This window comes from Achromobacter sp. GW823-FHT04E03, from assembly GCF_058796095.1.
The window spans coordinates 336,361-392,412 of sequence record NZ_JBXAIJ010000002.1 but is presented as its reverse complement, the minus strand read 5'-3'; the positions used below and the strand labels follow the sequence as shown (position 1 = coordinate 392,412).

Sequence of the window (56,052 nt, the reverse complement as noted above, 5' to 3'; positions counted from 1 at the left end):
GTGCAGGGACCGTTCATTGCCTGCGTGTGGGAGCTGGAAGTGACCGCGCATGAGCGCGGCGCGTGGATGAGGCATGCGCTGCGAGAGACGCCGGATATCAACGCGTATTTGGCGGACGTGCTGCCTGCGGGCAGCTATTGAGACTGCCTCAAGCAGCGCGGCGCTTACTTCCTGAGATAGGACTTCTTTCCGCTATCGGTGTAGCAGAACGTTCCGCCCCGCGGCCCGGTGCAGTATTGGCCATCACGGCAGCTGCATGCGCCATTCGAGCCGGAAGCCGAGGGCTTGGAAACAAGTGGCTGTGCGCTGGAATCCGGACTTGAGCGCACGCGCTTGGATGCGCTGATCGAACCGTCGCGGCACAAAAACTGTTCTCCGACGCAACGCTCCACGCCACCCTTCTTTCCTGAGCAAGGATAGTTCGCCGAATGGGCCGTCGCGGCAAACAGCAGGGCCGCCAACAACAGACCAAGACGCATCGTCATTTCCATTGCAAGTAGGCAAGAACAGCGGCGGGAGCGGACTGCGATCAGCCCGTGCAACGGCCTTCGGCCGCCAGGTTCACTTCGGACTTGGAGATCACCCGCTGACCTTCCTCTTCCGTAACTTGCTCCACGCCGGCGCCGCCCACGAATACGCCCATCTTGATGAATTGGCGCACGAAGTAATTCTTGCCCGCCTCCATCATCACCATCAGGTCGTTCGGCGAAAACTCCGATTCGGTGGAGACTTTGTGCTGCTCGTTGCCGGCGACCTGCGTGTAGAAGAACACGCGGTCGGCGGTTTCACCCAGGCACTTGCCGTTGACGTACACGTCCTTCTTCAGCGCCTTGCCCACGAAGCTATCCCGGTAGACATACAGGCCGGACTTTCCTTCGTCCGGCGCCGGGAACGATTTGGCCTGCTTGTTTTGTTCCGCTGGCGCCATCGGCACATTGGCGCAACCCGCGATCGTCATTACGCAAGCGGCAGCGGCCGCCAACTTCAACATCTTTTTATTCATGTGATTCATCTTCTTCAGCTTAGTTATCTGCCGCTTCCTGCCCTCCGCAGGGGAACGGGTAAATGTATCCAAGAGATTCTAATAATGTCACATGAATACCAAATAAGCTATCTGACAGTAGGAAATAATGCTGTTCCGGGATTAGAAATGGCAGACTATGACTCCCCGGCGACATCGCAGCCTGACATCTCCTCGTCCATGAACAAAACCGAAGGCGCTACCTTCCTGATGGCGTATGACAAGGGCGGCTCGCACTTCAGCGATCTGCACTTCCACGACTGCACCTTCGACAACGGCGCCCTTTCCATGGTCAAGACCCCACAGCGCATGTCGCGCGTGCAGAACGTGCGCGTTTCCAAATGCCGCGCCGTCAACTCGATGATCCACCCCTGCATGTTTGAAGACGTGCTGATCGAGGACTTGTCCACCAACCCCATCCTGCTGGTGTGGGCCTCGTTCTTTCGCCGGGTCAAACTGGTGGGCAAGATCGGCAAGCTCAATCTCAACCTGACGCCCACCGCGTTCTGCAAGGACGAGCGCATCCTCGATCAGTTTGCAACCGCGCGCGCCGCCTTCTACGCCGAGACGGATTGGGCCTTGGATATCAGCGAAGCCAAGCTGCTGGGCCTGCGCTGCGAAGGCGTGCCGCTGCACCTGATCCGGCGCGATCCGCAGACGCAGGTCATCGTGGACAAGCAGGGGAATTATTCGGGGCACGAGGCGCTGGGAGCGGATTTCGTCCAAGCGTTTCCGGGCATCGCCAGCACGCTGCATAGCTTTGATAGCTCGCCCATCCAGTCCATGCTGCTGACCGCCTCGCTGGCCGCGCCCAAGGCGCGACGGGAGGAGGAAAAGGGCGCGATCGCGGAACTCAGGACCTTAGGGTTCGTGGAAGAAGGTTCGGCGTAGTTCTGCGCGCAAGCCCGCCGGTGTGGGCGCTACCGAAAATACGGCGCAAGCCAGAACCACGCCGCAAGACTTATCCCCAGCCATAGCGCCACGATCATCACCGCGCCCGCCAGGCTGCGCGGCTTCTCCCTTTGCGACTGCATCCAGGCGTCCGCCTGGCCTCTGCATTCCTGCAACACATCGGGTGGCAGCAGCTTGATAGCCAGCCAGATCAGGCCGGGCAACAGCAGCACGTCATCGACGTAACCCAGCACGGGGATGAAGTCGGGAATCAGGTCGATGGGACTGAGCGCGTACGCCACCACGAACAGGCCCAGCGCCTTGGCGTACCAGGGCGTGCGGGCGTGCTTGCCGGCAAACCATAGCGTCAGGCCGTCGCGCTTGATGCGCTTGGCCCAGGCTTTCAGGCGATCGCTGAGGGTCATGCGAGGGAGCGGGGTCTCGTGCCGAATAGCCGTGAATGGCCGTAGTCTGACACAGCTTTTCCGCTCCGGTGACGGGACAAGTCAGGGCTTGCGGTCGATGACAATCCGATCGCCATCTCGGCTGCACGTCAAGGTATCCCGATACGCCGTGCACAGCTTGTCCACCAGCGCGGACCAGCAGGCGCCGCTGACCGGTTGAGAGATCACCACGGTCTCGGCTCCTCCCTTCAACAGGATATCGGCGCTGGAGTTCCGGCGTAACCCTTCGGCGATGGAACCGAGTGTGCGAGGCGCCCCTGAGAATTCTTCCGCGTTGGCGGGGAACCTGTTGTTCAACTGCCAGTAAAGCCCTCCAACCAAGGCGATGGAGAGAAGTATCAAGAACACGCCGGCAGGCCCTTTCAAACCATATTTGTCGATGGTCGTTTCCACCTCATGCTTGGTGTTTGGCGTAGGGGAGGGTCTGGGTCGAAGCAACAAGTAGATCCCCAGCACGAACAAGATCAGGGCCACCACGACGGCAACAAGCAGCACGGCCCAATCCAATCCGGGAAGTTCGCGCATGCAGGTGAGATCCATGGCCGATCACCTCTTCGCATCAGAGAAGAAAAGCACCAGCAATTGCGACGCTTGCTTGTAGTCCATCAGCACATAGCCTCGCCCGATCTCAAACTGAAAGCCTTCCGTCCACGTCACCGAAAGCGGCGGCCTTTTTCCTTGGAATACTTCCGCTATGACGTTGCTGTATTTCCTGGAGAAAACAACGATCTCGTTGTCGATCTGTTTGACGGGCAACTCCGCGATGACGACGGCCTGTCGAAACAAGCTGCCTCGCGCCAGGACCGGCAGGGCGCTCTCGATAAAACCGCTCTCGCTCAAGGCCGACGTGTCTCCCGACTGCGCAAACGCCAGATAGCGGGGGAAGATCTGCGCCGCGGATTGCAGCTGCGCTTGGTACGCGTCCTGTCCAAGGATGGAAGTAAGAACCGCCGGATTGGCCCCGATACCCGAGAAACCGTATTCGCACTTGCGTCCGCCGGCGTAACGCTGGACGGTGCAGGTCCCGTTGACGCTATAGGCCTCGTATTGCCCGGATGAGAAGCGGCATTCGCAGTATTTCGCTGGCGCCAGCGGCGTTGGAACCGGGGCGCTCTGCCCAGTGCCTTGTGCTTGAGCAGTGGCGCCCAGCGCCATGAACAAGGCCCCGGTGGCGGCCAAAGCGTGCTGGATGAATCGAGAGTGTGGCATGGGTACACCTCGCTTTATTCAACCACCTGAACGGGATAGTGAAGCTTGCCGCACATTTAATAACGATCCCGCGCGGTCTGAACGAGGATTAATCCATCAGGAGAGATCCAAAAGGGGCTCTGCCGGTGGAGCGGGTGACGATGAAGTCTCCATCCCCTTTGGCTTTCCAGAACCCATCATGCCATAATTGATAACGATTCCCATTTATTCACAGCACAAGCCGTGGACTCAACGCGTGACACCTGCTTTTCCACCATCTACAAGAGCGACCATCCCTGGCTGGAGCGCCGCCTCCAGAACGGCCTGCGCAATCGCGAGGATGCCGAGGATGTCGCAGGCGAGACCTTCACCCAGTTGCTCTGCCTTCCTGCGCTGGAGCAATTGAATGAACCCCGCGCGATGCTCATCACCATCGCGCGGCGCATCACATGGCGGCTGTGGCGCCGGCGTGAACTCGAGCAAGCGTGGCTGGAGATGCTGCGCCTGCAGCCGGAACCCCTGGATCCCTCGGCCGAAGAGCGGGTACAGACCCTGCAGTCCTTGCAGGCGCTCGACACGGCGCTGGACGGTCTTTCTTCCAAGGCCAGGATGGCTTTTCTCTACAGCCAGCTCGACGGCATGACGCATGTGGAAATCGCCGCAAGGCTGAAGGTTTCTCCCACCATGGTCCGCAAATACATCGTCCAGGCCCTGCGCCGTTGCTGCGAGGTGTTTGGCGTATGACGCCCTTGGACATGCGCAGCCGCGAGGCGGCCATCGAATGGCAGGTCTGTCTGTCCAGCGGCCAGGCCAGCGATGCCGACCGCAAGGCTTTCGATCGGTGGTTGGCGGAAAGCCCGAGCCACGGCGCGGCCTGGCAGCGGCTGAACTCGGCATTGGACGGCACGCTGCATCGCCTGCGGCCCGGACTGCTTGCCGACGGCAACCCGCTGCGGCGTTCGCTGGTCGGGCCGCAACTCGCGCAGCGCCGCAGGCTGGGCAAGCTCGTCCTGGCGGGCGGGACCGTGCTGCTCGGCGCCGGTGTCGCGGACCGCTATGTGCCGCTGCGGCATCTGGCGGCGGGCTATGTGACCCGCACCGGTGAACGCCGGCGCGTGGCCTTGCCTGACGGCAACATGATGGAACTGGACGCGCGCAGCGCCGCAACGCTGGACGGACAGCACGGCGTACACGTGTCTTCTGGTGCCGCCATCTTTGAGGTGGCGGCAGGCCAGGGGCTGCAAGTACGTCTGCCCCATGGCGAAGTCCGCCTCGCCCAAGGCCGCGCCATGGTGCGCTGCGCGTCCCAACGCAGCTTCTGCCTGGCCCTGAGCGGAACGGCCGAGGTCTCCACACTTGCCGGTATCCGACGGCACTTGGCGCCCGGTCAGAGCGTCTGGTTCGACGCGCAGCAGATCGATGCGGTGCAGGACAACCAGGAGTACGCCGCCGCCTGGAGCAACGGCGAGCTTGAAGTCCATGACGAACCCCTGCAGACCGTGGTCGATGCCCTGGCCCGATATCGGCCAGGTTGGCTGCGAGCCTCACCCCAGGCGTCCCGCCTGCGCGTCACCGGCCTGTTCCCGCTGGACGATAGCGACCGCGCCCTGGCGGCGCTCAGGCATACCCTGCCCATCCGGCTGCAACGGCTGGGCAGTTGGTACGTCATGATCGATCTCGCCTGAAAATTTTTTCTGCGCCAGGTGTTTTTTTGCCGGCGCCGATGCACATACATGGAACGCGTGCTCACGCATCCACGGAGTGTTCCATGCTTTCCCTCAGGTTTCCGGCTGCCTGCGTCATCGCAGCCGCCGCCAGCACCGCCCATGCCCAGGCGCTGCGCCAGTATGATTTGCCCGCGGGCCAGCTGGATGTCGCGCTGACACAGATCGCGCGCATCGCGGGCGCGGTCATCTCGTTTCGCGCCGAACTGGTAGCAGGCAAATCCGCGCCGGCCATCTCCGGCCGGTTGACCGTCGACGAAGCCACCGCACGCGCGCTGACCGGAAGCGGGCTGGAACTACGGCGCACACCGGACGGCAGCCTGACCGTGGCGCCATCAGGCACCACGACGCTCTCGCCGGTGACGGTCGAGGCGGCCACGCTGGGCGTGACCGAGGGCACGCATTCATACACCACGCCGGTGATGGCCACGGCCACCAAATTCGAGCTTTCGCCGCGCGAGACGCCGCAATCGGTCAGCGTGGTGACCCGCCAGCAGATCGAGGACCGAGGCTTCCAGTCCCTGGACGATGTGGCCCGCGACACCACCGGCCTGACCACGCGCCAGATTGGCGGCGGCGAGCGCACGCAGTTCTTCTCACGCGGATTCGAAATCAGTTCGTTCCTGGCCGACGGCGTGCCGCTGGCCTACGACTACGACACCCAGGGCGTGGCGACGCTGGCCATGTACGATCACATCGAAGTGCTGCGCGGCGCGGCCGGCATGATGACCGGTGCAGGCAATCCCTCGGGCACCATCAACCTGGTGCGCAAGCGCGCGACAGCGGTGCCGCAGTTTTCGGTGACCGCCAGCGCCGGCAGCTGGGACAACTATCGCGGCGAAGTCGACGGGTCGAGCGCATTGAACGAAAGCGGCACCCTGCGCGCACGCGGCGTCGTGGCCTATCAGGACTCGGATACCTTCAAGAAAGCCTACGAGCATCAGCGCCAGCTCTATTACGGCACCATCGAAGCCGACCTCACGGCAAACACCACGCTCAGCATCGGCGGCTACTACAACCGCGAAGACAACCCCGGCGCGGATTGGAACGGCCTGCCGACCCGCCGCGATGGCAGCTTCTACGACTTCAAGCGGTCGACCCGTCTTTCACCGGATTGGGCCTATTGGAACAAGGAAAACACCAGCTTCTTCGCCGAACTCGATCATCGCTTCGACAACGGCTGGTCCGGCAAGCTGACTGCCCGCACGCTGCGCGCCAGGATGAACATGCTGGGCAGCTACCTCTATCCCCTGGAGAACTCGACGTTCTTCGGACAAGGCTTGGGCCAGTACAACTACGACAAGACCCAGTACAGCGTCGACGGCTACCTGAGCGGCCCGTTCACGCTGCTGGGGCGCACGCATGAACTGGTGCTGGGCGGCAGCTTCATGAAGAACAAGGACGACGACGGTCCTGGCGGATGGCCGCTAGGCTATGACATGACGGTCGATCCCGAACACTGGGACTCCAGCGCCGTCGAAAAGCCCGCATTCGTCTACCCCTGGTCGCGCAAAGGATTCCAGCGTCAGATGAGCGGCTATGCCACTACCCGCCTGAGCCTCGCGGACCCGCTGACGCTGATGCTGGGCGCCAGGCTGGACTGGTATGAATACGACATGACGCTGAAGTCCGGCGACTACGTCAGCCCGCCCGCGGCCTACAAGGTCAACCACGAACTGACACCGTACGCGGGCCTGATCTACGACCTGGACCGCCACCATTCCGTCTACACCAGCTGGACCAGCGTTTTCCAGCCGCAAAACTACCAATCAGCCAGCGGCGCACCGCTGGATCCCGTCATCGGCACCAATCTGGAAGCAGGGATCAAGGGCGAGTACTTCGACGGCCGCCTCAACGCCAGCGCGGCGGTATTCCAGATCCGCCAACGCAACCGTCCGGTCGCCCTGACCACGTCCGCGTGCGGCCCAGGGGTGATCGAATGCTATGCGCCATCCGGCAAGGTGGAAAGCCGAGGCGTCGAATTCGAAGTGGCAGGCGCAATCACGCCGGGCTGGCAGGTGTCCGCCGGCTATACCTACAACCAATCCAAGTATCTGGAGGATTCGGGCAACCTCCGGGCTGGCGCAGCGTATGACACGCAAACCCCGCGCCATCTGTTCAAGCTCTCGACCATGTACACCTTGCCTGGCTCCTTGAATGCCTGGCGCGTGGGCGGGGCGATGCGCGTGCAAAGCGCGATCAGCTTGCCCGCCTACAACGTGCGCCAACCCGGCTACAGCATATGGGATGCCGTGGTGGCTTATCGGGCCAGCCCGAATCTGGATCTGCGGCTGAACGTCTACAACCTGTTCGACAAGTACTACTACCAAGCGATTGGCAGCAACCAGGACAACAACCACTTCGGCGCGCCGCGGTCGTTTTTGTTGACGGCGAAGTACACGTTTTAAGCTTGGGGCGTGGCTGGGAGAATCGTTCGTAGAAAGAATTTCGGACTACACTTTCCGGGGCAATTTCACAGCCTGACACCTTGCCTCGGACTCTCTGCCTGCCCGGCCTTGACCCACGGCATCCGGCTTGAAGAACACGACAACTGCGAGACGACACATGCGTGCTTTAAAAGCGGCTTTCCTGCTGGCGATACTGTACCTCGGCGTCGCTGTCTCGGCGCAGGCCGAACAAGGTTGCCCGGACGGCTTTATGCCCAACGCCGCCGGCACGCCGGGCCAGCAGTGCGTGCCGATCCCAGGCCTGTCGCGGCCACAAGGCGGCACCGGCGCGCAAACCGCGCCTGACCAACCGCGCTGGACCACCCGCTGGGGCGCAATCGCATACGACCCGCCCTCGGGCTCCGTCGGCATCGCCGCCGACAAGACCAGCAAGGTCAAGGCCGAACAGGCCGCGCTGGAGCATTGCGCGTCCAAGGGCGGCAAGGGTTGCAAGACCAACATCACCTACTACAACCAATGCGTGGCGGTGGTGTACGGCCCTTCCCCCAAAGGCGAGGGCGTCTTGATGAATTCCGCCAGCGCCGAGACCAAGGAACAGGCAGAAGCATTGGGCATGGAAACCTGCAATAAAGCCACGCAGACCTCCTGCAAGACCTTCTATACGGGCTGCAGCTACCCGGTGCGGTTTCAATAACGCGCGGGCTTCAACTACCGACCCATGACGTGACACGGGATGACCACGGGCCTGCGCAGCTGACGGCACTCGCGATACTGAAACACGCCGCACAGAGTAGACTGGCCGCCTGTCCATCTATATCGAGTCCTACTCCATGCTAGTCAAAGCCCTACGTGTCGGCCTGGGTCAAATCATCGTGCTGGGCGACGCGCTCACACGCCCACGCCCGCAACAGCGCTCCGTGCAAGGCCAGGCCACGGTCAACACCGAAGCGGCCAAGCTGTCGCTCTACCAATTCCACGCCTGCCCGTTCTGCGTGAAGACGCGGCGCGCCATCCACAAGCTCAACGCGCCCATCGCGCTGCGCGACGCCAAGGGCGATCCCGAAGCGCGCGCGCAACTGCAGGCAGGCGGCGGCAAAGTGAAGGTGCCGTGCCTGCGCATCGACGACGCCGCGGGCACGCGCTGGATGTACGAGTCCAGCGACATCATCGCCTACCTTGAACAACGCTTCGCCAACGTGGCCTGACAGGGGTTCATGGGCATGATGCGCCTGGCTCGCCTGTTCCTCATCGCCTTGGCCACCGCGAGCGCGCTGGCCGGCTGTGATGCCGCGCTGGAGCCCGCGCCGCCCGGGTCGAAACTCAACGCTGAAGCCATCGCCACGCGCGACACGCCTCCGGAGCATCAGTTCAAGGGCGTGCTGGCCGGGAAGCCCGTGCATCTGCTGATGCATAAATGCAAGGTGTACATGGTCGAGCCGGCCGAAGGTGAAAACCTGAAGTGGACGCTGGTGCTGGAAGGCGACCTGTATCCGCTGCCGACCAGCTGCATCCGTCAATCGCTGACCGAGAGCAAGGGCGTGGTGACCGCGTTCATCGGGCGGCAGGCGTTTGGGGCGGGCGGGTGTTGCACGGGGACGCCGGAGTATCGGTCCAGGGATGGGGTGAATTGGAAGCCGCGCTGACCGCAGCGATATCAGGCCGCCAGCACCCTTTGCAGAAATCCCCGCATCAACGCAGCCACCTCGTCCAGATGCGTCTCCAACAACCAATGGCCGCCACCTTCCAATAGGTGCAGTTCAGCATCCGGCAAATCCCGCAGATAGGCACGGGCGGAAGCTTCCGGCATGTAGTGATCCTGCGGCCCCCAGACAATCAGCGTAGCCGGCTGGTGATCCCTTAGATACCGCCGGTGCTCCGCAAACCACGCGCGGTTTTGCTTCAGGCCCGCAATCAAATCGATAGCGACCTCCTTGCGGCGCGGCGTCATCAGCGACCAATGCAGTTTCCATAGATCCGGCGAAATGCGGTCGACAACTTCCGGCCCGACATGGTTCAGGAATTCCTCCTGGAAGCTTGCTTCAGTAATGCTGTCGCCTATGGCGTGGCGCATCTCCGCGGGCGACAACGCCCAGGTGGCTTCGATGTCCGCATATTTGGGCCCTAAGGCATCCTCGTAGGGAACGTCGCCATTCTGGATGATCAGCGCCGTCACCCGATGAGGCGCACGGATCGCCAGCCGCGCCCCGATGGGCGAGCCGAAGTCGTGCAGGTAGAGCGCATAGCGGTCCAGGCCCAGCGCCAGGGCAAAGCGATCCAGAAAGGCCGCATAGCCGTCGAAGCTGTAATCGAAGTCCTCGGGCGTGGCGCTGTAGCCGGCGCCGGGATAGTCGGGCGCGATCAGGCGCCAGCGATCGGCCAGGCGAGGCATCAGGTTGCGGAACTCGTAGGAAGAACAGGGGTAGCCGTGAGGCAGCAGGAGGGCAGGCGCGTCGGAAGGGCCCGCGATGCGGTAGAAGGTGTCGATGTTGTCGACGGGGATGCGGCGGTGCTCGACAGGGGCGGTCATGGGAGGCTCCTTGGGTTGCGGACGACGGGTGGGTGTAGATGGCCGTCAGTCGTCAGCAACCACAGTGCCTGGGCATGGTTCGCCCCAGGGGGAATGTCCCGAGGCAAACGCGTCCGGCCCTGCGCGTGACGCCGTAAGCGCCTCTGCCCAATCTTGGTTTTCCGGATTATGGGAAAGTCGTCGGGAATGAAGGCGTCAGGCTACGATTTCACAACATACGGTTGACCAGCCAATCGTCCGCTACGCCGTACCCCAAAAGGAAAGCCGCAGATGGCAAATGACGACCGCACTCTGATCATTCCCAGAAGAACGCCCGAATCAGCGGCCATGACGGCCAACATCAAACGCGCGATGACGATCACCGCCGCCCTCAACCGCCTGACCTTCAACGACACCGCCGAAGTCCGCGCCTTGTTCAGTGAATTGATCGGCAAGACGGTCGATGAGAGCTTTCTGTTGATACCGCCGTTCTATACGACCGGCGGCCCCGACATCAGCCTCGGGCGCAACGTCTTCGTCAATCAGAACTGCACTTTCTATGACCTGGGCGGGCTGAGCATTGCCGATGATGTGATGATTGGGCCGAACGTCAGCCTCATTACGTCTGGCCATCCGATCGAACCTTCGCGGCGTCGCGACTTCGTCACTGCGAAGCCCATTGTGATCGAGAGGAATGTCTGGATCGCGGCGGGTGCGACCGTTATTGGTGGCGTGACTGTGGGCGAGAACTCGGTGGTCGCGGCGGGCTCGGTGGTCACCAAGGACGTGCCCGCGAACACGCTGGTGGGCGGGAATCCGGCCAGGGTGATTCGGTCGATTGCTGAATAGGGCGGGCGCTCGAGCGCCGCGCCTCTGGTTGCTTAGTTTGGCTACTGGATCGACGACGGTGCGCCGTGCGTGATGTCGCCGAGATCCGCTTCCACCTCGCAAAAGCGTGCCTGCGCCAGCATGGTATCGGTCAAGGTGCCCAGGTGATCGCACAAGCCTTCCACTCCACCCATCAACGCCGCCACCGTCCAGGCGTCCAATGGCTGCCCGCCGGTTGCGTCGGGTTCGGATGCGCTGTTGCCGACCATGCGAGCGATGGCCTCGATGGCGTGGCGGGCGCGGTCTATGTGGTGGAGATGGGAGAGGGGGACTGGGCCGAGTTCGGGGTCGGATTCGACGGACCAGGGGTTTTGGGTGAGGGGGTGGGATTGCATGGACTTCCTCCGACGATATGGGAAATCCCGCTGCCCCACTTCCAAATGAGGCGGGCGGGCACAGGACAAGGTTGGAAGACCGGATCGTCGGAACCGGCGTGCGGCTAGCGCACCCCTGCCAAGGCCCGCCCATTGGGACGTGCGAAGGCGTGCGGACGTGAAATCCGCACCGACGAATTTACCGGCTTCCATTCCGGGCTACCGTTGGTGGCGGTAGAGGGAGGAGTATACGGGAGGAGGTCTGATGCTATCCGCAGGGTGAATGACAATTTCGCCACCGACTACTCACACGTCCGCTTTCGACCCTAAGCAGCCGTTCGGCAGCGGTGTGCCAAAACCGGCCATTCGCCCAGCGCGAAGCCGTCGGGCAGAAATGCAAAGGGCGGCGGGTCCGGCCTAAGACTACGCGAGAGCCGCGATCGGCGTCAGAGCCCCGCTGGGGATGCTCGGATCAGCAGCTATTCGAAACTCTGCTCGCCTTCCCGATCGCGCTTGCTCTCATGTTCGATCCAGCGTTCCAGTTCGGGCAGCATGTCGGTGACCCATTGCCGAACCTCGCCTCCGACATTGTCACCCAGCGTTGTGATAGCTGCGCGACGCCGAACCATGATATCGGCGAGCGAGCCACTCCAGCTGCGCGGATGCAGCCGCGACCAGATATCACCGAGAAACGCCCGCTTGTCTCGCGCGTGGCCCAATATTTCCAGGAAAAGCGTGGAGACACCATTCTCCTCTTCGCCCGGCCGCCGCTTGAACATGGAGATGCTTTTGCCAAGCAGCGGATAGCGCCGATCCGGATCGATATTCGCCCACTGAACAAGGGTCTCGGCGCCGACATCTTCCACCGGCGTGCCAGACCCGAAGTCCCCCTCAAACAGTCCCCGATTCCTCGGCCGGAGCTCAGGAAGCAGGAATTCGTCGAGAGCGATGAGGGGATGCGTTTCGAAGAGCGCCTTCAAGACATAACCAAGATCGTAGGACGAGAGATAGACGGTCTCCAGCCCGGCCCGGACCCGCGCGCAGATCTCGCGCAGCGTCGCCGCACCATCAGGTCCGGCGCAGCAGACCCGAATGACGGTATGCAGCCCGAAATCGCGAAGCGACTGCTTCTTCCCGAAGTCGGCGCGCAGCAGCAGCTCACGGCCGACGGCAATCAAGGATGGAGCGCGTTGTCGGCCCTCCTCCCGATCGCGGTAGAAGTGCATGTGAAGGATATCGAGCGCGATCTCCACGCCGTCGGCGAGACTGGCGATGTCGGTGAGCAGCGGACCAAGCGCGTCGGGTGGAGACTCGCCGACGCTGCCATTGGCGATGCTGTGAAAAGTCCGCGCCGACAGGACGCCACGTTCAATCGCACGCCGAAGCCGCGCAATGCCCTGGGTATCGATAGCAACACGCGCCTGAAGATAGGGCAAGCTCGCGGCGAGATCGGGATTCTCGATCACATCCTCCAGCGCGGTGTCGGCGAAGGCCGAATCTCTGGCGTGTGCGCCATGGATGAACCCGCCCAGCACCGTCGCATTCCGGCTGTCCACATCGGCGGCAGAAAAGAGGCCCAGCAGTTCCCGCCACATCGCATCAAGATCGGCGGCGCCATCCGACAGGCCGATGCCGCACTCGTAGGCGCGCTGCGGATGTTGTTCGACGAGCAGTTCGGCGATGAAGGCAGCGCGCGTCTCCGGGTCGTGCGCGAGCGCGGTTCCGATCTCCTTCGCGAGCTGGGAGGCGCGCTCATACGGCTTCATGACATCGCCGTCGTCGGCATCACCGTCAGCGACATCCCAACCGAAACTTCTGCGCCCCAGTACCACCGCACGGGCCTGATGGAGAAGGTCGGTGGGTTTCAGGCGGTCGATGAGCGCGGTGAGACGCGCGCGCACCTCATCAGGCATAGCGTCGCCCTCGAAACGCTGCGCTGTGCGGAAGCCGATCCACCCCTCGATCCAGGGCCGCTCGGAAGAGAAGTGGGTCGCTGCCCGTTCGAGCGCATCGTGACAGGCGCCGAAATGCCACAGCTCCCTTACGCTATGGGCAAGGTGGTCCCGGGCGTTTTTGATGATTGGCGAAAGCTCGACCGCCAAGTCGACCGCGCCGTTGTACCAGGCCCAGATGTCGCCATAGGTCGGCGGGTGCCAGCCATAGTCGCGTGACCGGGCGCCGAAGTCGAAGTCGCTGGATGAACTGAAATAGTGCGCCTTCAGCAGCGCATCGAGGGCGACGCCGGCGCAGCGCATCAAAGCCGGATCACCAGATTGCGCGAACCGGCGCACAAGCGATCGCCGCTGGTCCGGCAAAGCCTTGGTGCCGGACAGGTGCAGGTGAAACAGCTCGGCGAACATGTCCGATGCCGAGTTGTTGTTGTGATTGGGCGGTTCGGCGGAAAGGAACCGGGCAAGCAATGTCGCCGCGCGGTCGAATAGCGGTGGATCGTAAGCGAGGCGCTTGATCAACCGTATCCACTGCCATCGGTCGCTCGACTGCGGATCGAGTATCTCGGCGCCGCGCGGCCCGGCCACGTCTCGCTCGATCCTTGCGAGCACGGCATCGGGCGCGACCGGAGCGATATTCGTGATGATCTGGAGACCGTCTTCGCCCAACGCCGTGAGATCGCCAAGAAGACCGTCGGCACCGAGCCAGCGCTCGACCGCGGCCCGTGCCTCGGCGCTGTCGTGCAGATAGCCGAGGCGGCGCGAAAGGGACTTCTGCATCCGCGCCGTGAGCGACGCGCAGAAGCGATCGAAATCGGCCGGGGGCATGCGTTCGAGGGCGAACCCGGCGAGCGGGTTGGCGACCGCGTGCGGCAGGATCGCGCGCCACCGTCCGCGCAACTGCGCGATCCCGCGCTGACGAAGCGTGTTCAGCGCCGCATATATCGTCGCCACGGAAGCGCCGCGAATAGCAGCAACCCGCGCAAGTTCGCCGCTTTCCGACGTGTCTTCGCCATCGATCGAATAGAGCAGTGCAAGGTCTTCGGCGGCGGAAAGGAGATCCCGGTCGGGCTCGTTGCGCTGGTGAAAAATCCGCTCGAAGAGGTCACGGCTCTTGAGCTTTCCCAGGGTCTCGCCTTTCCCGAGGGTTTCGGCGAGGGCGCGCGCCGCGCGGAAATTGCCGTCGCTGAACTCCGATATCGTGCGCCGGTCCACCTGCGTCACATTGGGGAAGGTCTTTTCCAGCCACAGTTCCACCATTTCGGGCGATGCTGATTGCAGGCGAAAGACCTCGGTACGCTCGGGCTCATCGTCGCGAACATCATATTCGACCGTGAGGAGGCTGACCTGGCTCCCCGCTTCCGAACAGATGCGGGCAAGTTCGCTGTGCGTCGCCGGATTGCAGTTATCGACGATCAGGATCGCACGTTGCCGTGCGATAACTAGCTGGCGCGCCATGTCCCGGGCGGTCGGGTCAGTCTCGACCGAATAGTCGGTATAAACGGCAAGCCCCGGGTCCAGCGGCGCCTCGCCGACACCATCCTCGAACAGTGCCTGCACGAGACGAGTCTTTCCGAGACCGGACAAGCCGATCAACCGGATACATTGGCGAGCTTTGTTCAGAGAGACGCGAAGCCGGGCGATACCCTCGCCGATGGTGAGTTGCTCGCGGTCGCTCGTTCGCTCATCAGTTAGGCAAGCCTTGTCATTGAAGAGATAGGGCGTCTCCTCGCTCACGCCGACGCCGCACCAATCGCCGATGCTGCTCCAGCCCGACATACCGATGCCGAGCCGCATGCGGACCCAGGCGGCAATCCCGGGATAGTGATTGACCCATGTAGCCAGCCGGTCGCGATCGTAGAAGTCGCTATGCAACTGCCCGGCCTCAGGCAGATCGTCGAGCTGCGCCCGGATCGCATCGCGACGATCGCTCAGCGGCTTGTCTGCGACCGACCCTTGCGCGCTGACGATGATGTAGGCGCCCGAGCGAGCGGCGAGTTCGGCGATGACCGGCCGTAGTACGCCGCCAGGACGCATCTCATCGCGGATTGCGCTCGCCGGCATGTCGGGCTTCTTTACCTGAAATCCTGTGTGCTGGCTCGGCACGAAATCCGGCATCAGCAGTGCGGACGGGCACTCGACCCGGACATCAAGCCCGCCATCGGCCGCATCCTGATTGCCGCCAGCGGTCACCGACGAACTGGGGCAACCCTGCGCCCGCAATTCTGCCAAAGCGAGACGTGCGACGAGTGTCCGCAGATCGGCGTCATTGAGGTCGGCGACTTGTGCGCCAGTAATTTCGAACATCGTTCTCCCCCCCCTTTTCATCAAGTATAGGAGAGCATGCGGGAGAACAAAGAGCGGTCAAGCGATAGTTGGTCCGCCACGGCCACGACGAACTGCCAGTTGTGCCATCGCCACGCATGATGCCTGCGACTGGCTTGCTGAGCTGGCGCTCCAGCGCCGGTGGCCACGGCACGAGCGCGAACTCGCGCGATCCGGCGGAGAGGCTGTTGGGTCGCCATCTGCGCGATTTCTTCTAGGTGCGGAGCACCTGAATCGTCTCGAGATGCTTTAGCGCCGCGCTATCTAGTCCGTTCGTGAAGAAAAAGCGTTTGCCTTTCACGTCGCCGAAGAACTTCTTGAACCGATTGACGGTGACGTCGGCATCGGCGCCGCCAGTGGTGCTGCCTATGCTATTTCCTCGAGAATGATCGGCGGCCTCGAAAGGGCCAGCCTGAACGAATGTCCATTCAGCACGATTTGCGGCTCAGAAGCAGCTAGTGTGGTTCCAGCCCAGTTTTTGCCTTTTCCCGTAGGTCGCCTTGGTGATAGCCGAATGTCAGCTGTTGGCCGAAAGCTGTCATTAGCGATCGCTGACGTGTCTCGTAGGCTCCGGCCAAAAACTTACTGAATTCGTGGAGATCTCCTAGCGAGCGCCATTAAGGCAGACAGGCCGTTAATAGTGATCTCAGACTGCAATTTCGATTTTTCACATCGTGATCGAGAGGGATGTCTGAATCCCGGCGGGTTCGGTTGTCACCAAGGATGTGCCAGCGAACACGCTGGTGGGCGAAAATCCGGCCAGGGTGACTCGAAATAATGGTGTCAGACTACAATTTTCCGCCGGCTCGCTGAATGCTTGGCCCATCGGCGGAGCGATGCGCGCATAGCACTCGCTTTCCCGCATACAACGTGCTCCGCCCCGGCTACAGCCGTTGGGACGCCGTGGTGGCTATCGGACCAGCCTCACCTCGGATAACAACCACTTCGGAATGCCGCAATCATCTCTGTTGGCGGCAAAGTACTCGTTTTGGCGTTGATGCGTGAGTGACGAAATCGCGGCAATCAATTTCCTCGGACGGACGCATTGGAAATCAGCTCAAAATCAGACCAAATCAGCTCATTTCTTGAGCTGATTACTGCTAAATTGAGCTGATTCAGCATCTTCAGCTCTTGCCATGACCGTCCGCGAAGACATTCTTCAGTTTCTGCGCGCCCAGCAGCGCGAGAACCTGCCCTGGGTGAGTTCCAGCGAACTGGCCTACCGAACCGGCGTCAGTTGGTCCACGGTGAAGCGCCAATTGGAAAATCTGCGCAAAGCCGGCGCGATACTGCGCGAGGGGCAGGGCCGGGCAACTCGCTATCGGATTGCGGACGAAACACCCGCATCGACACTCCCAACGACCATTGCCACGCGGCTGTCGGAGCCGACCTCCGAGGCCGTCGGGATGATCTGGTCTGAGCGTGGTCAAGCCCTGCTGGCCCGGCTTCGGCAGCCGTTGTCGGCGCGTGCACCTGTGGGATACGAACGCGCCTTCGTGGAAAGCTATGTGCCAAACCAGAGCTCCCTGTTGCCGCCTTCGTTAGCTCAAGACCTGGCCGACGAAGGCCGCATGCCAGGTCAGTCGCCTGCCGGGACTTACGCGCGTCGCGTACTGGAGCCGCTGCTGCTCGACCTGTCCTGGTCATCCTCTCGACTGGAAGGCAACCGGTATTCCCTGTTGGCCACGCAGGAACTCTTCAAGCACGGAATGGCCGGGGAAGATCTGGATGCAGTGATGCTGCTCAACCATAAGAGGGCCATCGAGTTCCTGGTCGATGCGGTGCCCGCACATGGCCTGACGTCCGCCGTGATCGGCAATCTTCACGCGATCCTGCTGGAGGAACTATTGGCCAATGCCGACGGCCTGGGCCGCATCCGTCAGATCGTGGTCAACATCGGGGACACGACTTACGTGCCGCTCCAGGCGCCCTTGTTGCTGCAAGAAATGTTCGACCAGATTGTGGAGAAAGCTCGGCTTATCAAGAACCCGGTCGAAGCGGCATTCTTTCTGTGGGTGAATCTTGCCTATTTGCAGCCGTTCGAAGACGGCAACAAGCGGACCAGCCGCCTGGCGGCCAACATTCCGCTGATGCTTTACAACTGCGCGCCGCTGTCCTTCCTGGACGTAGAGATACAGGACTACGTCTACGCCATGTTGGGAGTCTATGAATACGGCGACGTGACGCTTGCGGCGGAGTTGTTCGCCTGGGCCTATCGGCGCTCGATCCGCAAGTACGCCGTGCATCTCAACGCTGCGGGCGTGCCGGATCCAGTGCGCTTTCGATTCCGGGGAAAACTGAACGAGGCGATTGGCCGGGTACTACGTGAGCAGCAAACGGCCGAGGCCGCGACGGCGACGCTGGGCTTGTCCGAAGACAATGTCCAGTTATTCCGCCCGATACTGGCGCAGGAACTGCGCATACTGGACGTGTACAACTGCGCTCGCTATCGCTTGTCGATGGACCTAGTCCAACAGTGGGTCGAGGCCGGGCGGCCGCACTGATGTAAACCAGCGGAACAAGAGCCGCAAACATTGCGGCTCTCTAGTCCCGACACCGATAGATGTGAATCAGGGCTTACACCCCAACCACTCAGGTATTGTCTTTCACCACAGTGCTTGGCCCATTGGTCTTCACAGACGCAATCCCGGCATCCCGAGCCGCGGCGCTCGAATACATTTCACTGCGTCCAATGGACTGCCCATTCGCCGCGCTCAATGAGAAATAGGGCGAACCGTTGGTGGCCGTCTTGCGCTGATAGCGCTCATCGATCGGCGAATTCTGTCGAACGGACGCAATTCCATCCTGAGCGCTGGCTTTGGTGGTGTACCGCTCGCTCGTCAAAATAACTTCATGATTCCCAGCTTTCAGATTGAACATGTACTGATCGCCGCTGCGCTTCAACTCGTAGTAACCGCTCATGGAAACCTCCAATATCTGGCTAGTTCAACAATGGGTCGATACTGCGATGTACACACATGAATGCCGGTTGATGATAGTCCACGTCCTGCGTTCATGGACATACCAAAGAAAAGGGCCGCTAATCGCGGCCCTCATCGTCACTGCTTAACGTATCGCTTCAATTACGCCTTACGCACCTGAGCAATCAATCCATCCAACTGCGCCAGCATCGTATCGATCTCCTCCGCCGTCACATTCAACGCCGGCATGAACCGCAGCAGATTCCCACGCGGCGCATTCAGCAACAGGCCATTAGGCGCCAGATTACGCGCAGCTTCAACGATGGCAGGACCATCATCACGGTCCATCACCAGCGCACGCAGCAGCCCCATCCCACGCTCGCCCTTCATGCCCCACTTGGCCGACAGAGCCAGCAGGCCTTCGGACAGTTGCTTGGCGCGAGCATTGACCGACTCCATGAACCCCGGCGCAGCCAGAGCATCAAACACAGCAACGCCAACAGCAGCCATCAACGGATTGCCGTTGTACGTACCACCCTGGTCACCATGCGAGAACACGCAAACTTCCTGGCGAGCCAGCAGCGCAGCCAGCGGCACACCACCGCCAATACCCTTGGCCAGCGTCATGATGTCCGGCACAACATCCGATTGATGGTACGCAAACATGGTGCCCGTACGCCCCATGCCCGTCTGCACTTCATCAACGATGAACAGCAGCTTGTGCTCGTCGGCCAGCTTGCGCAGGCCTTGCATGAATTCCTTGCTGGCGGGGATGACGCCGGCTTCGCCCTGGACGGGTTCGAGCATGATGGCGACGGTCTGGTCGTCGATCAGCTTGCGCACGGATTCCAGGTCGTTGATTTCGGCCTTGGGGAAGCCTTCGACCTGCGGGGCAAACATCTTGTCCCAGCCCGGCTTGCCGGACGCGGACATGGTGGCCAGCGTGCGGCCGTGGAAGCCGTGGTTCATGGTGATGATCTTGTAGGCGCCGTTCTTGTTCACCTGGCCCCATTTGCGCGCCAGCTTGATGGCGCCTTCGTTGGCTTCGCCGCCGCTGTTGGCGAAGAAGACGCGGTCGAAGACCGAGGCGCCGGTCAGGCGCTCAGCCAGTTCGATGGAGGGCAGGTTGTAGAACGCCGGCGAGGGGTTCATCAGCAGCTTGGACTGGTCCAGCAGGGCCTTCTGCATTTCCGGGGCGCAGTGGCCCAGGGTGTTGACGGCCCAGCCCTGGACGAAGTCCAGGTATCGCTTGCCCGCGTGATCCTCCAGCCAGGATCCCTGGCCGCGCACGAACACGAGGTCCGGGCGGGAGGTGATCTCCATGAGGGCGTTGGTCTTGAACTGGCTGAATTCCATGGCGGTTCCTGCGGAATGAGAGAACAGGGATTAAAAGTGATTGGACGATGCCAATAGGCGAATTTAGCACCGACGGGGGGATGCTATTGTGACGTACCCCCAGCCGATCCGCCCCGGGCCGCCTCAAAAGGGCAGACAACGCGGGCGCTCTATTTTATGCAACAGGCGCGACCCCGCGCGCAGCCCTTTGTCGCTTTTTACTGACCAATCATGAAACGTATTCTTTCCAGTCTTGCCGCCGGCCTGGCGCTGGCGACGGCCGCGGCGACCGCGCATGCCGATTATCCCGAGCGCCCCATCCGCCTGATCGTGCCGTTCCCGCCCGGGCAGGCGACCGACATCTTTGCGCGCGCGCTGGCCGAAAAACTGGGCGCGGCCGTGAAGCAGCCCATCGTGGTGGAGAACCGCGCGGGCGCGGGCAGCAATATCGGGATGGAGCAGGCGGCGCGCGCGACGCCGGACGGCTACACGCTGGTGATCGCGGGCTCTGCCGCGGCGGTGAACCAGACGCTGTACAAGACCATCAATTACAGCCTGACCAAGGATTTCGCGCCGGTGTCGGGGGTTTTCTCGGTGCCGCTGATGTTCCTGGCGACGCCGGCTTCGGGCATTACCTCGCTCAAGCAGCTGGTGACGCAGGCGCGCGCCAATCCGGGCGAGCTGGCCTATGCCAGCGCGGGCATCGGCGGCACGCAGCATTTGTCGGCCGAGATGTTCAAGGCGGCGGCGAACATCGACATCCGCCACATTCCCTACAAGGGCAGCGGCCCGGCGCAGGCGGATTTCCTGGGGCATCAGGTGCCGTTGATGGTGGACTCGGTGACTGCCGGCCTGCCGCATGTGCAGAGCAAGAAGGCGGTGGCGCTGGCGGTAACGACGGCCAAGCGGTTGCCGCAGCTGCCGGACGTGCCGACCGTGGCGGAATCGGGTTATCCGGGTTTCGAGGCCATCGGCTGGGCGGCGGTGCTGGCGCCGCGCGATACGCCCGCCGAGGTGACGGGCTATCTGAGCAAGCAGATCGGCCAGGTGCTGAACTCCCCGGACATGCAGAAGTTCTTCCGCGACCGCGGTGCAGAGCCGATGCCGCTGACGCCTGACGCGACCGGCACTTTCGTTGCCGGCGAAGTGAAGAAGTGGGGCGAGGCGGTGAAGCAGTCAGGCGCTCAGGTCGACTGACGGACGCGCAAGACGTCATGACCCCAGCAAACCGCCCCGCATCGCCGGGGCGGTTTGCATGAGGGGCTGAGGTAAAGCTATGGCGGCTTAGGCCGGATCACCCGGCTGGCCCGGCCGTCCGGGCTCGCCAGGCTGCCTGGGCTTTTCTGCGGGCTGTCCGGGGTTGCCGGGCACTTCCGGCGGCATGCGGCCCGGATCAGTATCATCGGGGCCGGGCTGGCCCGGCACTTGGCCGGGAGCCTGCTTTTCGGGCGCGTCGCCCGGCTCCTGTCCGGGACGCTGGGACGGATCGATGCCGGTCTGGTTGGCGGGATCGCCGGGCTTCTGGTTCGTGTTCATGGATGTCTCCTGAAGATTCACGTGTAGCGCTCACGCGCAGCGGCACGCGTATCGTGCAAGTCCACGATAGAAGCCAGGTTCGCGCTCGCCCAGATCACGCAGGACGACTTTATCTAGTACTTTCTTCTTATCTCTTGCTCAACCAGGAGCCGGAATGAAGAAGACTGCCACGGCGTTCACCACGGAGCGCCGCCATCTGCTGGAAATCATCGACGGCCTGATCGAAGGCATCATCCTGCTGGACCAGGACCGGCGCATCGTCTGGGCCAACGACACTGCGTTGGCCATGCATGGCGTGACGGATCTGGCCGCGCTGGGCGGCACCGCCGCCGGCTACCGCAAGGCGTTTGCGCTGCGCTACCGCAATCACCGCGCGCTGCGCGCGGCGCAGTATCCGCTGGACCGCGCGCTGGCGGGCGAGACCTACAAGGACGTGGTGGTGGAAGTGACCAGCCGCCGCGATCCGGACTTCAGCCGCATGCATCAGGTACGAAATCTGGAGCTGCGCGATGCGCAGGGCGCGGCCGAAGGCATGGTGCTGGTGCTGCTGGACGTGACCGAGCAATACAGCGCGGAAGAGCGTTTCGAACGCACCTTCAACGCCAACCCCGCGCCGGCCGTGATCTGCTCGCTGGCGGATCTGCGGCACATCAAGGTCAATGACGGTTTTCTGGCGATGACGGGCTACACGCGCGAACAGGTGCTGGGCAAGACGCTGCGCCAGCTGGACGTGCTGGGCGATACGCCGCAACGCGAGGATGCGCTGCACCGGCTGGCGGAAGGCACGACCATTCCGCAGACGGAAACCATCATCGCGGTGCAGGGCGGCGGCAGCAAGCTGGTGATCGTGGCGGGCCAGCCCATCGAAGTCGCGGAGCAGCCCTGCATGCTGTTCACCTTCAACGACCTGGAGCCGCGCCGCAAGGCCGAGACGGCGCTGCGGGATAGCGAACAGCGCTTCGCCACGGCGTTCCGGCTGGCGCCCGTGCCCATGACGCTGAGCACAACGGAAGGCAAGCTGCTGGAGGTCAACGATGCCTTCGTCGCGACCACCGGCTACGACGCCAGGACCTTGGCGCGCGACGAGGATGCGCTGGCGCAACTATGGACGGACCCGCAGGCCTATGACCGCGCCATGGCCTCGCTTGAGCAGGGCGCCAGCGTGCGCAGCCAGGAAATGGCGCTGCGCACGCGCGACGGCGCATTGCTGGACTGCCTGGTGTCGGCCGCGCCGGTGTCGATCCAGGACCAGCCCTGCGTGCTGGCCGCGATCCAGGACATCACCGAGCGCAAGCGCAACGAGGTCGAGCTGATGGAGGCGATCGAGACGGTGATGCAGGACACCTCGTGGTTCAGCCGCACCGTCATCGAGAAACTGGCGCAGATCCGCACGCCCCAGGGCGCGCCGCAGGGGCAAGGCGAACTGGCCGACCTGACGCCGCGCGAACGCGAGATCCTGGGCCTGATGTGCCAGGGCCACACGGATCCGGAGATCGCGGCCAGCCTGCACTTGTCGCGCAACACGGTGCGCAATCATGTGGCGGCGCTATACAGCAAGCTGGACGTGCACCGGCGCAGCGCCGCCATCATCTGGGCGCGGCAGCGCGGCATCGTGGGATATGAAAAGCCGGCGCGCAAGCAGGCGCAGAAAGCGCCTGACAAGCAGGCTCAAAAACGGGTCCACAAGATTCGGTAGAAAAGTACCAGTCGATCTGATGCGCGCGCTTCTTACGCGCGTGCCATGCGCTTCCTATAGTGGGTTCGTCCGCAGCCGGAGCCAGGCTTCGCAGGCCTCTCCAGCGCGGTTTCACGCAACCTGGAATTAGGAGCGACAACATGGATAACGACCGCATCAAGGGCGCAGCCAAGGAAGTCAAAGGCTCGATCAAGGAAACGGCAGGCAAGCTGACCGGCAACCGCGAGACCGAAGCCGAAGGGAAAGCGGAGAAAACCGTGGGCAAGGTGCAGCGCAACGTGGGCGAAGCCAAGGATCAGGCACGAGACTTGCTGAACAAGAAATAGCGCGGCTGCCTGTCGGCATGACCCGCTACGCCCATGAACGCCGAAAGGAGAAAAAAATGACGCATCGAATCTGGCTTGCGCTGCTGCTGGCAATCACCGCCATCACGGCCGGTTGCAACACGATGGAAGGCGCCGGCAAGGACATCGAACGTGGCGGGGAGAAGATCCAGCAGAAAGCCCAGTAAGTCCTGAACCGGTAGCCTGCCTGGACGGCTGGCGCGCTGAAGGCGCGCCGGCCTTTTTGCGCTTATGCGTTGCGTCCTATGGCGCTTTTGCGTCCAGGCGGCCCAGCAGGGCGTCGAAACGGCCTAGCCGCGCGTAGCGCGTCTGACCGCCCGCCACGACCTCGCCGCCTGGCAGGCCGATCCATTGTTGTATCCCGCTATCCAGGTCCAGCGCGCCATGGCGGATTCGAAGCAACTGGCCCGACGCCGGATGCCAGAGCTGGCCCAGGTCCATGCTTCGATGCGGCGCATGCCAGTGGCCCAGCAATAGCCAGCCGCCCTGCAGCGCTTGCAGCGTCATGCCGCCGGAAGGCAAATGCCCCACTTCGTGTTGATGAACGGCGCCGGCATCCAGGCCTGCATGGCAAAGCATGTCATCCTCCAGCCACGCAATGGCACTGTCGCCCAAGGCCACGGGATGCGAGATGTCGCCCGACAATGGCACGGCATAAGAGAGCGGCAAGGGATGCAGCCGCCCTTCGCGAAACTCCAGCAGTTGGCCGCGGCACAGCACGCAGGTACGGCCGTCGGGCGTAAGAATGACGGCGGACCTGTCACTGACGGGACGGCGTTGCGCGGGCGCCGTGTGCAGCAGCGTCGGCTCCGCGGCGCAGTCCCCTTCCTGGCGCCCGTAGGCGGGATAAAGAAAGACCATGCCACGGTCCACCAGCAGCAGATCATCGCCCGCAAACCCCAGGCTGAATTCCGGCGTCCGGCGTTGCACTTGCGCGGCGCGTGGCGGCAGGGGCATGCCGGGCCGGTTTGAAGAAGGCAGCTCGACCTGGCCGGAATGCAGCAGACGCGCATAAGGCGTGCTGGACAGTCCGTCCGGACCCTGTTCGATCCAGGCATGTACGCCGCTGAGGCTTACGCAGGAGGCGAGCAGCCCGCGCCGCGCCGGAAACTTGCCGTCAATCGCGCGCAATGCCGGCCATGCACGCAGGTCGGTAAGCATCGGGCCTTCCCAGTCCTCCATTGCGGCGCAGGCCCATCCCGGAGCCACCGCTACGGCGTAGGGAATGTCCAGATAGTCCTCGGGGCCGCACAGCGGGCCCGAAGCCGGCTTGGGCAGGGCCGCCTGGACGCCAGCCGCGGCCCCTTCCTGGCGATGTGCAACGGCCTCCCAACCCCGCGCCTGTATGTGCGTCTTGAGATTGTCTGCCTCGGCCTGCGGCACGATCAGCAGACGAATCGCGTCATCCTCTTCGCGCTGCTCGATGAGCGCCAGCCCCAACGACTCCAGCTCCTGGCCCAGCGCCGGCAGGAAGTCGTCGGCCCGGTCGTCGCTCATGACGGACCGAAGCAGGTCCAGGCGCGCGGATGCAAGCGCCGGGTGGCGGGTCGAATAGATTTGCCTGAGCGTGTCCAGCACGTCGGACAGGGGAATCTTCCAATCGAAGGAGACGGGCTGCTGCATCACGATTCAGCGCGAGAAACCGCGCGCGGAGATTTCCCAGATGTCCTGCACCACGCCGTCCTTGAATACCACCAGGCCGTCGTGCAGGTTGAAGGTGGGGTCCACATGCGCGGGCACCAGGCGCAGCACGCTGCCCAGCGCGGGCGCCGTGGCGCCGGGTTCGACGCGCACCACGCTGTGCTCGTCGTTGATGGCGGTGCAGGTCAGGCCGGATTCGCCATAGACGGCGGGCGGGCCACATTCGGCGGAGGCCGATTTGAGGCCGGCGTCCAGCACCACGCGGTCAGGCGTGGGCGTGCTCATCACGGTGGACAGCAGGAACAGGCTGTTCTGGAAATTGAGCGGGCCACCCCATTCGTTGGCGCCGTAGTCGCCGTCCATGAAGGCATAGGAGCCGGCCTGCAGTTCTGTATAGACACCGCTGGCGGCGTCGAACTCCGCGCTGCCGGTGCCGCCGCCGGTGATGGTGTCGCAGGCGATGCCGCTTTCGCGCAGCAGCTGCGCGTAGGACGCGGCGATGCGCGCGGCCTGGCGGGAGACGGTGGCGCGTTCTTCGCGGGTGCGGTAGTGCTGCACCGACCCGTGATAGGCCTGCAGGCCCGCGAAATTCAGGCCTGGCAGCGCGCGCGCCTGCTGCGCCAGCGCCAGGACGGTGGCGTCGTCGGACACGCCGCAGCGGCCCTGGCCCACGTCCACTTCCACCAGCACGTCGATCTGGGCGCCGGCCTGCACCATGGCGGCGGACAGCTGCGCCAGGTTCTGGGCGTTGTCCACGCAGACGCTGATCTTGGCCGCGCGCGCCAGCTGGCCCAGCAACGCCATCTTGGCCGGGCCGACGACTTCGTTGCTGATGTGGACGTCGCGGATGCCGGCGGCCACGAAGGGCAGGGCTTCGCTGACCTTCTGGCAGCAGATGCCGCGCGCGCCCAATGCCACCTGCCGCAGCGCGATCTGCGGGCACTTGTGGGCCTTGGCGTGCGGCCGCAGGGCGACTTCGTGGCGGTCGGCCCAGGCCTGCATGGCGCGCAGGTTGGCTTCGAAGGCGGTCAGGTCCAGCGCCAGGCTGGGGGTATCGACGCGGGCGAGGGGATCGCCCGGCTGGGCGGCGGGGGGCAGCGCAATGCCGCGTATGACTTCCTGGGACATCTTGGAAACTCCGTTATCAGCACTGCTGGGATGTAAGCGCACACCATAACCAAAGCGGGACCGCCCATAACCTTGGGCGATGCGACCCCCTGGAAAACCATAGCCCTGTAATCATTGGCTACAGGGGACGGGCATGACAGAATTTCATCATAAAGAAAGCCCCCGAGGGGAGGCAGATTTTGCCGGGGGAATTCGCCCATCGGCAGAAATCACATTACTGATACCCGTCAGCAAGAATTCGGAGAAGCTCGCATGAAACTCAAGACCTGGATCACCGCCCTGACCATCGCGGCCGCCGCCGTCGGCGCCGCCGGCACCGCGCAAGCGCAACAATTCTTCCGCATCGGCACGGGCGGCACGGCCGGCACCTACTACCCCATCGGCGGCATCATCGCCAACGCGGTGTCCCAACCCGGCAAGCTGGTCGCCACGGCGGTCGCCTCCAACGGGTCGGTGGCCAACATCAACGGCATTCTGGGCGGTTCCTTCGAAGCCGGCTTCACGCAGTCCGACGTCGCTTTCTGGGCCTATAGCGGCACCGGCACCTTCGAAGGCAAGCCCAAGGCGCAAGACCTGCGCCTGATCGCCACGCTGTACCCGGAGAGCATCCACCTGGTGGCCCGCAAGGGCGCAGGCATCAAGAGCGTGGCCGACCTGAAGGGCAAGCGCGTGTCGATGGATGAGCCGGGTTCCGGCACCCTGGTGGACGTGCGTCTGATCCTGGGCGCCTACGGCATGACCGACAAGGACATCAAGGCCGAATACCTGAAGCCCAACCAAGCCGGCGACAAGCTCAAGGATGGCGGGCTGGATGCCTTCTTCTTCGTGGGCGGCGCCCCCGCAGGCGCCATCGCGGAACTGGCGTCCAGCGGCGCCGGCATCGAGATCGTGCCCTTGGTTGGCCCGGAGATCGACGCGCTGCGCGCCAAGCAGGAATTCTTCACGCCGGACACCATCGCCGCCAACACCTACCAGAACGTGGGTGAAGTGAAGACCATTTCGGTCAACGCCCAGATGGTCACCTCGGCCAAGCTGCCGGAGCAGGTGGTGTACGACGTCACCAAGGCGCTGTACAGCGACGCCACCCGCAAGACCCTGGACAACGGCCACGCCAAGGGCAAGCTCATCACCCGCGACAACGCGGTCAAGGGCGCCGGCATTCCGTTCCACCCGGGCGCTGAAAAGTTCTACAAGGAAATCGGGCTGCTGAAGTAGGCCCCACCGAGCGCCTTCGGCGCTTCCCCCAGGGGCGCCGCAGTGGACCGGCGGAGCCGGATCCACGCGGCCCCGATCAGTGGCGACGAGGTCATGCGACTAGCGTGCCGCGCGGCCAGGGGGCGCAGGGATGGCAGTGCATGTCCGCGGCGCAACGCGCCGCGCTTGAGTAGGGCCGCCACGAGCGGCCCTGCTTGCTGAATCACCCAGAGAATTACTGCGATGGAAATTGATCACGAAAAAACCCAGCAGCTGGCGGAGAAGTACGATTCGGAAATCCGCTTCCGGCCGCTGGACAAGACGGCGACCTGGATCGTCTCCGGCCTGCTGGTTACGCTCTCCATCTTCCACTACTACACGGCCGGCTTCGGCCTGCTGCGCGAAGCCACGCACCGCGGGGTGCATCTGGCTTTCGTGCTCAGCCTGATCTTCCTGGTGTTCGGCTTTTCCAAGTCGCACTACACGCGCGAGCCCAAGTCCACCTGGTACGCGCCCGGCGGCATTCCGCTGTACGACTGGATCATCGCGATCGCACTGGCCCTGTCGGTGCTGTACATCCCCTATATCTTCGAGGACCTGGCCTTCCGCGTGGGCAATCCGCTGCCCATAGACGTGTTCATGGGCTCGATCCTGCTGATCGGCCTGTTGGAAGCCACGCGGCGCGCCATGGGCTGGCCGCTGCCCATCATCGCGCTGGTGTTCATGGCCTACGCCATGTTCGGTCCGTATTTCCCCGGACTGCTGCAACACGCGGGCAACACCTGGCCCCAGATCGTCAACCACATGTACCTGACCAGCCAGGGCGTGTACGGCGTGGCGGTGGGCGTGGTGGCGACCTACGTGTTCCACTTCGTGCTGTTCGGCGTGCTGGCCACCCGTATCGGCCTGGGCCAGCTGTTCCTGGACGTCGCTTCCACCATTGCCGGCCGCTATGCCGGCGGGCCGGCCAAGGTGTCGGTGTTCGGCTCGGCCATGTTCGGCATGCTGTCGGGTTCCTCGGTCGCCAATGCGGTGACGGTGGGTTCGCTGACCATCCCGGCCATGATCCGCATCGGCTACCCGCGGCACTTCGCGGCCGGTGTGGAAGCCGCCAGCAGCACGGGCGGGCAGATCACGCCGCCCATCATGGGCGCGGCGGCCTTCCTGATGATCGAATTCCTGGGCATTCCGTACCAGCAGATCGCGATCGCGGGCATTTTCCCGGCCTTCCTGTATTTCTTCGGCATGTTCATGCAGGTGCACTTCGAGGCCAAGCGCGAAGGGCTGCGCGGGCTGACCGAAGCGGAAATGCCCAAGCTCAAGCAGTCGTTCAAGATGCGCTGGCCCACCCTGATCCCGCTGATCCTGCTGATCGGCGTGCTGGCCAGCGGCCGCACGCCTTACCTGGCGGCGTTCGCGGGCATTACCGGCTGCATCATTGTGGGCCTGCTGAATCCATTCCAGCGGCTGCGCCTGCGCGACCTGTACGAAGCCTTCGAGACCGGCGCCAAGTACGCGCTGGCAGTGGGCGCCGCGGCGGGTACCGTGGGTATCGTGATCGGCGTGGTCACGCTGACAGGCGTGGGCTTCAAGATCTCGTACATCGTCATCTCGGCGGCCCAGGCGATCGCCGGCGGCGCGGCAACGGTCATCCCCGATGCCATCGCCAATACCCAGACGCTCACGCTGATCGCCGCGCTCATCATGACCGGCCTGGTTTGCATCCTGATGGGCTGCGGCATCCCCACCACGGCGAACTACCTGATCATGGTGGCGGTGGCCGCCCCCACGCTGGTGCAGCTGGGCGTGCAGCCCATCGCGGCGCACTTCTTCGTGTTCTATTTCGGCATCCTGGCGGACATTACACCGCCCGTGGCGCTGGCGGCCTATGCGGCGGCGGGCATGGCGGGCAGCGATCCATTCAAGACCGGCAACACCGCCTTCAGGCTGGGCATCACCAAGCTCATCGTGCCCTTCGTGTTCGTGTTTTCGCCGTCGCTGCTGATCTCGGTGCAGGGCTTCACCTGGTATGACTTCTTCGTGACGCTGTTCGGCTGCATGGTCGGCCTGGTACTGCTGTCGGCGGCGTTCTCGCGTTACATGCTGGTGGGCATGAAGAGCTGGGAGCGCTGGCTGTGCACCATCGGCGCCTTGCTGACCATCCTGCCGGGCCTGACCAGCGGCCTGATCGGGCTGGCAATCTGCATCCCGGTGTTCATGCGCCAGATCGCTCAGCTCAAGCTGGAAAACGCGCCCAAAGCGGCCTGATCAGCCACCCGAAAACAAAAAGGGGCGGACCGATAAGGTCCGCCCCTTTTTGCCTCGAATCATGAATATTGGCAGCATTTAGGGTAAAAATGTGCGCGTTTTGAGGCAAGGTGACTTCATACAACATTCCACCCTCCGGCCGGTTGCCCACCCCTATAAATCAGCGTAAAGTAAAATTCATGTTTGCTGGTCTGCCGATATGCGGGCCGACTGTGCAAACAGGCACAAAACTGCGCCATATGTTCGATATCCTGGTTTATCTGTACGAGAATTACTACACGCCGCAAGCCTGTCCTGCGGCGGACGTGCTCGCAAAGCGGCTTGCCGCCGCCGGTTTCGAGCACGAAGACATCGACGACGCCCTGGGCTGGCTGTACGGCCTGGCCGAAACCACCGAACGCTGCGTCGATCTCGCCCAGGCCCCCGCCACCGGCACCCGGATCTACACCGACAACGAATACCAGCAGCTCGGTACCGAATCCATCGGCTTCATCGCCTTCCTGGAATCGGCTGGCGTGCTGCCCGCGCCGCTGCGCGAAATCGTCATCGACCGGGGCCTGGCGTCGCCGGAAACGCCCGTGCCGCTGTCCAAGATCAAGATCATCGCCCTCATGGTTCTCTGGAGCCAGGAAGCCGAGATCGACAACCTGGTCCTGGAAGAGCTGCTGGACGAAGACGGCACGCGCTTGCTGCATTGAACGGCATCCGCGTCGCTTGATGCCGTTACTCCTTACCCGCGCGCATGGCCGCGCGGGCGTCCCATCGTGAATTACGTCGGCCGCTTCGCCCCCAGTCCCAGCGGCCCGCTGCATGCGGGCTCGCTGGTTGCCGCGCTGGCCAGCTGGCTGGACGCGCGTGCCCATGGCGGGCGCTGGCTGCTGCGCATCGAAGACGTGGACACGCCGCGCACGGTGCCCGGCGCTGCCGAGGTCATCATGGGCCAATTGAGCGCGCTGGGCCTGGATTGGGACGGCGACATCATGTGGCAGTCGCGCCGCGGCGACGCCTATCAAGCCGCCTTCGACTCGCTGGCCGCGCGCGGCCTGATCTACGGCTGCGGCTGCACGCGACGCGAAATCGCCGATTCGGCGCTGCGTGGCCAGACTGCGCCCGGCGCCGACGGCGAGCGGCCGTATCCCGGCACCTGCCGCCACGGCTTGCCACCAGGCCGCGAGGCCCGCGCCTGGCGCGTGGTCATGCCGGAAGGCGCGGAACATTTCGTCGACCGTTGGCTGGGGCCGCAGGAACAAAACGTGGCGCAAGCCGTGGGCGACATCGCCCTGCGGCGGGCCGACGGCCTGTGGGCCTACCAATTGGCGGTGGTGGTGGACGACGCCGCGCAAGGCGTGACCGATGTGGTGCGTGGCGCGGACCTGCTCAGTTCCACCGCGCGCCAGCGCGTGCTGGGCCGGCTGCTTGGGCTACCGCCCGTGCGCTACCTGCACGTGCCGCTGATCCTGGACGCTTCCAGCGGCCTGAAACTGTCCAAGCAGAACGGCGCCCCGCCCATCGACACCGGCGCGCCCCTGGCGGCGCTGATGGCCGCCTGGCGAGCCTTGGGCTTCGACCCCATCGATGCCGCGGACCGCGGCCATTTCCTGCGGGAAGCCACCGCGCAATGGGCGCGGCGTTTCCCGCTGCCCGCCGCTACAGCGGCTTGAGGTCCTGGTCCAGCATCCGGACGAGCAGGGCCTCGCCGTTTTCCGCCACGCGCAACTCGCCGTACTTGGCGACCTGATAGCGCTCGGCCTGGCCTTCCGGGAAGAAATAGGCGTTGGTCACGATGCGCACGCTGTTGTCGCGGATGCGGTAGCGCAGCGGCACTTCGGCATCGGTATGCGGGTGCGTGTCGGGCTGGATGCGTAGCGGCTGCCCGACGCCGCGCGCGTCGGTCTGCAACATTACATAGCCGTCCGGCTCGTAACCCATGACGGAGTCCTCGGCTTCGGGACGCTCGCCGCCCAGCCGCAGGCGCGTGACTTCCCGGCTGGCCGCGAAGTTCAGCGCCATGTAGTCGCCCTGCATGAGCGAACGGGGATCCACCGGCGCCAGTTCCAGGATGACCACCTTGCCCGACGCCAGCAGTTTTTCACGCTGCCAGATGCCGCCGTTGGTGACCGCCAGCACCAGCACCAGGCCGCCCAGGATGGCCAGCGTGCGCCAGCGCAAGGGCGCCGATACCGGCGGCAGAGCCCCGCGCTGCTTGGGCGCAATGGTGCGCATCAGGCGCGGTACCAGCCAGACCAGGGCGCGCAGCACGAACAGCAGCAGCGCGGCGCCGCCCAGCCACAAGGCTTTTTGCAGCAGCGGCACGTCCAATTGGTAGTAATAGACGCCCAGATACGCCAACAGGCTGATCACGCCGAACACCACCACGCGGGACTGGTTCAAGCCGAAGCCCAGCAGCAGCCAGGCCAGCGCGAAGCCCACGCCGGGGCTGGGCAGCCAGAACAGCGCCAGGATCAGCAGGCCGATGGGCACGCCCCAGGTGACGCCCGCCGTCAGCATGTGGCGGCGCGGCCAGAGCACCGCGAAGGCCGCCGCCACGGGCAGCAGCGCGCCGGCCGCGACCAGCACGGCCGTATGCGGATTCAGCTGCCACATGGCGGGCAACTGCTTGATGGAGATGCCGCTGGCCAGCCACACCATGCCTTGCACCGACAGCAGGAAGGCCCAGCCCAGCGGCTGCAGGGCATGGGCGCGCTTGCCGCCCAGGCGATGGCTGACGGTAAAGATGACGGCCGTGGCCCAGGCCCCGGTCACGGCAATGGGCAGCCACAGGAAAGTGGCGCGCAGGGCGTCGAACGCCATCCAGGCGTCCAGCAGGTCCTCTTGCCCCAGGTCGGGCGACAACACGCGCCAGATCAGGCCCGCGCCCGCCGCCGCGATCAGCAGGCCGCTGAGAAAACGCAGGATGACGTCGGGCCCCACCGCGTAGACCGTGGCCGCCATCAGCAGCACGAAGACGCAGGCGCTGGCGAACGAGGTCGAACTGGACAGCCCGAAGATGATCAGGATCTGCCCGGCGAAAGCCATGGCCGTGCCGCACTGGCGCCAGAACGGACCGGCGTCGCTGCGCAGCACCGCCACGCCGGCCGCGCACAACACCAGCCCGGCCACCAGTGCGCCGCCTTCCGTGGTGATAAAGCCCGAGAAGGCAATGAACACCAGTAGCAGCAAGGTCGCCAACCAGGCGCTCAGGCCCAGCAGGCATTGCACGTACCAGGGCGGATCCGACTGAGGCGCCGGAGCGGCCGCCAGCTGCGCCACGGGCGCCCCGCTGTCCGCCGGGTCCACCGAGTTGCCGGCCGAGGCGGCGGCCGGCTCCGCGTCCGCGCTCGCCGCGACGGCCGCCTGCGGATCGCCCGCCAGGCGCCGCAGCCAGCGCGCGGCCCAGACGGCCTCGGCCATGAGCAGCGCCGCCAGCGGCAGCGCGGCCCAGACGCCGGGCTCCAGGCGCAGCAGCCATTCGCCCGCCACCCGCAACGACACGCAAATGACACCGGCAGCCAACATGGCCAGGATGATCAGGTCGCGCCGGCCCTTCTGATAATAGAAGCCCAGGCCCAGGGTCACCGCGACCCAGGCGATGCCGTTATAGAGGCCCAGGCCGCGGCCCAGGAAGTCGCCAAGCATCTGGGTCAGCACCAGCACGCTGATCGCCAGGGCAGCCAGGACCCGCGGACCGACCAGGGTGCTGGCGCGCCAGCGGCGGGCAGCCAGCTCCCAGCCCAGCAGCAGCAGCAGGTTCAGGCCGGCCATCATCAGGCCGGGCACGCCCGGGCCGCCCAATATCAGCATCCAGGAAAACACCCGCTCGCCCAGCCACAAGGCCACGGCCACGTTCAGCACCAGCGCCCACAGCAGCCAGACGGCCTGGCTGCCGGCGGCCAGCGCCCAGGGCAGCAGCAGCAGCGCCCACCAGGCGAACAGTTCCCAGGTATCGGCGCCAGTCTGGTAAGTTTGGCCTAGTAATGCGAGCAGCGCTCCCAGGAGGATGCCAGCCAGGGCGAGCAGGGCGCCCGGTATGGTGCGCCGCACCCCTGGACTGGCCCGCAGGCGCAATCCGGTCCAGGCAGCGGCCAGCGCGCAAACCGCCAGAAGGCCCTGAACGCCGGCGAAGCGCTGCACTTTTGTCATGTCCTGCCAGTTGGCGGCGACCCAGCAAACCGCGGCGCTGCCAAGCAGCAAAACACCTAGCCAGAGGGTGCTGCGCGCCAGAAATTGACGCCAGGCGTGTAGTTCGGATCCCGCTTGTCTTTCAGTGCCGACTTGCATCTGGCGAATCTCCGATCTTATTATCCGCGCTACTACGGCGGGACTGCCGCCACTGGATACACATGAATAAAACGCTGATTATTGCCGAGAAGCCCTCGGTAGCCCTCGATATATCACGCGCCTTGGGAGGCTTTGCGCGCGAGGGCGACTATTTTGAAAGCGAACGTTACGTACTCGCGTCGAGCATCGGCCACTTGCTCAGCTTGGTCGCGCCCAACGATCCGGTCAAGGGAAAGTGGAGCTTTACGCACCTGCCCGTGATTCCGCCCGAATTCGAACTGGGCCCCACCGACAAGAAATCGGCTGAACGGCTCAAGCTGCTGGTCCGCCTGGCCAAGCGCAAGGACGTCGATGCCATCATCAACGCCTGTGACGCCGGGCGCGAAGGCGAACTGATCTTCCGCTACATCATTCAGTACGCGGGCGTGAAGAAGCCGATCCAGCGCCTCTGGCTGCAGTCGATGACCCAGGCCGCCATCCGCGAAGCCTTCGCCAACCTGCGCGACGACGTCCAGCTCAAGCCGCTGGAAGCGGCCGCCCGCTCGCGCGCCGAAGCCGACTGGCTGGTGGGCATCAACGGCACCCGCGCCATGACCGCCTTCAACAGCAAGGACGGCGGCTTCTTCAAGACCCCGGTCGGCCGGGTGCAGACGCCCACGCTGGCCATCGTGGCCGAACGCGAGGAGCGTATCCGCCGCTTCGTGCCGCGCGACTACTGGGAAGTGCGCGCCACCTTCGTGGCGGCCGCCGGCCTGTACGAAGGCCGCTGGATCGACCCGGAATTCAAGAAAGACGACCGCGACCCCGAAAAGCGCGAATCGCGCCTATGGTCGCAGGCCGCCGCCCAGAGCGTGGTGGCCGCCTGCCGCGAACAGCCCGGCAGCGTCACGGAAGAGTCCAAGCCGTCGACCCAGATGTCGCCGGCCCTGTATGACCTGACTTCGCTGCAGCGCGAGGCCAACGGCCGTTTCGGCTTTTCGGCCAAGACCACGCTGGCGCTGGCGCAGACCCTGTACGAACGCCACAAGGCGCTGACCTACCCGCGTACCGACTCGCGCTACCTGCCCGAGGACTACATCAACACCGTCAAGGAGACGATGCGCGCATTGGCGCAGGGCGGCTCCAACGCGGTGGGCGGCCTGGCCCGCCACGCCGGCACGGTGGTCAGCGAGAACTGGGTCAAGCCCAACCGCCGCATCTTCGACAACAAGAAGGTGTCGGATCACTTTGCCATCATCCCCACGCTGCAGATCCCGCACGACCTGAGCGAAGCCGAGGCCAAGCTGTACGACCTGGTGCTCAAGCGCTTCCTGGCGGTGTTCTTCCCCGCCGCGGAATACCGCGTCACCACCCGCATGACCGAAGTGCAGGGGCATCGCTTTCGCACCGACGGCAAGGTGCTGGTCAGCCCGGGATGGCTGGCCGTCTACGGCAAGGAAGCCCAAGGCGAAGACGCCAACCTGGTGCCCGTGGCGGACGGCGAGACCGTGCGCACCGAGGACGTGGAAGCCGTTGGCCTGACCACCAAACCGCCGGCGCGCTTTAACGAAGGCACGCTGCTGTCGGCCATGGAAGGCGCGGGCAAGCTGGTGGACGACGAGGAACTGCGCGAAGCAATGTCCGAGCGCGGCCTGGGCACGCCGGCCACGCGCGCCGCCATCATCGAAGGCCTGCTCAACGAAAGCTACCTGCGCCGCGAAGGCCGCGACCTGGTGCCCACCGCCAAGGCGCGCCAGCTGATGACGCTCTTGTCCGGCCTGGACGTGACCGAACTGACCTCGCCGGAACTCACCGGCGAATGGGAGCACAAGCTCAAGCAGATCGAGCAGGGCGGACTGGGCCGCGAGGCCTTCATGCGCGAGATCGCGCAGATGACGCAGGTCATCGTCAAGCGCGCCAAGGAATACGAACGTGACACGGTGCCGGGCGACTACGCCACGCTGCAGACGCCGTGCCCCAAGTGCGGCGCCGTGGTGAAGGAAAACTATCGCCGCTTTGCCTGCACCGCCTGCGACTTTTCCATCGGCAAGCATCCGGGCGGCCGCACCTTCGAACTGCCCGAAGTGGAAGAGCTGCTGGCCAAGCGCGAAATCGGTCCGCTGCAAGGCTTCATCAGCAAGATGGGCCGACCGTTCGCCGCCATCCTGCGCATCAGCGACGAGTACAAGCTGGAATTCGACTTCGGCCAGAACGACGAGGACGACTCCGAGGCCGTGGACTTCTCCGGCCACACGCCGGTGGGCTCCTGCCCCAAGTGCCAGTCGCGCGTGTTCGAGCACGGCATGAGCTACGTCTGCGAGAAATCCGTCGGCCCCGAAAAGAGCTGCGATTTCCGTTCGGGCAAGGTCATCCTGCAGCAGGAGATCTCGCGCGAGCAGATGGAAAAGCTGCTGACCAACGGCCGCACCGACCTGCTCGACGGCTTCGTCTCCAGCCGCACCAACCGCAAGTTCAAGGCCTTCCTCGTCCGCCAGCCGGACGGCAAGATCGGCTTCGAGTTCGAGCCGCGTCCTGAAAAGCCCGGCCGCGCACCGGCCAAGACGGCCGCCAAGACCGCGACCAAGACCGCCGCAAAGAAAGCGCCGGCCAAGAAGGCCGCGGTAAAGAAGACCGCCACCAAGACGGCCACGAAAACGGCCGCCAAGAAAGCGGTGAAGAAGGCTGCGCCGAAAAAGACCGCCGCGTAAAACGGGCGCGGCGCCTGGCGCCGCCGCCTCCCGACCATCGCGCACGACGCCCGGGCAACCGGGCGTTTTCCATTGTTGGACGCCAGTTGCTGGGGTATTGTCTACGCCAAACCGCTGCAACCAGACCTATTCCGAGGACGACATGAGCAACAGCCCCGACTTCACCACCCGCCGCCGCGTGCTGGCCGCCGCAGGCGCGTTGGCCAGCATCAGCCTGGTCAATGGCCGCGTCGCGTTCGCCCAGCCCAAGCTGGGCCGCGTCGTCTACGGCCAGGGCAGCATCGACCCGTTCTTTGCCGCGGGTTATGTGGCGCTGAAAAAGGGCTACTTCGGCGAAGGCGGGCTGGAAGTCGAATACCTGAATTCGCAAAGCGGCCCGCGCACCAACCAGCTGCTGGCCGCGGGCCAGATCGCGTTCGGTGCCACCGCCGCCACGGCCGCCCCCGCGCTCACCTTGGCCGGCAAGCCCGCCACGCTGGTGTTCGGCTTTGACCGCAAGCTCACCTACGCCAACGTCATCGTGCGCCGCGAGGACTTTGAAAGCGGCAAGATCAAATCGCTGAAGGACCTGGCCGGCAAGCGCGTGGGCGCGACCCAGCCGCAGTCCAGCACCTGGCTGATGGCGCTGTACCTGATGCAGAAGGCCGGCGTGGCCGACAAGGTTGACATCCGCCCGCTGGGCGACCTGGCCACCATGCTGGGCGCGCTCAAGACCGGTTCCGTGTCCGCCAGCATGGCCACCATGTCCATGATGGAACAGGCGCAACAGGAAGGCTGGGGCGTGCCCATCTTCGACGCCACGACCGAGAGTTCGTGGAACGAATTCATGGGCGGCGACGTGCCCGGCATCGCGGCCCTGACCCTGCAGGACACCATCCAGAAGCGCCCGGAAGTGGTGCAGGCCTTCGTGATCGCGCTGGTGCGCGCGCAGGACTTCATCAGCGCCAACAGCGCCGCCGCCGTCACCGACGCGATCTACGACGATTACCTGAACGCCTTTCCGCGCGCCGCCATCGAAAAGACGCTGGGCGTCTACAAGGAAACGGTGTTCCTGAAGGACAACATCATCACCCAGGATGCCTATGACCGCATGACGGCCATCATGGGCGACGGCCGCCAGTTCTCCAATGACGAGATCAAGACCGTGCCCTACGACCGTTGCGTGAACATGAGCTTCGTGCGCCGCGCCCGGGGCCTCTGATGATCACGCTGGACAAGGTGGGCAAGGCCTACCAGACGCGCCAGGCCACCACGCATGCAGTGGGCGAGGTCAGCCTGACGATCCCGGAAGGCGAGTTCGTCTCCATCGTCGGGCCGTCCGGCTGCGGCAAGAGCACCTTGCTGAACATGATCGCGGGTTTCCTGCGCCCGACCACCGGCACGATCCACGTGGACGGGCGGATCGTGGACGGGCAGGTGCCGCCGGCCCTGGGCTACATCTTCCAGAAGGACACGCTGCTGCCCTGGTTCAGCGTGAGGAAGAACGTGGCGCTGGGCCTGAAGTTCCAGGGCGTGGCCGTCGACAAGATCGAGCGCCGCGTGGCGGAACTACTGGAAATGGGCCACCTGAGCCAGTTCGCCGACGCCTTTCCGCACCAGTTGTCGGGCGGCATGCGGCGGCGCGTGGCGCTCTTGATGAGCCTGGCGGTCGAACCGCGCATCCTGCTGCTGGACGAGCCCTTCGGCGCGCTGGACACGCACACCAAGACCCACCTGCATCGCGAATTGATCGAGATCTGGCGCAAGCTGGGCCAGACCATCGTCATGGTCACGCACGACCTCGACGAAGCTATCCTGCTGTCCGATCGCGTGGTGGTGCTGTCCGGCCCGCCCAGCCGCGTGCTGCTGGACGAGCGCATCGAGATCCCGCATCCGCGCGATGTCTTCACGCTGCGCGAAACACCGCAGTTCGTGACCCATGTGCAAAGCCTCTGGAGTGTGCTGGGACAGCAGTTCCGCGCCGCCGCCTGAATCCCTACGCGTCATGACCACCACTTACTCCGCCGATTCCCTGCAGGACCAGCTGCGGCTGGACCGCCGCGCCAGCATCGCGCGCCGGCTGCGCATCACCCTGTGGCAGGTGCTGATACTTGCCGTCATCCTGGGCTCCTGGGAGATACTCACGCGCATCCCCTGGTTCGCCCAGAACACACTGTTCGATCCCTTCTTCATCAGCCAGCCCTCGCGGGTGGCCGTGCGCCTGTGGGAATGGCTGCAGCCCGGCCCGCGTTCGGTCTGGCCGCACCTGTGGCTGACCTTGCAGGCCACCATGGTGGGACTGCTGGTGGGCGTGGGCAGCGGCTTCGTGGTGGGCATGACGCTCAGCCGCAGCCGCTTCCTGGCCGACGTGTTCAATCCCTTCATCGTGGCCTTCAACTCGATGCCGCGCATCGCCTTCGTGCCGCTCATCACCATGTTCTTCGGCCTGGGCCTTGCCTCCAAGGTGGTGACGTCATGGTTCGTGGTGTTCTTCCTGGTGTTCTTCAACACCTACAAGGGTGGACGCGCAGTAGAACGCGAACTGGTGGATTTCTGCCGCACGCTGGGCGGCTCGCCGCGCCAGATCCTGTGGCGCGTGCGCATCCCGACCGCGGCCGCGTGGACCTTCGCGGCCTTGCCGAATGCCATCAGCTTTGCGCTGATCGGCGTGGTGCTGGCGGAGTTCGTCGGATCCACCACGGGCATGGGCTATCTGATGATCACCGCGCTGGCGACGCTGAACGCCACCGACATGTTCGCGGCGGTGACGCTGCTGTCCATCGTCGGCATCGCGCTGGTTTATTGTGTGACCTGGCTGGAACGGCGGCTGCTGCACTGGGCGCCGGAATTCCGAGAATAGATAAATCCCCCCCGCAACGCTGCGCGCTTCCCCCCCAGGGGGTGCCGCTGCGGACCGGCGGAGCCGGATCCGCGCGGCCCTGATTGAGATAGAGCACTTTGGACGACTGACATGAACACGCTGCCGTATCTGCGCAACTTCGACCTGACGGGACAAGTCGCCCTGGTGACCGGCTCGGCCCGCGGGCTGGGCTTCTGTATCGCGCGCGCATTGGCCGGCTGCGGCGCGCGCGTACTGATCAATGGCCGCAACGCCGAGGCCGTCGCGGCCGCGGCAGCTGAATTGACCGCCGCCGGCCTGGATGCGCATGCGCTGCCTTTTGACATCAGCGACGACGCCGCCATGGAACGCGCTTTCCAGGACATAGACCGCGACCACCACCGCCTGGACATCCTGGTGAACAACGTCGGCGCGCGCAACCGCAAGACGCTGCGCGACACCAGTCCCGCCGAGATCCGCGAACTCATCGACACCGACATGGTCGCCGGCATGCTGCTGGCCAAGTTCGCCGCCGAGCGCATGGTGCGCCAGGGCAGCGGCCGCCTGATCGCCATCACCTCGGTGGTGGGCGAGCTGGCGCGCTCGGGCGATGCGGTCTATCCCGCGGCCAAGCAGGGGTTGACGGGCATGGTGCGCGCGCTGGCGGCAGAGTTCGGCGGCCACGGCATCACCAGCAACGCCATCGCGCCCGGCACCTTCGCCACCGAGACCAATGCCGCCATGGTGGCGGACCCCGATGTGGGCCCGCGCATCGCCACGCGCAATCCCATGGGACGCTGGGGCGAACCGGAAGAAATCGCGGGCGCCGCCGTATTCCTGGCGTCGCCCGCGGCGTCATATGTCAACGGGCACGTGCTGGTGGTGGACGGCGGCTTGTCGATTCAGTTCTGAAGCAGGGCGCAGGGCTGCGCATGCCGCCCTGCGGCGATCAGGTCGTCTCGTCCTGATACCAGACGCCTTCGGCCAGCATCATCTTCTGATGCCCGTGCCCAGCAGGCATCATCGGGAAGCAGTTCTCCTGCGCCGCGACCGCCACGTCCAGGAAGTAGGGGCCGTCATGCGCCAGGCATTCGGCGAGCGCGGCATCCAGCTTTGCCGGATCGTCCACGCGGGCCGCGCCCCAGCCGAAGGCGCGGGCCAACGCCACGAAGTCGGGCAGCGAGGCGTTGTAGCTGTGGCTGTAGCGCCCGCCGTGGATCAGCTCCTGCCATTGCCGCACCATGCCCATGTAGCCGTTGTTGCACAACACGACCTTGACGGGCGTCTGGTGCTGCATGGCGGTGGACAGTTCCTGGATGTTCATCAGCACCGACGCGTCGCCGCTGACGCAGACCACGGTCTTGTCCGGATGGGCGACCTGCGCGCCGATGGCGGCGGGCACGCCATAGCCCATGGTGCCGGCGCCGCCGGAGGTCAGCCAGCGGTTGGGCTTGTCGAAGCGCAGGTACTGCGCGGCCCACATCTGGTGCTGGCCCACGTCGGTGGAAACGATGGCATCGCGGTCGGACAGCGCGTCGTTCAGGCGCGCCATCAGATGCTGCGGCAGGATCGCGTCGGCCGCCGGGGTATAGCCGAGGCAGTCCTGGGCGCGCCAGACGTCGATACGCTTGTACCAGGGCGCCAGCCGCGCCGCGTCCATGGGTTCCTCGCCGAGTTCGGCGCGCAGCGCGCGCACCAGCGGCAGGCAGTCGCCCACCAGCGCCACGTCCACGCGCACCACCTTGTTGATGGAAGCCGGGTCGATGTCGATGTGGATCTTGCGCGCATGCGGGCAGAACTCCGACAGCTTGCCGGTGATGCGGTCATCGAAGCGGGCGCCGATGCAGACCACCAAGTCGGCGTTATGCATGGCCAGGTTGGCCTCGACCGTGCCGTGCATGCCCAGCATGCCGACGAACTGCGCGTCGGACGCGGGGAATGCGCCCAGGCCCATGAGGGTCAGGGTGCAGGGCGCGCCGGTGTGGCGCACCAGGTCGGTAAAGGCCTCGCAGGCCTCGGGGCCGGCGTTCACCAGCCCGCCGCCGCCGTAGAAGATGGGGCGCTTGGCCTGCGCGATCAAGGCGGCGGCGCGACGCACGGCCGACTGCGGCAGCTTGGGCGCCAGCTTGCCCGCCTGGCGGCGTGCGCGCAGCGCGGCCAGCTTCTGTTGCGAGGGCACGGCATCATCGTCCGCGTCGCGAGGCACGGCCAGCTGCACGTCCTTGGGGAAGTCCAGCAGCACCGGGCCGGGGCGGCCCTGGCGGGTCAGCTCAAAAGCGCGGGCCGTCACCGCTGCCACGTCGTCCACCGAACGGACCTGCGTATTCCATTTGGTCACGGAGCGAGAGATGCCGATGGCGTCGCACTCCTGGAAGGCGTCCGTGCCGATGGCGGCCGTGGCAACCTGGCCGCTGATACAGAGCACCGGGATCGAATCGCACATGGCATCCAGCAGGCCGGACGTGGTGTTGGCCATGCCCGGACCGGAAGTGACGAAGACCACGCCGGTGCGGCCGGTGCTGCGAGCATAGCCTTCGGCAGCATGCACGGCGGCCTGTTCGTGCCGTACCAGCACGTGGCGCAGGCGCGGCTCGGCGTACAGGGCGTCGTACAGCGGCAGCACCGCGCCGCCGGGGTACCCGAAAATGGTATCCACGCCACACGCGATCAGCGTATCGAGCAGAATTTTCGCCCCGTTGTCAGCGGGGCGTTCAGTGGCGGCAAGCGCGGCGGCGGCGGTGGGGTGCAGGCGATCGTTCATGCTATCTATCTTATTCGTAGATCGGAAGAATATTTATCTTCTTTTCCACGGATAACCGCCGGACGGAGTAAATTTATCTTTGATTTTAAGGAATCAAAGAAAATGAACCTGGACAAATTTGATCTCGCCATACTCAAGGTGCTGCAGGACAACGCGCGCGCCAGCCTGAACGACATCGGCGCGGCGGTGGGCCTGTCGTCCACGCCGTGCTGGAACCGCATCAAGCGCATGGAAAGCGCAGGCGTCATCCGCGGCTATACGGTGGACATCGATCCGGCCAGCCTGGGTTTCATGGACACGGTCATTGTCCACGTCACCCTGGAGAGCCACAGCGAGGAAACGCTGTACGAGTTCGGCCGGGCGCTGGCGCAGATACCCGAGGTCCTCGAAGCCTTCCTGGTCTCGGGCGACTACGACTATTACATCCGCATCGCCGTGCGCGACACCCGCGACTACGAACGGCTGCTGCGCGAACAGCTCTACCGCATCCCGGGCATCCGGCACAGCAAATCCTGCTTTGTGCTGCGCCGGTTGAAGGAAACCAAGCTGCCGTTGACGGGATTGGCGGAATAGGCTCCGCCCTAGCGCAGCACGAAATCCACCGGCACGGCGGGCTCGGGCAGAGGCCGCACGCCCAGGCCTTCCAGGAGGTCGATCTCGATCACCCGGGCCAGCGCCGACAGCGGCAGGTCGTTCTCGTCGGAGCCGAAGGGGTCTTCCAGTTCATCACCCACCGCGTCCAGGCCGAAGAAGGTGTAGGCCACGATGGTGACGGCCGCCGGCATCATGTATTCCAGCGTGCCCACCAGGCCGAAGGGCAGCAACAGGCAGAACAGCCAGGCCGTGCGATGCAGCAGCAGCGAATAGGCGAAGGGCGAGGGCGTGAACTTGATGCGCTCGCAAGCCGCCTGGATGGCGGCGCAGGCGGCCACGCGCTGGGTCAGGGCCTGGTACAGGATGTCGCTCAGCTCCCCGCGCCGCAGACAGGCCGCCAGGTCGCGGTTGATGGCCATGAGCAGGGCGTCGGGCACGTTGCGGCAGCCGTTGAGGGTCTCGGCCTCGTCCTGCTGCACCCAGGGGCGCGCGGCAGAAGCCATGTCTTCCTGACGCAGCCGCGCCGCCAGCGCGTAGCCGAAGCCGATGCAACGGCGCACGATGCGTTCCTGCACCGGGTTGGCGGTGCTGGCCGCCAGCAGCACCGCGCTTTCGCGCGCCAGGCTGCGCGCCTGCACGATCAGTTCGCCCCATTGCTTGCGCGCTTCCCACCAGCGGTCGTAGCAGACGTTGTTGCGAAAGCCCATGAACACGGACAGGGCCAGGCCGAACAGCGAGAACGGCACCGCCGACAGATGGGCGGGCGAGAACCATGCCTGGTGGTACATCCACACCACGAAGCAGGACAGCGCCGTGATGACGAGGATGCGGCTGAGGATCCGCGGGATGATGGACCCGCGCAAGACAAAGAACAAAGCCAGCGCGGAAGGACGCGGACGGACAATCATGGTGCTAACCGGAGGAACAAGGCGGCGCACACTATACGCCCATCAAGCTGTCAAAAACGCGCCGATATAATTCTGTTTCGTCTCACCGCCACTTCCATCGAGCAATGACCAACGAAGACACCCCGATCAAGCCCTGGTATGCCGTCCGCCGCTCCAAGCTGCACGGCAACGGCGTCTTCGCCGCGCGCAAGATTCCCGCGGGCACGCGCATCATCGAGTACGGCGGCGAACGCATCAGCGCCAAGGAAGCCGACCGCCGTCATCCGACCAATCCGGACGATCCCTTCCACACTTTCTTCTTCGCACTGAGCTCCGGCCGCGTGATCGACGGCGGCGACCAGGGCAATGATGCGCGCTGGATCAACCATTCCTGCCAGCCCAACTGCGAAGCCCAGGAAGGCAAGCACGGCAAGCGCGTCTACATCGTCGCGCTGCAGGACATTCCGCGCGGCACCGAGCTGTCGTATGACTACGGCCTGGTGCTGGACGGCCGCATCACCAAGAAACTGAAGGAAGGCTACCGCTGCCTCTGCGGCACGCCGCCGTGCCGCGGCACCATGCTGGCGCTGCCGGCCAAGAAGAAAAAGAAAGCCGACGAGCCCGAGGCCGTCGAAGCCGGCGCCTGAGCATCAGCGGGGTCCGACCCCGCCCCGCCGAAGACCCCAGGCGCAGCAAGCGTATTCCGGCCCCAGCCCCGGACAGGCGTACAATCCGCAAGGTCGTTAACACGACATGCAGTACGTCTTCAGGGCGGGGTGTAATTCCCCACCGGCGGTATGCCATGCAATATGGCGAGCCCGCGAGCGCCCGGCGTCCTTCACGGACACCGGGGTCAGCAGATCTGGTGAGATGCCAGGGCCGACGGTCATAGTCCGGATGAGAGAAGATGTGCCGGCACAACGGTAGCACCGGGCGCACCCGCGCCCGGACTGCCGTATTGCGTTCGGCTGTCGAGTAGCCCTGAAACGTTTTTCGCCCCTTTCAACTTGCGAGAGCGTTTCAAATGTCCAACGTTACCCTTACCCCGCAGTCCCCCATCCCCAGCCTGGCTTCGCAGCCTTTTGCCGCCCGCTTGCAGCGCGCCCTGCATCATCTGCGCCTGGGCCGTCCCGTCATTCTCATGGACGATTTCGACCGCGAGAACGAAGCCGACCTGATCGTGGCCGCCGACAAGCTGACCGTGCCTGTGATGGCGCAGCTGATTCGCGACGGCAGCGGCATCGTCTGCCTGTGCCTGCCCGGCGAAACCCTGGACCGGCTTGAATTGCCCCCCATGGTCCAGCGCAACCAGAGCCGCTTTGCCACCGCCTTCACCGTTTCCATCGAAGCGCGCGAAGGAGTCAGCACCGGCGTGTCGGCCGTGGACCGCGTCACCACCATCCGCGCCGCCATTTCGCCGTCGGCGCAAAGCGATGACATCGTCAGCCCGGGCCATGTGTTCCCGCTGCGCGCCCAGCCGGGCGGCGTGCTGACCCGCCGCGGCCACACCGAAGGCTCGGTGGACCTGGCCGTGCTGGCCGGCCTGCGCCCGGCCGGCGTACTGTGCGAACTGATGAATGCCGACGGCACGATGATGCGCGGCGCCGCGCTTGAGCGCTATGCCGCGCAGCACGGACTGGTGGCGCTGACCATCGCGGAACTGGCCGACCATCTGCAACAGCTGAAGGACGGCCAGGCCGAGGCGATCGACGACGAAGTGCTGGAGATGGCCGCGACGGTCTGATCTTGAGCAGGCGGCGCCGGAACCGGCGGCCGCCTTTTTTACCTACGCGTCCTGAGCGCCATGGCGACGACCATCGCCGCCAGCGCGCACGCGCCGCCCATCGCATACACCGCGCCATAGCCTTGCTCGCCGGCCAGCCAGCCCGCCGCCGGACTGCTCAGTCCCAAAGCCACGTCCAGGAAGGCCACATACGCCCCCATGGCAGCGCCCCGGCTGGCCGCCGGCACGCGGCGCACGGCTTCCACGCCAAAAGCGGGGAATGCCAGCGAATAGCCCGCGCCCGTCAGCAGCGCGCCGGCATAGGCCCATGCCGGCGTGGTTCCGGTCCAGATCAGCCACTGCCCCGCCGCTTCAATCAGCACGCACACCAGCGCCACGCGCGCGCCGCCCAGCTTGTCCGGCAGGCCGGCAAAGAACACCCGCGCCAGGATGAAGCCCACGCCGAACGCAGTGAACATCCACGCTGCGCCATCCCAACCACGCTGCGAAAACAGCAGGCTGACGAACGCAGTGATCACGCCAAAGCCGACGCTGGCCAGCGCCAGGCCCGCGCCGGGCAGCAGCACCAGACCCAGCACTTTGTAGAAAGGCGTACGCACGCCGCCTGCCGCACGCACCCCGCGCAAAGGCAGCACCAGCGCCAGGGCCGCCAGGGGAATCAGCGCCGTGGCCCAGGCGATGCCCGCAAAGCCCGTGACGCCGTAGAGCCGCATGCCGGCGGGCGCGCCCAGCGCATAGGCGGCGTAGATCGCCACGCCGACCCAGGCCATCACGCGGCCCGCGTTCTGCGGCCCCACGCGGCCCACGCCCCAACTCAGGGCGCCGGTGACGATCAGGCTTTCGGCGCAGCCCATCAGCGCGCGTCCGGCCAAGAGCGCGGCCAGCGCCGCCTGCGGCCGCGCCGACAGGTCATCGGCCAGCAGATAGAACAGGCCCGCGATGGAGCCCAGCACAAAACCGCCCACCACCGCGCGCTTGGCGCCGCGGCGGTCGGCAAGCGAGCCCGCATAGGCGCGCGACAACAGGGCGGCGGCGAACTGCAGGCCGGCCACCACCCCGACCACCAGCGCGCCCAGCGCCAGCGTGCCGTCCACATACAGAGGCAGCACCGGCATGGGCAGGCCAATCATGAAGAACCCGACGAATACCGCCAGCGCGAGCGGCAGCACTTGCGCGAAGACAGAGCGCACGGGCCCCTGGGCCGCGGGCATGACCCCGGCCGTCGATGAATGCGACATTGAATTTCCTTAAGTGAGAGATGCGCAAACCGGAACCAGTTTGAAAACCGCCGATGGCATAATCCCCGTGTGCGGGCGATGAACCGGATTGCCTGCTGGAAATTTTATGAGCCATTGCTCATATTCGATACTCGCCTTTCACAGTACCCATGACCGCCATCCCACAGCCCCGGAAATCGCCGCGCCAGCTCAGATCCCAGCACACCGTAGAGACGATTTTGCAAGCCACGGCTCGCGTTCTGGCCACCCACGGCTATGCGGGCACCAATACCAATCTGATCGCGGAAACAGCCGGCGTCAGCGTCGGCTCGCTGTATCAGTACTTCCCCAACAAGAACGCCCTGATCGCGGCGCTGCACAACCGCCACGACAACCAGATGCTGGACGTCATCGACTCGGTCCTGGACAGCAATCCCGCGGCCACGCTGCGCGAGCGCGTCGCGGCCATCGTCGAGGCGATGCTGCACGCCCACCTGCTGGAACCCGCGCTGCACCGCGTGCTGGAAAGGGAGTTTCCGCTGTTCGACCAGCCGCACGAACACAGCCGCGCGGACCAGGATATCCACAGGCGCATGCGCCATCTTCTGGAACTGCATCGCGCCGAAATCGCGCAGCAGGACCGGGATCTGGCGACCTATGTGGTGTTGCGCATCATGGAGTCACTGGTGCATGCCGCGGCGCTGGAACCGCCCGCGGGATTCTCGACGCAGCAGTTGGAACAGGCCGTGGTCAACGCGGTGATGGGATACCTGGGCGAACCCGCCGCGCGCCGCGCGCCGCCGAAGGCAGCGAAGGCAGCGAAGGCAGCGAAGGCAGCAAAGGCAGCGAAAACGGCGCGCAGCTAGCCGCGCCATGGTTCGGGACGGTCAGCGGCCCGGTTCGCGGGCCATCTGCGCCAGGCAGTCGGCGGCGCTGCCCGTGACGATGCGGGCGCTGCACGCCAGCATCAGATTCAGGTTCAGGCCGAAGTCTTCCACGGTGTAGCCCTCGGCATCGACCATGCGCGATGCGCCGTCGTCTGCCGCAGCCCCCACCGCCACCTGATCGATCAACGAGCCTGCCTGGCCGGTGTAAGCCCATACCGGCTTGCCGCAGGCAATGGCGTAGCCGACTTCAAATGCCGTGCCCGAATCGGGTTCGGCGCCGCGAAACGGATTGAGGTTCGCCATCACCATGTCCGCGCGCCGGATGAGCGCGACGTTCTCGCGATAGATCCATTGGGCCAGCGCCTGGCCGGACAAGCCCTGCGGCGCTTCATTGTCCAGCGGAAACAGGCCGTCGAAACCGTAGGTGGCGCACAGCGCCTTCAAGCGTTTGCCGTGCGCCGCCGCATCAGGCAGGAACACGTCGAAACCCGCCAGATATACGCTGCGCATCATGGTTACTCCGGATCGGAAACGTTGAAGGCTTCGCCGGTGGCGAAGAAGGAGCCGCCCGCCACGTAATGGACCGAACGGCGCTCGTCGTCGGGGAAATGCCAGCGATTGCCGGAAAACACTTCAGGCGCGGCCCACGCGGCCACGACTTCGCCGATGAAGAGGTCGTAGGCCTGCTGGTTGTGCGGTTCGGGCACGACGCGGCATTCCAGCCAGCCCAGGCAACCGCTGATGAGCGGCGCGCCGATCTTGCTGGCGGGGAAGGTCGTCAGGCCGCTGGCCTGGAATTTGTCTTCGTCGCGCCCGGAATCGGTGCCCACCCGCAGCGTGGCGCGGGCCTGCGCGCGCGACGGGATGCACAGCGCGAATTCGCCCGACGCCTCGATCAGGCCGCGCGTGTAGGTGTTCTTGTCCACCACCACCAGCATCTTGGGCGGACTGAAGTCCAGGGGCATGGCCCAGGCGGCCGCCATGACGTTGCGCGCATCGCCATGGGCGCTGGTCACCAGCACCGTGGGGCCGTGGTTCAGCAGCAGATAGGCGCGGGACAGGTCTACGGGTTCGATGCTGGACATGCGGCGCTTCCTAGAACATGCCGTTCTTGTTGGCGGGATTCTCCGGGATTTCCTGGCTCACGTCCCAGTGTTCCACGATCTTGCCGTCCTCCACCCGGAAGATGTCCATCACGGCCTGGCCGCGGTCTTCCGGCGAATCGCGCCACAGGTTGTGGATCAGCACCAGGTCGCCCTCGGCAATCACGCGCTTGATTTCAACGATGGACTGCGGATGCTGCTCGAAATAGGCGGGAAAGAAATCCACCAGCGGACCAACGCCATCCTGCATATAGGGGTTGTGCTGGACGTAATTCGGGCTGACGTACAGGCGCACCGCCTCGTCGACGTCGCGGTCCTGGAACATCATGCGAAAGAACGCCACCACGAGGTCCTTGTTGGACTGGGGTGCGGCCGCGCTAGCCGGCGCGGCTGCCAGACAGGTGGCGGCAACCAGCAGACATAGGGCCAACGATTTCAACTTCATACGCATACGGGGCAAACTCAGGTGTCGGAACGCCGGCTGGCGGTGCGCCAGTTTACAAACAAAAACATGGATTCCGGGCCTAGGCCCCCAATGGAAAGGGCCTCTTGCCGAGGCCCTTCGTGATCCGCGGACGGCCGGGATCAATAGCCGACGGTATAGCGGCGGCGCGAATGCTTGGGCGTTTCGAGTTCATCGACCAGCGCAATGGCATAGTCTTCCATCGAGATCCAGCTCTTGCCTTCGTCATCGGCCAGCAGGGTGTCATCGCCCAAACGGAACTGGCCAGTGCGCTCGCCCGGCTCGAACAGCGCCGAAGGCGACAGGAAGGTCCAGTTCAGCACTTTTTCATGGCGCAGCGTGTCCAGGAACACCACGCCGGCGCGCGCCTCGGGCTTGTAGGCATCGGGGAATTCGGGGGTGTCGATCAGCATCTTGCCTGGGGCGACCAGCAGGCTGCCCGCGCCGCCGACCACCAGCAGGCGCGGCACGCCCGCGTCCTTCACGGCGCTCAGGAGCGGCTTGGCGTCCGACGATACGAAGCGCGACGCGCTGATCACGGCGTCGTGGCCCTTCAGCAACGAGGTCAGCGCTTCGGGATCGGTGGCGTCGCCCTGCTTGATGGTCAGGCCGAGCTGCGGATTCACGTCGGACAGGTTGCGGGCGATGCCCGTGACCTGGTGGCCGCGCTTGAGCAATTCGTCCGCCACGCGCGAACCCACGCGGCCGGTGATTCCGATCAATGCAACTTTCATGGTCTTGCTCCTTGGGTAGGGGAGCCAGAGCCGCCGCAACTTGCGGCGCAACGCTCCGGCTCAGGCAAAGCCATACTATTCGTACAAATCCGATCAAAAAACCCGTAAAACCGGATGAGTTTTTTGCAATTTATGCACCAATACCTGGCAAACCCACCCGGAACGAACCGAAGAGGCAGCCCTGCCGGCGTCTTCGCCGCCGTCAGGCCAGTGTGCTCCCGGCGGGCCCGCTTGAACAGGGGGCCGCCAGACAGGGCGGCGTTCAGGCCGCGGCGCGCTGCGCCTGATAGACCTGCAGATGCGCGTAAGCCGTGCGCAGGTAGGTCGCGTCCACGCCCAGGGTGCGGGCGCGCCGCACCATGTCGCCGACGATGTGGTCGGCCTCCACCGGCAGTCCCTGGCTCAGGTCGCGGAACATCGACGCGGTGACGGGCTGGGTACGGTCGGTAATCAGCTTGCGCGCCGAGGCGTCAGCCTCCGGCCGCACGGCGTGGCCCGACGCGGCGGCAACGGCCTGCGATTCCTGCAGCAGCCCGCTCATGATGTCGATGCCGTCGTCGGTAGAGGCAATCTGCCCGACCGAGCCGCGCATCAGGCAGGTGGCTGCGGCCAGCGTGGTCAGGAACACGTATTTTTCCCAGATGTCCTGGTAGATGTCGGTGCTCAGGCGGCTGACGTATTCGCCGCCGGCCAGGGCCTGTTCCAGCGCGACGCAGCGTTCGCTGCGGGCGGGGCCGGCGCGTTCGCCGAAGACGATGTTGGCGTACTTGCCCAGATGCACCACTTCGCCCTCGGGGCCCAGGGTGGCGTTGATCTGGCACAGTCCGCCCAGCACACGATGCGGCTCGAATTCGCGGTCCAGCACGTCGTACTGCAGCACGCCGTTCATGATTGGCAGCACGGCGGTATCGGGCCCGACCGCGGGACGGATGGCCTCGATGGCGCTGGCCAGGTCATAGGCCTTGCAGCTCAGCACCACCACGTCGTAGCTGCCTTGCAGGGTCTGTTGCGTGACCAGCTGCGGCTGCAGCGTGGCATCGCCCAGCGGGCTCTTGATGCGCAGGCCCTGTTCGCGGATCCGCGCGGCGCGCGGCTCGCGCACCAGGAAGGTCACGTCCGCGCCCGCCTGGGCCGCCCGTCCGCCAAAGTAGCCGCCGGTGCCGCCGGCGCCCAAGAACAAAATCCGCATGCCTGTCTCTCCTTGTAGGCCGCCCGCCGTCTGCGCGGGCTCATGGCGGAATTATGCGCCTTGCGGGGGGAGCGGGTGTTCGTGCTCCTGCCAGGCTTGGTAACCGCCGCGCAAGGCCCAGGTCTTGGGGTAGCCCGCGGCGCGCAGCCGCGACGCCAGCAGCGCGGCCGACACCTCGTTGGGGCAGGCGCAGTACACGACGATGTCGGATTCCAGCGCCTGGGCATCCAGCCGGGGCAAGGGCGCTTTCAGGTCCACGGCGATGGCGCCGGGGATGCGCTGCTCTTCGCGCACCGCCTCGGGGCGCACGTCGAACACCAGCGCATTGCGGCCGTCCTGGCGCCACTGCATCAGCTCGTCCACTGACAGGCGCGGAATCACGCGCAGGCTGCGCAGCAGGATCCGGCGCCGCAGGAAGCGCGCCAGGATGTACAGCGCCAGCACCGCCGCCAGCACGCCCAGCCCCATCGCACCGTAGGTGCCTAGGATTTCCAGCACATCGTTGACCACGTTGTGGAACAGGCCGCCCAGCAGCAGGGCCGAACCCGACCAGATCAGGGAGCCCACGATGTCGTAGCCCAGGAAACGGCGGTAGGGCGTACCCGTCAGGCCCGCCATCACGGTGGACAACGCCCCCGCGCCAGGCAGGAACTTGCACACCAGCAGCGCGCGCACGCCGATGCGCAGGTACAGGCGCTGCGTCTGCCGGATGCAGGAGTCCTGCGACAGCGACATCTTGCAGATCACGCCCAACAGGCGCGAGCCGTAGCGCTGGCCGGCCACGTACCAAAGGCTGTCGGCCAGCAGGCAGGCGACCGTAGCCGCCATCCAGGGCACGAGCCACCCACCTGCGCCGGCCAGCGCGCCGGCGGCAATCAGCATGGGATAGGCGGGCACCGGCAGGCCGGCCTGCTCGACCAGCACGTTGGCGAACACCAGCCACCCGCCGTACTGTTCCAGCAGCAGTTGTATATCTTGCATGGGGTCTTCCAGCTTGCCACGCCACGCGCGCGGCTCATGCCTGGGATTTTAGGCGCGCGGGCCCTGGATCGGGGTGTGGGCAGCCGCAACGGCCCGTTCCATGCATCGAATTTCGTTCAGTCTGGGCTGGACGGTTCAAATCGCCGCGCATTCAGCCCATCTCGCTGGCAAGGAGTCGTGATGGACGAGCCAGCGGTTGATGCCCGGATCGATCCAATCCAGGACCTCCTGGATATCGCCATGGATATCCTTCACCGAAGGCTCTACCCACAGCAGCGGTTCATGGTGCATGACCCGGTTGCGCAAATCCCGAATGCGGTTCAGGGACGAACTGATCGGGCCACGTCGGCGCTTGGCTTTCGGACAGGTGGGAAAGGCCAGGAGGAGGCGCCCCCATAACGTGCGCCCATGCTGGGCATTGAACAGCCGCGTCCACGATCCAAAAGTCAATTCGGCAACGATCTTGTCAGTAGTGACGCGTTCCCGGCGTCGCTGGATCTTGATCCCCGCGTCTCCCACCGCCACGTGCAGCCACTCGAACTCAGGGGAGGGCAGACCATTCCACCAGTCGGCGCTTCCCATCGACCTGCTCAGGCTTCGATGGACGGCGTTGCGAAGAACGATCTCCATTGTCTGCAAGGCGGGCATCAGCGCCTGCGCCAACCGGACATTGTGATCGTAGGCAACGGCCGCCCGCAACGCGTCTCCGCCATAGCTGTTCAGATAGCGCCCCATTCGCGGGGCGGAGAACACCGTTTCCCGCAGTTTCCATTCCATTAGTCCTATTCTCCCCTTCCAAGCAGGGCGCTCCTGCACACATCGCCGAAAGCTTGGTTGAAAGTCATGCTCAAAAACGGTACAGTCAACGCGCTGCCCTAGAAAAGCCACTCCCAGATGTGAATGCTGGTGATGCAACTAGGTCCGAACGATGGCCCCACTTCGGTGGGGCCTCCCTATTTGTGCGACCGATACGTCAAGTCGGCCCGCACCGCCGCCACTCTCTCAGACTGGCGTGTACCTGCCCGCTCTGTTTCCTTCGCCAGTGTGCAAACAGAGTTCAAGGCCCAATAATGAAGCGTCGCCAGGATTCTTGCCCCCTGCCCAGATGAAATTTCAGACTCCCTGAACTTTGACCTGGTTACGCACTCTGTCCACCCCTTGGCAGACACGCACCGCTCTGGTGCCACCAATCCCCGCCAGGGTGCCTATAATCCTGCCCGGCCATCAGGTTTCCCCGACTTGTCGCGGGAATGCCCCATGGCATACAAATTGCTTCGCCAGGGCTGGCTGCGAACCCGACCATTCGGATGGGTGCGCCTCCTGGCGCTCCCATTCGATGACCGATCCCACGCCCTCGTTCCCGTACGCTAGCCCCGGCACGCCTGCCAGCGGCTGCCATAGGGAACCGGGCGCTGCCGCGCGCGCAGCAGCGGCGCGCAGGACGGCGTCGAACGCGCATCGCCTCCAATTCCCATCCCTTTCCCTCCCTTCGCAGGAGTCACCCGCATGAAAGCCTCTTCCACCCCGTCCGTCGCCGGCATCGCCCGCCGCGGCCTGCTCAAGCTGGCCGCGGCCGCCGCCGGCGCGCTGATGTTCTCGGGCGCCGCCCTGGCCCAGGCGCCCGCCAAGACCAAGGTCGCCGCCATCTACACGGTGCCGGTCGAACAGCAATGGGTGTCGCGCATCCACAAGGCGCTGGTCGCGGCCCGCGATCGCGGCGAGATCGAATACACGTTCTCGGAAAACGTCACCAACGCCGACTACGAGCGCGTGATGCGCCAGTACGCGGAACAAGGCAACAAGCTGGTGGTGGGCGAGGCCTTCGCCGTGGAAGCCGCCGCCCGCAAGGTGGCCAAGGACTATCCGCAGACCGCTTTCCTGATGGGCTCCTCGGGCAAGCCGCAGCAGCCCAACTTCTCGGTGTTCGACAACTACATCCAGGAACCCGCCTACCTGACCGGCATGATCGCCGGCGGCATGAGCAAGACGGGCAAGATCGGCCTGGTGGGCGGCTACCCCATTCCTGAAGTGAACCGCCTGATGCACGCCTTCATCGAAGGCGCCAAGGAAGTGAACCCGCAGGCCGAATTCACCGTGACCTTCATCGGTTCCTGGTTCGATCCCCCGAAGGCCAAGGAAGCCGCCTTCGCCATGATCGACAAGGGCGCGGACGTGCTCTACGCCGAGCGCTTCGGCGTGTCGGACGCCGCCAAGGAACGCGGCAAGCTGGCCATCGGCAACGTCATCGACACGCAGCAGCAGTATCCGGAGACCGTGGTCGCCTCGGCGCTGTGGAGCATGGAACCCACCATCGAGGAAGCGCTCAAGCAGGTGCGCGCCGGCACGTTCAAGGCCGACGACTACGGCCAGTATTCTCTGATGAAGCACAAGGGTTCCTCGCTGGCGCCGCTGGGCACCTTCGAAAGCAAGATTCCCGCCGACCTGATGGCCAAGGTCCAGGCCAAGCAGAAGGCCATCCTGGACGGCAGCTTCAGCGTCAAGGTCAACGACAAAGAACCCAAGTCCTCGGCACGATGAACCACGCGCCTCTCGCCCTGCAACTGACGGGGATCACCAAACGCTTTGGCAGCCTCACGGCCAACGACGACATATCGCTCACGCTGCGCCAGGGCGAAGTGTTGGCCTTGCTGGGCGAGAACGGCGCCGGCAAATCGACCCTGGTGTCGATCCTGTTCGGCCATTACGTGGCCGACGCCGGCAACATCGAAGTCTTCGGCCAGGCCTTGCCGGCCGGCCGGCCCGACGCCGCGCTGGCGGCCGGGGTCGGCATGGTGCATCAGCACTTCACGCTGGCCGACAACCTGACCGTGCTGGACAACATCATGGTCGGCACGGAATCGCTGTGGAAGCTGGCGTCCGGCCGCGGCAAGGCGCGCCAGCGCCTGGTTGAACTCGGCCAACGCTTCGGCCTGGGTGTGGATCCGGACGCGCGCGTCGGCACGCTGTCAGTCGGCGAGAAGCAGCGAGTCGAGATCCTGAAGGCGCTGTACCGCGGCGCGCGCGTCCTGATCCTGGACGAGCCGACCGCGGTGCTCACGCCGCAGGAAGTGCAGGACCTCTTTGCCACCCTGCGCGGCTTCGTCGATGAAGGCCTGGCCGTGATCTTCATCTCGCACAAGCTCGACGAAGTCATGGCGGTGTCGGGCCGCGTGGCGGTACTGCGCCAGGGCAAGCTGGTGGCCGAGCGCGAAACCGCCAGCACCAGCCCGGCCGAATTGGCCGAGCTGATGGTGGGCCGCAAGGTCGTCATGCCGCACGCCGAAGCCGTGGCCGCGGCCGAGCAGGCCGCGCCCGTAGTGACCTTGTCTCAAGTGACCGTGCGCGACGGTCGCGACGGGACGACGCGCCTGGACAGCCTGGACCTGGTTGTCCACAAGCACGAAATCGTGGCGATCGCAGGCGTGGCCGGCAACGGCCAGCAGGCGCTGGTGTCGGTGCTGACCGGCCTGCGCCAGCCCACCGACGGCACCATCCGCCTGGGCCCCGAGCATGCGGCGGCGCCCACGACGCCGGCCGGCTGGACCGCGGCCCACGTCGGCCGCATCCCTGAAGACCGCCACGGCGAAGGCGTGATCGGCGACAGCCCCTTGTGGGAAAACGCCATTGTCGAAGACCTGAAGGACCCGCGCTTCGCGCGTTGGGGCCTGATCCGGGCGCGTGCCGGCAAAGCCTATGCCCAGGCCCTGGCCAAGCAGTTCGACGTGCGGGCCGCGTCGCTGGACGTACGCACCCGCAGCCTGTCCGGGGGCAACATGCAGAAGCTGATCCTGGGCCGCACGCTGGCGCGCGAACCGCGCTTCATCGTGGCCGACCAGCCCACCTGGGGCCTGGACATCGGCGCGGTCGCCTATGTACGCGAGCAGTTGCTGGCAGCGCGCACCCGTGGCGCAGGCGTCCTGCTGGTATCCGAGGACCTGGAAGAGATCTTCGCGCTGGCCGACCGCATC

The 56,052-nt window shown here is 64.9% G+C and carries 53 protein-coding genes and 1 riboswitch (2 of these 54 cut by a window edge); of the genes, 29 read left to right on the top strand and 24 right to left on the bottom strand.

The features are described from left to right. On the top strand, positions 1–141 hold the final stretch of the coding sequence (locus AC1RHV_RS13125) for a hypothetical protein (RefSeq protein ID WP_346544514.1). Its footprint begins 345 nt before the window's first position; the window shows 141 of its 486 coding nt (coding positions 346–486); its start codon lies beyond the left edge, outside the window; its stop codon occupies positions 139–141. Positions 142–164: 23 nt separating this feature from the next. Here AC1RHV_RS13125 and AC1RHV_RS13120 read toward each other — a convergent pair whose 3' ends face one another. Continuing rightward, entirely contained in the window at positions 165–479 is a 315-nt protein-coding gene (locus AC1RHV_RS13120; RefSeq protein ID WP_492301757.1) for a YdcA family protein, read from the bottom strand. Positions 480–529: 50 nt separating this feature from the next. Continuing rightward, entirely contained in the window at positions 530–1,003 is a 474-nt protein-coding gene (locus AC1RHV_RS13115; RefSeq protein WP_251878450.1) for a DUF2846 domain-containing protein, read from the bottom strand. A gap of 198 nt (positions 1,004–1,201) precedes the next feature. On the opposite strand from AC1RHV_RS13115, the gene AC1RHV_RS13110 reads away from it, so the two are divergent. Then, positions 1,202–1,912 (top strand): hypothetical protein, encoded by a 711-nt coding sequence (locus AC1RHV_RS13110; protein WP_492301008.1) that lies wholly within the window; start codon positions 1,202–1,204, stop codon positions 1,910–1,912. A 29-nt stretch (positions 1,913–1,941) separates the two neighbouring features. Here AC1RHV_RS13110 and AC1RHV_RS13105 read toward each other — a convergent pair whose 3' ends face one another. From AC1RHV_RS13105 to AC1RHV_RS13095, 3 genes are all read right to left on the bottom strand, one after another. Beyond that, the gene (locus AC1RHV_RS13105; protein ID WP_460360515.1) at positions 1,942–2,337 is read right to left on the bottom strand and encodes a YkvA family protein; all 396 of its coding nucleotides are present in this window, start codon (positions 2,335–2,337) and stop codon (positions 1,942–1,944) included. Between the two features lie 81 nt (positions 2,338–2,418). Beyond that, positions 2,419–2,916 (bottom strand): hypothetical protein, encoded by a 498-nt coding sequence (locus AC1RHV_RS13100; RefSeq protein ID WP_492301006.1) that lies wholly within the window; start codon positions 2,914–2,916, stop codon positions 2,419–2,421. 6 nt (positions 2,917–2,922) lie between these two features. Then, positions 2,923–3,585 carry a hypothetical protein gene (locus tag AC1RHV_RS13095; RefSeq protein WP_119449821.1) on the bottom strand — a complete coding sequence of 221 codons (663 nt, stop codon included), beginning with the start codon at positions 3,583–3,585 and terminating at the stop codon, positions 2,923–2,925. A gap of 222 nt (positions 3,586–3,807) precedes the next feature. Here AC1RHV_RS13095 and AC1RHV_RS13090 point away from each other — a divergent pair, with 222 nt between their 5' ends. The 6 genes from AC1RHV_RS13090 to AC1RHV_RS13065 all read left to right on the top strand — a co-directional run bounded on the left by AC1RHV_RS13090 (position 3,808) and on the right by AC1RHV_RS13065 (position 9,339). Next, entirely contained in the window at positions 3,808–4,308 is a 501-nt protein-coding gene (locus AC1RHV_RS13090) for a sigma-70 family RNA polymerase sigma factor (RefSeq protein ID WP_492301004.1), read from the top strand. Next, complete coding sequence (locus AC1RHV_RS13085; RefSeq protein WP_492301002.1) at positions 4,305–5,249, top strand: FecR family protein; 945 nt, start codon at positions 4,305–4,307, stop codon at positions 5,247–5,249. Before AC1RHV_RS13090 ends, AC1RHV_RS13085 begins: the two co-directional genes overlap by 4 nt. A gap of 83 nt (positions 5,250–5,332) precedes the next feature. Next, on the top strand, positions 5,333–7,696 hold the full coding sequence (locus tag AC1RHV_RS13080; protein WP_492301001.1) for a TonB-dependent siderophore receptor: 2,364 nt from the start codon (positions 5,333–5,335) through the stop codon (positions 7,694–7,696). Between the two features lie 157 nt (positions 7,697–7,853). Continuing rightward, positions 7,854–8,390, top strand: coding sequence for a DUF4189 domain-containing protein (locus AC1RHV_RS13075; RefSeq protein WP_119449818.1), 537 nt, complete (start codon positions 7,854–7,856; stop codon positions 8,388–8,390). 136 nt (positions 8,391–8,526) lie between these two features. Further along, positions 8,527–8,901, top strand: coding sequence for a glutaredoxin family protein (locus AC1RHV_RS13070; RefSeq protein ID WP_192353680.1), 375 nt, complete (start codon positions 8,527–8,529; stop codon positions 8,899–8,901). A 15-nt stretch (positions 8,902–8,916) separates the two neighbouring features. Then, a complete protein-coding gene (locus tag AC1RHV_RS13065) occupies positions 8,917–9,339 on the top strand; it encodes a hypothetical protein (protein ID WP_175163048.1) in 423 nt (140 codons plus the stop codon). Positions 9,340–9,350: 11 nt separating this feature from the next. On the opposite strand, the gene AC1RHV_RS13060 is transcribed toward AC1RHV_RS13065, so the two are convergent. Then, complete coding sequence (locus tag AC1RHV_RS13060; RefSeq protein ID WP_492300999.1) at positions 9,351–10,223, bottom strand: alpha/beta fold hydrolase; 873 nt, start codon at positions 10,221–10,223, stop codon at positions 9,351–9,353. 270 nt (positions 10,224–10,493) lie between these two features. Here AC1RHV_RS13060 and AC1RHV_RS13055 point away from each other — a divergent pair, with 270 nt between their 5' ends. Then, positions 10,494–11,051, top strand: a complete 558-nt coding sequence (locus tag AC1RHV_RS13055) for a sugar O-acetyltransferase (protein WP_492300998.1) — start codon at positions 10,494–10,496, stop codon at positions 11,049–11,051. A 41-nt stretch (positions 11,052–11,092) separates the two neighbouring features. On the opposite strand, the gene AC1RHV_RS13050 is transcribed toward AC1RHV_RS13055, so the two are convergent. After that, positions 11,093–11,425, bottom strand: coding sequence for a hypothetical protein (locus tag AC1RHV_RS13050; RefSeq protein WP_192353677.1), 333 nt, complete (start codon positions 11,423–11,425; stop codon positions 11,093–11,095). Between the two features lie 458 nt (positions 11,426–11,883). Then, positions 11,884–15,660, bottom strand: a complete 3,777-nt coding sequence (locus AC1RHV_RS13045) for a hypothetical protein (protein WP_492300996.1) — start codon at positions 15,658–15,660, stop codon at positions 11,884–11,886. Between the two features lie 1,154 nt (positions 15,661–16,814). Here AC1RHV_RS13045 and AC1RHV_RS13040 point away from each other — a divergent pair. Continuing rightward, positions 16,815–18,182, top strand: a complete 1,368-nt coding sequence (locus AC1RHV_RS13040) for a Fic family protein (protein ID WP_492300994.1) — start codon at positions 16,815–16,817, stop codon at positions 18,180–18,182. A gap of 88 nt (positions 18,183–18,270) precedes the next feature. On the opposite strand, the gene AC1RHV_RS13035 is transcribed toward AC1RHV_RS13040, so the two are convergent. Continuing rightward, a complete protein-coding gene (locus AC1RHV_RS13035) occupies positions 18,271–18,600 on the bottom strand; it encodes a YegP family protein (protein ID WP_088143618.1) in 330 nt (109 codons plus the stop codon). 161 nt (positions 18,601–18,761) lie between these two features. Next, entirely contained in the window at positions 18,762–19,955 is a 1,194-nt protein-coding gene (locus AC1RHV_RS13030; protein WP_492300992.1) for an acetylornithine transaminase, read from the bottom strand. A gap of 210 nt (positions 19,956–20,165) precedes the next feature. On the opposite strand from AC1RHV_RS13030, the gene AC1RHV_RS13025 reads away from it, so the two are divergent. Then, a complete protein-coding gene (locus AC1RHV_RS13025) occupies positions 20,166–21,131 on the top strand; it encodes a Bug family tripartite tricarboxylate transporter substrate binding protein (protein ID WP_492300991.1) in 966 nt (321 codons plus the stop codon). An 87-nt stretch (positions 21,132–21,218) separates the two neighbouring features. Here AC1RHV_RS13025 and AC1RHV_RS13020 read toward each other — a convergent pair whose 3' ends face one another. Further along, positions 21,219–21,470, bottom strand: a complete 252-nt coding sequence (locus AC1RHV_RS13020; protein ID WP_054455691.1) for a hypothetical protein — start codon at positions 21,468–21,470, stop codon at positions 21,219–21,221. Positions 21,471–21,624: 154 nt separating this feature from the next. On the opposite strand from AC1RHV_RS13020, the gene AC1RHV_RS13015 reads away from it, so the two are divergent. The 3 genes from AC1RHV_RS13015 (at position 21,625) to AC1RHV_RS13005 (ending at position 23,677) form a co-directional block, all read left to right on the top strand. Beyond that, positions 21,625–23,166 carry a helix-turn-helix transcriptional regulator gene (locus tag AC1RHV_RS13015; RefSeq protein ID WP_492300989.1) on the top strand — a complete coding sequence of 514 codons (1,542 nt, stop codon included), beginning with the start codon at positions 21,625–21,627 and terminating at the stop codon, positions 23,164–23,166. A gap of 140 nt (positions 23,167–23,306) precedes the next feature. Then, a complete protein-coding gene (locus tag AC1RHV_RS13010) occupies positions 23,307–23,492 on the top strand; it encodes a CsbD family protein (protein WP_013390838.1) in 186 nt (61 codons plus the stop codon). Between the two features lie 56 nt (positions 23,493–23,548). Beyond that, complete coding sequence (locus tag AC1RHV_RS13005; protein WP_013390837.1) at positions 23,549–23,677, top strand: entericidin A/B family lipoprotein; 129 nt, start codon at positions 23,549–23,551, stop codon at positions 23,675–23,677. Between the two features lie 76 nt (positions 23,678–23,753). Here the strand turns inward: AC1RHV_RS13005 and AC1RHV_RS13000 are convergent, their stop codons facing one another. Both AC1RHV_RS13000 and AC1RHV_RS12995 read right to left on the bottom strand, forming a co-directional pair. After that, entirely contained in the window at positions 23,754–25,133 is a 1,380-nt protein-coding gene (locus AC1RHV_RS13000; RefSeq protein WP_492300987.1) for a DUF6630 family protein, read from the bottom strand. Between the two features lie 6 nt (positions 25,134–25,139). Next, entirely contained in the window at positions 25,140–26,279 is a 1,140-nt protein-coding gene (locus AC1RHV_RS12995; RefSeq protein ID WP_054455697.1) for a DSD1 family PLP-dependent enzyme, read from the bottom strand. 252 nt (positions 26,280–26,531) lie between these two features. Here AC1RHV_RS12995 and AC1RHV_RS12990 point away from each other — a divergent pair, with 252 nt between their 5' ends. The 4 genes from AC1RHV_RS12990 to gluQRS all read left to right on the top strand — a co-directional run bounded on the left by AC1RHV_RS12990 (position 26,532) and on the right by gluQRS (position 31,402). Beyond that, a complete protein-coding gene (locus AC1RHV_RS12990) occupies positions 26,532–27,494 on the top strand; it encodes a TAXI family TRAP transporter solute-binding subunit (protein ID WP_054455699.1) in 963 nt (320 codons plus the stop codon). A 222-nt stretch (positions 27,495–27,716) separates the two neighbouring features. Next, positions 27,717–29,741, top strand: coding sequence for a TRAP transporter permease (locus tag AC1RHV_RS12985; RefSeq protein WP_054455701.1), 2,025 nt, complete (start codon positions 27,717–27,719; stop codon positions 29,739–29,741). Between the two features lie 239 nt (positions 29,742–29,980). After that, on the top strand, positions 29,981–30,439 hold the full coding sequence (locus AC1RHV_RS12980; RefSeq protein ID WP_042795808.1) for a Smg family protein: 459 nt from the start codon (positions 29,981–29,983) through the stop codon (positions 30,437–30,439). 66 nt (positions 30,440–30,505) lie between these two features. Next, a complete protein-coding gene (gene gluQRS / locus AC1RHV_RS12975; RefSeq protein WP_306653588.1) occupies positions 30,506–31,402 on the top strand; it encodes a tRNA glutamyl-Q(34) synthetase GluQRS in 897 nt (298 codons plus the stop codon). On the opposite strand, the gene AC1RHV_RS12970 is transcribed toward gluQRS, so the two are convergent. Further along, on the bottom strand, positions 31,389–34,019 hold the full coding sequence (locus AC1RHV_RS12970) for a GDYXXLXY domain-containing protein (RefSeq protein ID WP_119449798.1): 2,631 nt from the start codon (positions 34,017–34,019) through the stop codon (positions 31,389–31,391). The two genes, gluQRS and AC1RHV_RS12970, sit on opposite strands and share 14 nt — an antisense overlap. 62 nt (positions 34,020–34,081) lie before the next feature. On the opposite strand from AC1RHV_RS12970, the gene AC1RHV_RS12965 reads away from it, so the two are divergent. The 5 genes from AC1RHV_RS12965 to AC1RHV_RS12945 all read left to right on the top strand — a co-directional run bounded on the left by AC1RHV_RS12965 (position 34,082) and on the right by AC1RHV_RS12945 (position 40,436). Then, positions 34,082–36,706 carry a DNA topoisomerase III gene (locus AC1RHV_RS12965; protein ID WP_119449797.1) on the top strand — a complete coding sequence of 875 codons (2,625 nt, stop codon included), beginning with the start codon at positions 34,082–34,084 and terminating at the stop codon, positions 36,704–36,706. A gap of 142 nt (positions 36,707–36,848) precedes the next feature. Beyond that, positions 36,849–37,907: an ABC transporter substrate-binding protein gene (locus tag AC1RHV_RS12960; RefSeq protein WP_492300984.1), complete on the top strand. Its 1,059-nt coding sequence runs from the start codon at positions 36,849–36,851 to the stop codon at positions 37,905–37,907. Beyond that, a complete protein-coding gene (locus AC1RHV_RS12955) occupies positions 37,907–38,677 on the top strand; it encodes an ABC transporter ATP-binding protein (protein WP_492300983.1) in 771 nt (256 codons plus the stop codon). The genes AC1RHV_RS12960 and AC1RHV_RS12955 overlap by 1 nt, the downstream gene beginning before the upstream one ends. 13 nt (positions 38,678–38,690) lie before the next feature. Beyond that, positions 38,691–39,545 (top strand): ABC transporter permease, encoded by an 855-nt coding sequence (locus tag AC1RHV_RS12950; RefSeq protein WP_054455713.1) that lies wholly within the window; start codon positions 38,691–38,693, stop codon positions 39,543–39,545. Positions 39,546–39,656: 111 nt separating this feature from the next. Continuing rightward, on the top strand, positions 39,657–40,436 hold the full coding sequence (locus AC1RHV_RS12945) for an SDR family oxidoreductase (protein ID WP_175160135.1): 780 nt from the start codon (positions 39,657–39,659) through the stop codon (positions 40,434–40,436). Positions 40,437–40,473: 37 nt separating this feature from the next. On the opposite strand, the gene ilvB is transcribed toward AC1RHV_RS12945, so the two are convergent. After that, positions 40,474–42,294, bottom strand: a complete 1,821-nt coding sequence (ilvB, locus tag AC1RHV_RS12940) for a biosynthetic-type acetolactate synthase large subunit (RefSeq protein WP_492301755.1) — start codon at positions 42,292–42,294, stop codon at positions 40,474–40,476. 93 nt (positions 42,295–42,387) lie between these two features. Between ilvB and AC1RHV_RS12935 the strand changes: the two genes are divergently transcribed. Next, positions 42,388–42,858, top strand: coding sequence for an Lrp/AsnC family transcriptional regulator (locus tag AC1RHV_RS12935; protein ID WP_013390823.1), 471 nt, complete (start codon positions 42,388–42,390; stop codon positions 42,856–42,858). Positions 42,859–42,866: 8 nt separating this feature from the next. On the opposite strand, the gene AC1RHV_RS12930 is transcribed toward AC1RHV_RS12935, so the two are convergent. After that, positions 42,867–43,787, bottom strand: a complete 921-nt coding sequence (locus tag AC1RHV_RS12930) for a bestrophin family protein (RefSeq protein WP_054455719.1) — start codon at positions 43,785–43,787, stop codon at positions 42,867–42,869. A gap of 104 nt (positions 43,788–43,891) precedes the next feature. Here AC1RHV_RS12930 and AC1RHV_RS12925 point away from each other — a divergent pair, with 104 nt between their 5' ends. Continuing rightward, on the top strand, positions 43,892–44,413 hold the full coding sequence (locus AC1RHV_RS12925; protein WP_054455721.1) for an SET domain-containing protein: 522 nt from the start codon (positions 43,892–43,894) through the stop codon (positions 44,411–44,413). 111 nt (positions 44,414–44,524) lie between these two features. Further along, a riboswitch (FMN riboswitch) is annotated at positions 44,525–44,679 on the top strand. A 111-nt stretch (positions 44,680–44,790) separates the two neighbouring features. Next, positions 44,791–45,510, top strand: coding sequence for a 3,4-dihydroxy-2-butanone-4-phosphate synthase (ribB, locus tag AC1RHV_RS12920; RefSeq protein WP_013390820.1), 720 nt, complete (start codon positions 44,791–44,793; stop codon positions 45,508–45,510). Between the two features lie 38 nt (positions 45,511–45,548). On the opposite strand, the gene AC1RHV_RS12915 is transcribed toward ribB, so the two are convergent. After that, positions 45,549–46,748, bottom strand: a complete 1,200-nt coding sequence (locus tag AC1RHV_RS12915) for an arabinose transporter (RefSeq protein WP_492300980.1) — start codon at positions 46,746–46,748, stop codon at positions 45,549–45,551. Between the two features lie 149 nt (positions 46,749–46,897). Between AC1RHV_RS12915 and AC1RHV_RS12910 the strand changes: the two genes are divergently transcribed. Then, positions 46,898–47,593 (top strand): TetR/AcrR family transcriptional regulator, encoded by a 696-nt coding sequence (locus AC1RHV_RS12910; RefSeq protein ID WP_492300978.1) that lies wholly within the window; start codon positions 46,898–46,900, stop codon positions 47,591–47,593. Between the two features lie 21 nt (positions 47,594–47,614). Here AC1RHV_RS12910 and AC1RHV_RS12905 read toward each other — a convergent pair whose 3' ends face one another. From AC1RHV_RS12905 to AC1RHV_RS12875, 7 genes are all read right to left on the bottom strand, one after another. Continuing rightward, the gene (locus AC1RHV_RS12905; protein WP_054455939.1) at positions 47,615–48,124 is read right to left on the bottom strand and encodes a nucleoside 2-deoxyribosyltransferase; all 510 of its coding nucleotides are present in this window, start codon (positions 48,122–48,124) and stop codon (positions 47,615–47,617) included. 5 nt (positions 48,125–48,129) lie between these two features. Continuing rightward, positions 48,130–48,699: a flavin reductase family protein gene (locus AC1RHV_RS12900; RefSeq protein ID WP_054455727.1), complete on the bottom strand. Its 570-nt coding sequence runs from the start codon at positions 48,697–48,699 to the stop codon at positions 48,130–48,132. A 10-nt stretch (positions 48,700–48,709) separates the two neighbouring features. Beyond that, positions 48,710–49,168 (bottom strand): nuclear transport factor 2 family protein, encoded by a 459-nt coding sequence (locus AC1RHV_RS12895; protein ID WP_082401097.1) that lies wholly within the window; start codon positions 49,166–49,168, stop codon positions 48,710–48,712. Positions 49,169–49,302: 134 nt separating this feature from the next. Then, positions 49,303–49,914, bottom strand: coding sequence for an NAD(P)-dependent oxidoreductase (locus AC1RHV_RS12890; RefSeq protein WP_054455731.1), 612 nt, complete (start codon positions 49,912–49,914; stop codon positions 49,303–49,305). Between the two features lie 262 nt (positions 49,915–50,176). Beyond that, positions 50,177–51,103 carry a 2-dehydropantoate 2-reductase gene (gene panE, locus AC1RHV_RS12885; protein WP_054455733.1) on the bottom strand — a complete coding sequence of 309 codons (927 nt, stop codon included), beginning with the start codon at positions 51,101–51,103 and terminating at the stop codon, positions 50,177–50,179. A gap of 51 nt (positions 51,104–51,154) precedes the next feature. Then, on the bottom strand, positions 51,155–52,084 hold the full coding sequence (locus AC1RHV_RS12880; RefSeq protein ID WP_054455735.1) for a DedA family protein/thiosulfate sulfurtransferase GlpE: 930 nt from the start codon (positions 52,082–52,084) through the stop codon (positions 51,155–51,157). A gap of 135 nt (positions 52,085–52,219) precedes the next feature. After that, positions 52,220–52,861 carry a hypothetical protein gene (locus AC1RHV_RS12875; RefSeq protein WP_119449791.1) on the bottom strand — a complete coding sequence of 214 codons (642 nt, stop codon included), beginning with the start codon at positions 52,859–52,861 and terminating at the stop codon, positions 52,220–52,222. A gap of 729 nt (positions 52,862–53,590) precedes the next feature. Between AC1RHV_RS12875 and AC1RHV_RS12870 the strand changes: the two genes are divergently transcribed. Both AC1RHV_RS12870 and AC1RHV_RS12865 read left to right on the top strand, forming a co-directional pair. After that, positions 53,591–54,622 carry a BMP family protein gene (locus AC1RHV_RS12870; protein WP_082401099.1) on the top strand — a complete coding sequence of 344 codons (1,032 nt, stop codon included), beginning with the start codon at positions 53,591–53,593 and terminating at the stop codon, positions 54,620–54,622. After that, positions 54,619–56,052: the 5' portion of an ABC transporter ATP-binding protein gene (locus tag AC1RHV_RS12865; protein ID WP_492300975.1), read on the top strand. Its footprint extends 96 nt past the window's final position; the window shows 1,434 of its 1,530 coding nt (coding positions 1–1,434); it begins with the start codon at positions 54,619–54,621; its stop codon lies off the right edge, out of view. Before AC1RHV_RS12870 ends, AC1RHV_RS12865 begins: the two co-directional genes overlap by 4 nt.

Bases quoted from the DNA above. Each gene is read 5' to 3' on its own strand.
- AC1RHV_RS13040 (WP_492300994.1), top strand. From the start codon at position 16,815: ATGACCGTCCGCGAAGACATTCTTCAGTTTCTGCGCGCCCAGCAGCGC.
- AC1RHV_RS12950 (WP_054455713.1), top strand. From the start codon at position 38,691: ATGACCACCACTTACTCCGCCGATTCCCTGCAGGACCAGCTGCGGCTG.
- AC1RHV_RS13065 (WP_175163048.1), top strand. From the start codon at position 8,917: ATGATGCGCCTGGCTCGCCTGTTCCTCATCGCCTTGGCCACCGCGAGC.
- AC1RHV_RS12905 (WP_054455939.1), bottom strand. From the start codon at position 48,124: ATGCGCAGCGTATATCTGGCGGGTTTCGACGTGTTCCTGCCTGATGCG.
- AC1RHV_RS13010 (WP_013390838.1), top strand. From the start codon at position 23,307: ATGGATAACGACCGCATCAAGGGCGCAGCCAAGGAAGTCAAAGGCTCG.
- AC1RHV_RS13045 (WP_492300996.1), bottom strand. From the start codon at position 15,660: ATGTTCGAAATTACTGGCGCACAAGTCGCCGACCTCAATGACGCCGAT.
- AC1RHV_RS13075 (WP_119449818.1), top strand. From the start codon at position 7,854: ATGCGTGCTTTAAAAGCGGCTTTCCTGCTGGCGATACTGTACCTCGGC.
- AC1RHV_RS13000 (WP_492300987.1), bottom strand. From the start codon at position 25,133: ATGCAGCAGCCCGTCTCCTTCGATTGGAAGATTCCCCTGTCCGACGTG.
- AC1RHV_RS12930 (WP_054455719.1), bottom strand. From the start codon at position 43,787: ATGATTGTCCGTCCGCGTCCTTCCGCGCTGGCTTTGTTCTTTGTCTTG.
- AC1RHV_RS13070 (WP_192353680.1), top strand. From the start codon at position 8,527: ATGCTAGTCAAAGCCCTACGTGTCGGCCTGGGTCAAATCATCGTGCTG.
- AC1RHV_RS12915 (WP_492300980.1), bottom strand. From the start codon at position 46,748: ATGTCGCATTCATCGACGGCCGGGGTCATGCCCGCGGCCCAGGGGCCC.
- AC1RHV_RS12875 (WP_119449791.1), bottom strand. From the start codon at position 52,861: ATGGAATGGAAACTGCGGGAAACGGTGTTCTCCGCCCCGCGAATGGGG.
- AC1RHV_RS12870 (WP_082401099.1), top strand. From the start codon at position 53,591: ATGAAAGCCTCTTCCACCCCGTCCGTCGCCGGCATCGCCCGCCGCGGC.
- AC1RHV_RS13015 (WP_492300989.1), top strand. From the start codon at position 21,625: ATGAAGAAGACTGCCACGGCGTTCACCACGGAGCGCCGCCATCTGCTG.
- AC1RHV_RS13115 (WP_251878450.1), bottom strand. From the start codon at position 1,003: ATGAATAAAAAGATGTTGAAGTTGGCGGCCGCTGCCGCTTGCGTAATG.
- AC1RHV_RS12935 (WP_013390823.1), top strand. From the start codon at position 42,388: ATGAACCTGGACAAATTTGATCTCGCCATACTCAAGGTGCTGCAGGAC.
- AC1RHV_RS13055 (WP_492300998.1), top strand. From the start codon at position 10,494: ATGGCAAATGACGACCGCACTCTGATCATTCCCAGAAGAACGCCCGAA.
- AC1RHV_RS12895 (WP_082401097.1), bottom strand. From the start codon at position 49,168: ATGCGTATGAAGTTGAAATCGTTGGCCCTATGTCTGCTGGTTGCCGCC.
- AC1RHV_RS13105 (WP_460360515.1), bottom strand. From the start codon at position 2,337: ATGACCCTCAGCGATCGCCTGAAAGCCTGGGCCAAGCGCATCAAGCGC.
- AC1RHV_RS12955 (WP_492300983.1), top strand. From the start codon at position 37,907: ATGATCACGCTGGACAAGGTGGGCAAGGCCTACCAGACGCGCCAGGCC.
- AC1RHV_RS12960 (WP_492300984.1), top strand. From the start codon at position 36,849: ATGAGCAACAGCCCCGACTTCACCACCCGCCGCCGCGTGCTGGCCGCC.
- AC1RHV_RS12880 (WP_054455735.1), bottom strand. From the start codon at position 52,084: ATGCAAGATATACAACTGCTGCTGGAACAGTACGGCGGGTGGCTGGTG.
- ribB (WP_013390820.1), top strand. From the start codon at position 44,791: ATGTCCAACGTTACCCTTACCCCGCAGTCCCCCATCCCCAGCCTGGCT.
- AC1RHV_RS12980 (WP_042795808.1), top strand. From the start codon at position 29,981: ATGTTCGATATCCTGGTTTATCTGTACGAGAATTACTACACGCCGCAA.
- AC1RHV_RS12965 (WP_119449797.1), top strand. From the start codon at position 34,082: ATGAATAAAACGCTGATTATTGCCGAGAAGCCCTCGGTAGCCCTCGAT.
- AC1RHV_RS13005 (WP_013390837.1), top strand. From the start codon at position 23,549: ATGACGCATCGAATCTGGCTTGCGCTGCTGCTGGCAATCACCGCCATC.
- panE (WP_054455733.1), bottom strand. From the start codon at position 51,103: ATGCGGATTTTGTTCTTGGGCGCCGGCGGCACCGGCGGCTACTTTGGC.
- AC1RHV_RS13020 (WP_054455691.1), bottom strand. From the start codon at position 21,470: ATGAACACGAACCAGAAGCCCGGCGATCCCGCCAACCAGACCGGCATC.
- AC1RHV_RS12900 (WP_054455727.1), bottom strand. From the start codon at position 48,699: ATGTCCAGCATCGAACCCGTAGACCTGTCCCGCGCCTATCTGCTGCTG.
- AC1RHV_RS13095 (WP_119449821.1), bottom strand. From the start codon at position 3,585: ATGCCACACTCTCGATTCATCCAGCACGCTTTGGCCGCCACCGGGGCC.
- AC1RHV_RS12910 (WP_492300978.1), top strand. From the start codon at position 46,898: ATGACCGCCATCCCACAGCCCCGGAAATCGCCGCGCCAGCTCAGATCC.
- AC1RHV_RS13060 (WP_492300999.1), bottom strand. From the start codon at position 10,223: ATGACCGCCCCTGTCGAGCACCGCCGCATCCCCGTCGACAACATCGAC.
- AC1RHV_RS12890 (WP_054455731.1), bottom strand. From the start codon at position 49,914: ATGAAAGTTGCATTGATCGGAATCACCGGCCGCGTGGGTTCGCGCGTG.
- AC1RHV_RS12995 (WP_054455697.1), bottom strand. From the start codon at position 26,279: ATGTCCCAGGAAGTCATACGCGGCATTGCGCTGCCCCCCGCCGCCCAG.
- AC1RHV_RS12925 (WP_054455721.1), top strand. From the start codon at position 43,892: ATGACCAACGAAGACACCCCGATCAAGCCCTGGTATGCCGTCCGCCGC.
- AC1RHV_RS13025 (WP_492300991.1), top strand. From the start codon at position 20,166: ATGAAACGTATTCTTTCCAGTCTTGCCGCCGGCCTGGCGCTGGCGACG.
- AC1RHV_RS13035 (WP_088143618.1), bottom strand. From the start codon at position 18,600: ATGAGCGGTTACTACGAGTTGAAGCGCAGCGGCGATCAGTACATGTTC.
- AC1RHV_RS12990 (WP_054455699.1), top strand. From the start codon at position 26,532: ATGAAACTCAAGACCTGGATCACCGCCCTGACCATCGCGGCCGCCGCC.
- AC1RHV_RS12945 (WP_175160135.1), top strand. From the start codon at position 39,657: ATGAACACGCTGCCGTATCTGCGCAACTTCGACCTGACGGGACAAGTC.
- AC1RHV_RS13085 (WP_492301002.1), top strand. From the start codon at position 4,305: ATGACGCCCTTGGACATGCGCAGCCGCGAGGCGGCCATCGAATGGCAG.
- AC1RHV_RS12985 (WP_054455701.1), top strand. From the start codon at position 27,717: ATGGAAATTGATCACGAAAAAACCCAGCAGCTGGCGGAGAAGTACGAT.
- AC1RHV_RS13030 (WP_492300992.1), bottom strand. From the start codon at position 19,955: ATGGAATTCAGCCAGTTCAAGACCAACGCCCTCATGGAGATCACCTCC.
- AC1RHV_RS13120 (WP_492301757.1), bottom strand. From the start codon at position 479: ATGCGTCTTGGTCTGTTGTTGGCGGCCCTGCTGTTTGCCGCGACGGCC.
- AC1RHV_RS13080 (WP_492301001.1), top strand. From the start codon at position 5,333: ATGCTTTCCCTCAGGTTTCCGGCTGCCTGCGTCATCGCAGCCGCCGCC.
- AC1RHV_RS13050 (WP_192353677.1), bottom strand. From the start codon at position 11,425: ATGCAATCCCACCCCCTCACCCAAAACCCCTGGTCCGTCGAATCCGAC.
- AC1RHV_RS13100 (WP_492301006.1), bottom strand. From the start codon at position 2,916: ATGGATCTCACCTGCATGCGCGAACTTCCCGGATTGGATTGGGCCGTG.
- AC1RHV_RS13110 (WP_492301008.1), top strand. From the start codon at position 1,202: ATGAACAAAACCGAAGGCGCTACCTTCCTGATGGCGTATGACAAGGGC.
- AC1RHV_RS12970 (WP_119449798.1), bottom strand. From the start codon at position 34,019: ATGCAAGTCGGCACTGAAAGACAAGCGGGATCCGAACTACACGCCTGG.